Raw genomic sequence first — 56,969 nt, 5'->3', positions numbered from 1 at the left:
GGTGGCCGGGCGGCAGATCGACGTGACGTCGAGCGACGCCGTGGACGCGCTGGTGGACCAGGTGGAGCGCGAGTTCGGGCCGGTGGACGCGCTGGTGGCGATGGCGGGCGCGCTGCGGCTGGGCCCCGCGCTGTCGATCACCGACCAGGACTGGTCGCACAGCCTCGCGGTGAACGCGACCGGGGTGTTCAACACCTGCCGGTCCGTGGCCACGCGCATGGTCGGGCGGGGGCGCGGCCGGATCGTGGTGGTGCCCGCGCACGCGGTGGCGGCGCCCCGGCCCGGGGTGGCGGCCTACGCGGCGTCGCGGGCGGCGGCCGTCGCCTACGCCGAGTGCCTGGCCGTCGAGGTCGCGGCCGGCGGCGTGCACTGCGCGGTGGTGGCGCCGGCGGACGTGCGGCGGGTGGTGGACGAGGTGTGCTTCCTGCTCGGCGGGGGCGGGGTGTCGGACGCGCTCGGGGCGTGAGCCTGGTTCGGTGGCTCACGCCTTCGAGGTCTCCTGCTCGTGGGCCAGGCGGGCGAGTTCGACGCGTGAGCTGATGCCGAGCTTCCTGAAGATGCCCCGCAGGTGGTAGTTCACCGTGTGCGGGGACAGGTAGAGCTGCTTGGCGACCTGCCGGTTGGTCAGCCCCGCGCCCACCAGCCGGGCGATGTCGCGTTCCGGCTCGGACAGCCGCTGCCAGTCCGCGCCGCCCCCCAGCGCGGGCCCGGCGCCCCGGCGCAGCCTCGCCGCCTCGCCCTCCGCGCCCATCCGCTCGAAGATCCGCAGCGCCAGCGCGGTGTGCGCGGCGGCCCGGCCCTCGTGCCCGGCCTCGGCCAGCAGCGCCGCCAGGTCCTCGTTGGCGTTGGCCTTCGCCCACGGGTGGTGGTGCCGCCCGGCGACCACCAGCAGCTCCTCCACGTCGCGGTCCAGCACGGCCCGCGCGTGGGCGGCGGCCACCGAGACCGTGGCGATGCCGGGGTTGGCCGCGGCCAGCTCCCGGGCCGCGGCCACCGCGGCGCGGGCCAGCTCGACGTCGTCGGCGGCCAGCGCGAGCCGCACCAGCCACGCCGCCGCGCCCGGCTCCTCCACGAGCATCCGCCGCGTGGCGTCGGGGTCGGCCACGCGCTCGCGGGCCCGCTCGACGGCCGGTCCGGGGCCGCCCTGGGCGTGGGTGAGCAGCAGCTCCACCCAGTCGTACTGGCCGGAGTGCAGCACCGCCTCGCCCGCGACCAGGTCGGCCCGGTAGCGGCGCACGTGCTCGGCCGCCGCCACGACCTCGCCCCGGTGCAGCGCCACCGTGGCCAGCACCGTGGAGGCGAGCGGGACGAGCAGCCGCAGGCCCCGGTCGCGGGCCGTGAGCAGGCCCTTCCGGGCCGCCGCGCGGGCCTGGTCCAGCCGCCCGGCCTGGGTGAGCACGCGGGCGCGGGCGATGGCGCGGGCGGCGGGCGCGCCGCTGGTGACCGCGTCGTCCTCGTCCGGGCCGTCGCCGCGCACCAGGCGTTCGGCGTCGGCGAACTCGCCGAGCGCCGACAGCTTCAGCGCGAACGACACCGCCGACTGCGACTGCCACCACGCGGTGGGCCGGTCCAGCTCCCAGCGGGTCGACTGGCGGCCCCAGTAGAGGCTCTCGGCGAGGTTGCCCGCCCTCCACTCCAGGCAGGAGTGGACGGTCGCGGCCATCACCACGTCCGCGTCGCTGGCCTCGCGGTCGCGCGCGGTCAGCACCGACAGGGCGTGCGCGCCCGCGCGGGAGCCGGTGGAGAAGTACAGCGCCAGCAGCCTGCCCGCCGAGGCCAGCCGCCGCAGCGGCTCCGGCGCGTCCGGCATGACCACCACGTGCTCCAACTCGGCCGCCGCGTCGGACGGGCGGCCGTCGGCGAGCAGGATGCCCGCCAGCACGACGTGCAGCTCGGCGGCCGCGGCGGGGCCCGGCCGGCGGCCCAGGCTGTCCCGGGCCAGGGCGATGGCCGCGCCGAGGCGGCCGCCGGCGGCTAGCGCGCGGACCCCGTGCACGGCGTCCGCGCCGCGGTCCTCGTCCGCGACGGGTGTCCACCTGTCGGCGCGGTCGGCGCGGTCGTTCCGGTCGGCGCGGTCGGCGCGCGGGACGGGCGTGGCGTGGCGCAGGGCGTGCAGGACCGGCGGGGGGGTCGACCCGAGCACCGCGCGCCGCACCAGGTCCGAGTCGAACTCCCACCGCTCGTCGGCGCACACCACCAGGCCGGAGGAGACCGCCCGGTCGGCGGCCGGCAGCAGCGCGGCGGTGTCCTCCCCGACGACCGCGGCCACGTCGCGCAGCAGGAACGACCGGCCCACCACCGCGGCGGCCCGCACCAGCCGGGCCGCGTCGGACGGCAGGGCCTCGACCCGGCCGCCCACCAGGTCCAGCACCCGGCGCGGCAGCCGGTCTTCGCGGGGCCGGTCTTCGCGGGGCCGGTCTTCGCGGGGCCGGTCTTCGCGGAGCCGGTCTTCGCGCGGCCGGTCTTCGCGCGGCCGGTCTTCGCGGAGCCAGCCCTCGCGAGGCTGATCCTCGCCCGGCTGGTCTTCGCGGGGCCGGTCCCCGCGCAGCCTGGCCACGCCGGCGCGGACCTCCAGCAGGTCCTCCTCGCGCAGGCCCAGGACCAGGTCGGCGATCAGGCGCGGGTTGCCGCCCGCCGTCGCGACGAGGGCGGTCAGCGCGGGATCGGGCGCGGCGCCCAGCAGCGCGCGGACCAGCCGCTCGGCCACGGCGTCGTCCACCGGCCCGAGGGTGAGCACGTCGCCCCGCTCGGCCAGGGCGCACCGCACCTCCGGGCCCGCCACCGCGCCGGTCAGGGCGAGCAGCGCGGTGACCGGGCGCCCGCGCAGCCTCGGCAGCAGGGCGAGCAGGGCGGTCGGGTCCCGGTGCGCGTGGTCGACGGCGATCAGCGGACGTGTGGCGGCGTCCTGCTCCAGGGCCCGGCACAGGTCGGCGGAGGTCGCCAGCCGCTCGCCGGGGACCAGGACGACGGCGTAGCCCAGGTCGCGGGCGGCCTCGACCGCCTCGTGCAGCAGGAGCGTCTTGCCGGCGCACGGCGGGCCGTCGATGGCCAGCAGACCACCGGGTTCGGACAGGAAGCGGAGAACCGAAGTTCGTTCACGATCCCGTCCGTACGATTTCGACACAATCAAGCCTGCTACGTGTCTTGACGGGCTGTCAATTCATCGGTCAGGGCGTGTTATCACCATTTTTGCGGAAAAGGCCGAACGGTGCGACGCGTTCCAGTTCACGCACCACCGCACCGGGATCGGCGGCCAGCACCGCCCCGGCGGAGATCAACACGTCCAGGTGACCGCCGAACGCGGGATGCGCGGACTGGTCGGCCGACACCCGAGGCATGACCACCAGCGGCGCGCGCCGGCCCAGGCCCTCGCAGAGGGCGGTGATCGCCTGGTTGTCGCCCAGGCCCAGGGCCAGCTTGGCCAGCGAGTTCGACGTGGCGGGCGCGAAGGCGAACGCGTCGGGGACCGGGTGCGGTTTCGGCTCGGTGGGCAGGCGCGAGGTCCAGCGGACGGGCAGGTCGGTGGTCGCGGCCAGGTCCGGCAGTCGCGGTTCGAGCCAGCGGGCCGCGGTCGGGGTGAGGGTGATGGCCAGGCGCCAGCCCCGGTCCGCCAGGGGTCGGGCGAGTTCGTCGACGAGCCACCGCTCCACCCCGCCGGCGGCGGAGGCGACGAGGGCCAGCACGGGGCGGCTCACCGGGGTGGTCCGGGTGTGCGGGAGGGGGACGGCCCGGTTCCGGCAGGCACGACCCCGAAAGGCACGAGCCCGAAAGGCACGACCCCGGAACGCCCGGCCACAGCAGGCCCGGTTTGTCCCGTACTGCCGCGCGCGGCAGTACGGGACAAACCGGAACCGCAGGTCACGCGGGTCGCCGCAGCACGGCGCAGAACATCGCGTCCGTCCCGTGCAGGTGCGGCCACAGCTGCACCTGCGGCCCGTCGCCCAGCTCCGGCACGCCGGGGAAGAACTCGCGGGTGTCCACCCGCTCGGCCCCGGTCCGGCGGGCCACGTCGGCGACCACGCCCACCGTCTCGGACAGGTGCGGCGTGCACACCACGTAGGCCACCACCCCGCCCGGCCGCACCAGCTCCAGCGCGGCGGTCAGCAGCTCCCGCTGCAAACGGGCCAGCGGCGCGACGTCCGACGGCTGCCGCCGCCAGCGCGCCTCCGGCCGGCGGCGCAGCGCGCCCAGGCCCGTGCACGGCGCGTCCACCAGCACCCGGTCGAACGAGCCGGCGGGCAGGCCGGAGTCGCGGCCGTCGGCGACGTGCACCGTGATGGGCAGGTCACCGGCCGCCTTGCGGACCAGCTCGGCGCGGTGCGGCGCCTTCTCCACCGCCTCCATGTCGGCGCCGGACAGCGCGGCGAGCGCGCCCAGCAGCACGGCCTTGCCGCCGGGCCCCGCGCACAGGTCCAGCCAGCGCGAGTCGGGGCCCTCCAGCGGCACGCGGGTCAGCGCCAGCGCGCACAGCTGGCTGCCCTCGTCCTGCACGACCGCCAGCCGCTCCCGCACCGCCTCCAGGTCACCGGGGTCGCCGCCCTCCTCCAGGCGCACCCCGTACGGCGAGTACGGGGCCGGCTCGCCGCCGGTCATCGCGGCCAGCTCGTCCGAGGTGACCTCCCCGGGCCGGGCCGCCAGGTGCACGGACGGGCGCGTGTCGTCGGCCGCCAGGGCGTCGCGCAGCGACTCGCCGCGGCTGCCCAGGGCCTCGGCGAACGCCTGCGCGATCCACCTCGGGTGGGCGTTGGCCATGGCCAGGTAGCCGACCGGGTCGGTGTCCTCGTCGGGCGCGACCTCCTCCACCCAGCCCTGCTCGTCCTGCTCGGTGACGCGGCGCAGCACCGCGTTGGCGAACCCGGCCGCGCCGGAGCCCCGCTCGGCGCGCACCAGGTCGACGGTCGAGGCGACCGCCGCGTGCGCCGGGACGCGGGTGCGCAGCAGCTGGTAGGCGCCGAGCCGCAGGGCGTCGAGCACCGCGCCGTCCACTTCGGACAGCGGGCGGTCCGAGCAGGCGGTCAGCACGGCGTCGAGCAGGCCCTGGGCGCGCAGCGTGCCGTAGGTGAGCTCGGTGGCCAGCGCCGCGTCGCGGCTGGTGATCCGGCGTTCCCGCAGGAGGCCGGGCAGCACCAGGTTGGCGTAGGCGTCGCGCTGGCGCACCGCGCGCAGGGTGTCCAGCGCGGCCTGGCGCGCCGGGTCGTCCTGCGGCGGCCGGACGGGACCGGTCCGCCGGCGGGGCGGGTGGGGGCGGCGGGGCCGCGAGGGTCGGGAAGACCGCTGTGTCATGAGATCCGTTCCCCCGCCTCGACGCGGGCGCCGCGCGCCCAGTCGGTGGCGGGCATCCGCTTCTTGCCCTGCGCCTGGACCTCGCCCAGCGCGACGGGTTCGGTGGCCGTGCCGACGAGCACGCGCTTGCGCTCGACCTTGATCTCCCCCGGGGCGAGGTCGTGCCCCTCCTCGACCGGCAGCACCGGGCCGAGCTTGAGCCGTTCGCCGCGGAACCCCGCCCACGCGCCCGGGTCCGGGGTGACCGCGCGGGCCACCCGGTCCAGGGCGGCCGCGGGCGTGCCGAAGTCGAGCCGGGCGTCGTCCACGGCCACCTTCGGCGCGTAGCTGACACCCTCCTCGGGCTGCTCCACGGCCCGCAGCGAGCCGTCCGCGATGCCATCCACAGTGGACAGCAGCAGCTTGGCCCCGGACTCGGCGAGGCGGGCCAGCAGCTCGCCGGCCGTGTCGCGCTCGCGCACCCGCTCGGTCAGCACGCCGAACACCGGTCCCGCGTCGAGGGCCTTGACGATGCGGAACGTGGTCGCGCCGGTGATGTCGTCGCCGTGCCGCACGGCCGCCTGCACGGGTGCCGCGCCACGCCACGCGGGCAGCACCGAGAAGTGCAGGTTCACCCATCCGTGGGTGGGGATGGCCAGGGCGGACTCGGGCAGCAGCGCGCCGTAGGCGACCACCGGGCACAGGTCCGGCCGCAGCTCGCGCAGGCGGGCCAGGAACGCCGGGTCACCGGCCTTGACGGGGGTCAGCACCTCGATGCCGTGCTCGTCGGCCAGCGCCGCGACCGGCGACCGCTCCACCCGCCGACCGCGGCCGGACGGCGCTTCGGGCCTGGTGACCACGGCGGCCACCTCGTGCCGGTCGGACTCCAGGAGCGCCCGCAGCGACGGCAGGGCGACCTCGGGCGTACCCGCGAAGACCAGGCGCATCGTCACGCGCCTCCGGACGGCACGGCGGAACTCCGGTGGAACGGCGGACTGGCTGGGTCGAACACGCGCTCTCCTCGCATCGGGGCAGGGCGCAAGTCTAGGAGAGCCCGCCGGCGCTAGTTCGCGCCACCGAACAGCGGGTGCGGCGACTGCTTCAGGATCGGCGCGGAACCGTCGAACCACGACTGCTGCCGGATCTCCGCCATCGCCCGCTTGCGGGTCTCCTCGTCCAGGCGGTCCAGGAACAGCACGCCGTCGAGGTGGTCGGTCTCGTGCTGGATGCAGCGCGCGAGCAGGTCGGTGCCCTCCACCTCGACCGGCTCGCCGTACATGTTCCAGCCGCGGGCGATCACCCGGCGGTGGCGGCGGCAGTCCCAGGCCAGGCCGGGGATGGACAGGCAGCCCTCCAGGCCCTCCTGGTACTCGTCGCCCACCACGTCGAAGGTGGGGTTGACCAGGTGACCCGCGAACCCGTCGCAGTGGTAGGTGAACACGCGCAGGCCCACGCCGAGCTGCGGTGCGGCGAGCCCCGCGCCACCGGCCTCGCCCATGGTGTCCCACAGGTCCTTGACCAGCCTGCGCAGCTCCGCGTCGAAATCGCCGACCTCGGCCGCGGGGCTGCGCAGCACCGGGTCGCCGAACAGCCGGATCGGTTGGACGGTCACGCACACTCCTCGCGCCGGCGCCTGGGGCTCTCCAGTCTACGGAAAGCGGGTCAGTGCTCCAGGTCACGACCGAGGAGGGCCACGCCCAGCAGGGCGGTGGTGAAGTGGCCGAGGAAGCGGGCGGCGGTGGTGACGCCCGTGGGGAGGGCGTCGGTCAGGTGCCTGGTGAGGGCGGGTGCGGTGGTGGGGAACTCGGCGCCTGCGGTCGGGCCCTGCGGGTGGGTCATCGTGATGGCGGTCATGTCACGCTCCTCGTCTCGTACCTCCAGGGTCCGCCTGGAGGCGTGCTCGTGCATCCGCTTGGAGTAGCGGTTCGCCGTCATACCTCGGGATGAAGGGCGCGGGACGCCTCGGGCCCACCCCGCCTGGGTGGCGGGGTGGGCCCGAGGTGGGGCGTGGGTTGTTCGGGTGGGTGGGTGGCTGGTGGTGGGCCGGTTGCCGGTGGTGGGTTGCCGGTAGCTGGCGGTGGACGGCCGGTGGTCAGCCGCCGGCCTCCAGCCGCCGGTGGTCGGCGATCGGCGATCAGCGCGAGGGCCACACGGCGCGGGCCGCGCCTCCTCCGCGCCTGCTGGTCTCGGCGGCGGCGCGCCAGCGACCGTCCCCTAGGCGTTCGACCGCCGTCACCGCGCCGATCTCGCCGGTCGGGGTGAAGCGGTGCCCGAGGGCTTGCAGGGCCTGTGCCTCGGGGGTGGCCAGGAAGGCGGCCTCGGCCTGCGTGCTCGCGGCGTTGCGCTGGGAGGCGCGCGGTGCGGCGATGGCCTCGACCAGCGGGACGCCCCGGTCCAGCCGCTGGGTCAGCACGTGGATGACCGTGGTGATGATGCTCGCGCCGCCGGGTGAGCCGAGGGCCAGCACCGGCTTGCCGTGGTCGAGCACGATGGTCGGCGACATCGACGAGCGCGGGCGCTTGCCGGGGCCCGGCAGGTTCGGGTCGGGCACGCCCGGGGTGACCGGGGTGAACGAGAAGTCGGTCAGCTCGTTGTTGAGCAGGAACCCCCGGCGGGGCACCACGATGCCGCTGCCGCCCTCCTGCTCGATGGTGAGCGTGTAGGCGACGACGTTGCCCCAGCGGTCGGCGACGGTGAGGTGCGTGGTGTCCGTGCCCTCGTACGGGGTGGCGGCGGGCTCGCCGGTGGTCCCGCACGGGGCCGGGTTGCGCGGGTCGCCGGGGGCGACGGCGCCGGTCAGGGCCTTGGCCGGGTCGATGAGGCACGCCCGGCTGTCCGCGAAGCGCTGGGACAGCAGCTCGCGGGTCGGGACGTCGACCGCCGCCGGGTCGCCCACCCACCGGTTGCGGTCGGCGAAGGACAGGCGGCTGGCCTCCAGGAACCGGTGCAGGTACTGGGTGGGGGTCTCCTCCGACAGCTTCGTGGTCTCCAGGATGTTCAGGGCCTCGCCGACCGTGGTGCCGCCGGACGACGGCGGGGCCATGCCGAACACGTCGAGGCCGCGGTAGCGGATGTGGGTGGGGTCGCGGCGCGCGACGGAGTAACCGCGCAGGTCGGCGGTGGTCATCCCGCCGGAGCGGACCTCGCGGGTGACGCCGGCGGCGACCGGCGGCTGCTGGACGGTCCGCGCCACCTCACGGGCCAACTCGCCCTCGTAGAAGGTGCGGATGCCCTTGCGGCGCAGCTCGCGGTAGGTGTCGGCGAGGTCGGGGTTGCGGAACGTGCTGCCGATCGCGGGCGGGGTCCCGTTCGGCAGGTACAGCGCGCGGGTCGAGGTGAAGTCGGTGAACCGGGCGGCGTTCTCGGTGACCTGGCGGTTGAAGGTGGCGTCGACCCGGAAGCCGCGCCGGGCCAGGTCCTCGGCCGGCTTGACGGCCCGGTCCAGGGACAAGGTGCCCCACCTGCGGAGCGCCTCCTCCCAGGTCTTGGGCGTGCCCGGGACGCCGATCGACAACCCGCTGGTCACGGCCTCGGCGAACGGGATGGCCACCCCGTCCTCCACGAACAGGTCGGCGTTCGCGGCGGCGGGAGCGGTCTCACGACCGTCCAATGTGGAGATGCGGCCCGTGCGGGCGTCGTAGTGGACGAAGAAGCCGCCACCGCCGATGCCGGCGGAGAACGGGTCGGTGACACCCAGCGCGGCGGCGACCGCGACCGCGGCGTCCACCGCGTTCCCGCCGCGGCGCAGCACTTCGACCCCGATCTGCGAGGCGTCGGGGTCGACGCTGGACACCACACCCCCGCTGCCGATGGCTTCGGGCACGCGGGGCGGCGCGGCGGGGGTGGCGCCCGCGACAGCGGGCAGGAGCGGGACCAGCAGGACGGATGCGAGGACGCTGACGACAGTCGACCGGAGCATCGTTCTCTTCTACTCCACCCCGGGGGAAAGCTGAACCTCCCGAGTGGCTGGTTCATGGGAGGTGAGTACATGGGGTTGTGATGGATAAGCGTGGGTTGGGGCGGTGACTGAATCGATTCTGGACGGTTGGGGATGAGGTGGGCAGCGCGGCAGGAGGACCAACGCGGCCGGGCAGGGGCGGACAGGGCAAGGCGAGGCGACGGCACGCACGGCGCGGCAGCAGGCCCGGCCCGGCCCGGCCCGGCGAGACGAGCCGGCGGGGCGGAGTAGTACGACCCGGCCCGACAGGCGGCCCTGGAGGGGGCCGGCGCAGGCGGGGCGGCAGGCGCAGGCGGCGGCGAGCCCAGGCAGGGTGGCGCGAGTCGGGCGGGGAGGCAGAGAAGTGGGAGGCGCGACCGGCGGCGAGCCCCGGCAGGTGGCACGAGCGGGGTGGCACGAGCGCGGTGGGAGGTAGCGGGGGTGGCGCGAGCGGGGTGGAAAGGCAGGGGTGGGAGCCGTGCTGGAGAGATAGGGGTGGGTTAGAGGACTTCGAGGGGGTCCAGCTTCACCCGGACCGCCTCGGGTTCCTTCCTTGCGCTGCGGACCGACTGGAGTTCGCTGAGGACTGCGGCCAGCGATCGGCCGTCCGGGCGGGCTACTCGGACCAGGGCGCGTTCCCGGTCCTCGTCCAGGGGAACCGGGCCCAGGACTTCGCCGCTCGGGGGTAGTTGGAGGTCGTCGAGGACGGCGGCCAGTGCGTCCCGGGAGCCGTCGACCGTGGCCATGCGCACCGCCGGCGGGAAGCCCAGCTCTTCCCGGGCCGCCAGTTCCTGCCTGGCGTGCCACACCGGGTCCCAGCGGACCAGTGCCTGCACCGGCGCCAGGGACGAGTCCGCGATCACCACGACCCGGCCGGCCTCGTGCACCAGCGCCGCCGCCGTCATCCAGCGGCGCAGCGCTTCTTCGGCAGCCCGCAGGTCGGCTCGGCCCAGCAGGGCCCAGCCGTCCAGCAGCAGGGCGGCGCCGTAGCCGTCCGGGGCCACCGGTTCCGCGCCGGGGGTCGCGACCACCAGCGACCGGCCGCCGGGGACGGTGGACAGCACCTCGTCGCCGCCCGACGTGCGGACCGGGACGCCGTTGAACGCCCGGCCCAGCTCCTCGGCCGTGCGGCGGGCGCCGATGATCTGGCCGCGCAGCCGGCGTGAGCCGCAGGTCGGGCAGCGGTAGGCGGCTTCGGTCGCGCCGCACCAGCGGCAGTACGCGGGCCTGGGCTCGCCGTCCCGGGTGCCGCCCGGCAGGGCCAGGGGTCCCGCGCAGCGTCGGCACCGGGCGGGTGCCCGGCACTGGCCGCACGCCAGGGCGGGCACGTAGCCCCGGCGCGGCACCTGGATCAGGACCGGGCTGTCGGCCGACAGCGCGGCGCGGGCCGCGTCGAACGCCATGGACGGGAGCCTCGCCGATCTCGCCGCCGGGTCTTTCACCTCCTGCCAGTCGTTGTCGCCGACGGCCGCCACGCGCGGCGCCACCGAGCGCAGCGTGTCGCGGGCCGCCACCACCTCGTGCGCCCAGCCGCTGTCGACGAGCAGCTGGGCCTCGGCGGTCCGGGCGAAACCGCCGACCAGGAACGAGGCGCCGGTCAGGTGCGCGCGCTGCACCAGCACGTCACGCACGTTCGGGTAAGGCATCCGGGGTTCGGAGTGCAGGTCGTCGCCGTCGTCCCACACCACGACCAGGCCCAGGTCGTGCACCGGTGCGAACGTGGCCCCGCGCGTGCCGAGCACCACCCGCACCGAGCCCCGTCGCACGGCCAGCCACCGCTTGTACCGCTCGGAGGGCCCGAGGTCGGCCGACAGCGCCACCACGTCCGCCTCGTGCATGAGCGCGAGGCACGCCGCGTGCAGCCTGGCCAGGTCACGGTGGTCCGGCACGACCACCAGCGCGCCCCGCCCGGTGCTGGCCATCGAGGCCGCCGCCTCGGCCAGCCGGGCCGGCCAGTCCTCGGCGGGCAGCGCCTGCCACACCGCCCTGGCGGCACGACCCGAGCGCAGCGCCTCCAGGAGGCGGGAGCCGAGCGGGTACCGCGCCCAGCCCTCCTCCGGCGGCGCCACCGGCGCGGGCCCGGGTTCCGGCGACGGCTTCGCCTCGGCCCGCGCGTGCCGGGGCGGGATCGCCATGCGCAGCACGTCGATCAACGACCCCGCGTACCTGTCGGCCACCGCCCGCGCCAGCTCCGCGACCTCCGGGGACAGCACCGGCTCGGACGACACCACCCGGTCCAGGAAGGTGAGCTTCCGGCCGTACTCCGAGGACTCCGCCCGCTCCAGCAGGTAGCCGTCCACCAGCTGCCCCGCGAACCGCACCCGGACCCGGCAGCCGGGCACCGCGTCCGCGTCCTGCTCCGCGGGGACCAGGTAGTCGAACGGGCGGTCCAGGTGGGCCAGCGGCACGTCGACGGACACGCGGGCAACCGGCATCGAGGCGGCGGGGACCCGCTCCCCGCGCCTGCTGCCCGCCTCGCCCGCCACGGGGGGAGGTCTACCAGAGACCGCTGGCGACACTCGCGGCCCGGGTGGCGGCGGGCGGCCCGTCACGACCGCGTTCGGGGACCGGTGGTGAGAAGGGGCCGGAAGGAGGAGGGGCGGAGGAGGGAGAGAGGGCCTGGGGCAGGGGGTGGGATGGGGTCATGGATCTAGTATCGAACAGGTGTTCGATGGGGGCAAGGTCTCGGTCGGGTGATCGTTTGGGCGCGGCGGTGGTGAGTGGGCGCGGCCTCCCCCAAGGCTCCACCCGGCGGATTCCCGGGGAAGAAGTACGGTTCGTCCGAACGCCGCTCCGAAGTCCACCGTGAGCCCCGGTGCCCGAACCCGCCCCCCCCGACCTCCGCGTCGCCCGCTTCCTCCCGCGCGCGGCGGTCGGCCCGCGCACCCTGCCGCTGATCAGGCTGCTGACGAGGCTGCGCGGGAACCGCCCGCCGCAGGGCGCGGAACGGGTGCGGGTCGAGCCCGGGGTGTCGATGTTCGTGTTCCGGCCGGCCGACGCGCCCGCCGGGCCCCGGCCCGCGCTGCTGTGGGTCCACGGCGGCGGGCTGGTGATGGGCAGCGCCGCGCAGGACGCGCGGTTCTGCCGCCGGGTGGCCGACGAGCCGGGGGTCGTGGTGGCCGCGGTGGAGTACCGGCTCGCGCCCGACTACCCCTTCCCCACGCCGCTGCACGACTGCTGGGCGGCGCTGCGCCGGTTGGCCGACCAGACCGACGTCGACCCGGGCCGCGTCGCGGTCGGCGGCGCGAGCGCCGGTGGTGGTCTGGCGGCCGCGCTCGCGCTGCCGGCCAGGGAGCGCGGGGACGTGCGGCCGGTGTTCCAGCTGCTGGTGTACCCGATGCCGGACGACCGGACCTCGGCGCGCACCGACGTCGACGAGAGCCGGCTGCGCATGTGGAACGTGGACAGCAACCGCTTCGGCCGGCGCTCCTACCTGGGGTCCGACCACGCGGCCGACGTGTCGCCGCTCGCGGCGCCCGCGCGCTGCGCGGACCTGTCGGACCTGCCGCCCGCCTGGATCGGGGTGGGCACCAACGACCTGTTCCACCGGGAGGACGTCGCCTACGCCGACCGGTTGCGGCGGGCGGGTGTCGGCTGCGAGCTGCTGGAGGTGCCCGGCGCCCACCACGGGTTCGACGCGGTCCAGGGCAGGGCGGGGGTCTCGCGGGCCTTCACGGACGCGCAGGTCGCGGCGCTGGCCGACGGGCTCGGCACCGGTGGCCGGACCCGCGGCCGACCCCGCCGACCGGCGAACACGGCCCAGCGGCCCGGGGGCCCCGGGCCCCGGCGTGGTGGCCGGGGTCCTGGTCGGCCGCTCAGGCCGTTGGGTCGCGCCTGCCCGGCCGCACCGGCCCCGCTCAGGCCCCCGCCGCGGCACGCAGCGCGGTCGCGCGGTCCGTGTTCTCCCACGGCAGGTCGATGTCCGTGCGCCCGAAGTGGCCGTAGGCGGCGGTCGGGGCGTAGATCGGCCGCAGCAGGTCCAGGTCGCGGATGATCGCGGCCGGGCGGAGGTCGAAGACCTCCTCGATGGCCTGCTGGATCTTCTGCGGGTCGACCGTCTCGGTGCCGAAGGTCTCCACGAACAGCCCGACCGGCGCGGCCTTGCCGATCGCGTACGCCACCTGCACCTCGATGCGCGTGGCCAGCCCCGCCGCCACGGCGTTCTTCGCCACCCAGCGCATCGCGTACGCCGCCGACCGGTCCACCTTCGACGGGTCCTTGCCGGAGAACGCGCCGCCGCCGTGGCGGGCCATGCCGCCGTAGGTGTCGACGATGATCTTGCGCCCGGTCAGGCCCGCGTCGCCCATCGGGCCGCCGATGACGAACCGGCCGGTGGGGTTGACGAGCAGCCGGACGTCCGAGGTGTCCAGGCCCAGCTCGGCGATCTCCGGCGCCACCACGTGCTCGCGCACGTCGACGCCGAGCAGCTTCTCCAGGTCGATGCCGTCGGCGTGCTGGGTGGACACGACCACCGTGTCCAGGCGCACCGGCTGGTCGCCCGCGTACTCGATGGTGACCTGGGTCTTGCCGTCGGGCCGCAGGTAGGGCACGGTGCCGTCCTTGCGGACCGCGGTCAGCCGCCGGGACAGGCGGTGGGCCAGCGCGATCGGCAGCGGCATCAGCTCGGGGGTGTCGGTGCAGGCGTAGCCGAACATCAGGCCCTGGTCGCCGGCGCCCTGCTTGGCGATGTCGTCCTGCTCGCCCTCGACCCGCTGCTCGAACGCGGTGTCCACGCCCTGCGCGATGTCGGGCGACTGGGCGCCGATGGCCACGTTGACCCCGCAGGAGTGGCCGTCGAAGCCCTTGGCCGAGGAGTCGTAGCCGATCTCCAGGATCTTGTCCCGCACGATGGACGGGATGTCCGCGTACGCCTCGGTGGTCACCTCGCCCGCGACGTGCACCTGACCGGTGGTGACCAGGGTCTCCACCGCCACCCGCGAGCGGGGGTCCTTGGCCAGCAGCGCGTCCAGGATCGAGTCGCTGATCGCGTCGCAGATCTTGTCGGGGTGTCCCTCGGTCACGGACTCGCTGGTGAACAGCCTGCTGCTGTGCTGGCTCAACGACACTCCCTGGCTAGACCGATCCGCGAACGGGACCAGCTTACTTAGCCTGACCAGGGAGTACCCCGAAGTTCGGCGGAGGGCGCAATGGCGTCCCACACAACGGACGCGAGTTGCGCCTTCGAACCGTGCGGGATGGGGGTCTCCGCGCCGCCGGAGGACAGCAGCCAGCCGGCGTTGTCCTCGACCTCGAACGCCTTGCCGTCGCCGACCGCGTTGACCACGAGCCAGTCGCAGCCCTTGCGCTTGAGCTTGGCCCGGCCGTACCCCAGCACGTCGGTCTCGGCGTCGCCGGTCTCGGCGGCGAAGCCCACGACGACCTGGCCGGGGCGGCGGGCGGCGACCAGCTCGGCGAGGATGTCGGGGTTGCGGGTGAGCGCGACGGGCTCGGGGTCGCGGTCGCCCTTCTTGATCTTGTGCTCGACGGTCGAGACCGGCCGGAAGTCCGCCACGGCGGCGGCCATCACCAGCACGTCGGCGGACCCGGCGGCGGCGTGCATGGCCGTGCGCAGCTCCTCGGCCGAGCCCACGCGCACCAGGTCGACGCCCGCGGGGGTGACCAGGTCGGCGGTGTGGGCGGCGACGAGGGTGACCCGCGCGCCGCGCTGGGCGGCGACCCTGGCCAGGGCGTGGCCCTGCCTGCCGGACGAGCGGTTGCCCAGGTAGCGCACCGGGTCGAGCGGTTCGCGGGTGCCGCCCGCGGACACCACGACGTGCCGGCCCTCCAGGTCGCGCGGCAGCGCGTCGGGGCGGGCCAGCAGCAGCCGGGCCAGGTCCACGATCTCGGCGGGCTCGGGGAGCCTGCCCTTGCCGGTGTCCTTGCCGGTCAGCCTGCCGCTGGCGGGCTCGGCCACCACCACGCCGCGCGAGCGCAGCAGCGCCACGTTGGCCCGGGTGGCCGGGTGCTCCCACATCTCGGTGTGCATCGCGGGCACGAGCAGGACCGGGCAGCGGGCGGTCAGCAGCGTGTTGGTGAGCAGGTCGTCGGCCAGGCCGTGGGCGGCCTTGGCGATCAGGTTGGCGGTGGCGGGCGCCACGACGACCAGGTCGGCGGTCTGCCCCAGTCGCACGTGCGGCACCGAGGGGACGTCCTCGAACACCCCCGCCTGCACGGGCTGGCCGGACAGGGCCTCGAACGTCGCCGCGCCGACGAACCTGAGCGCCCCTTCGGTGGGCACGACGCGCACGGAGTGGCCGGACTCGGTGAGCCGGCGCAGCACCTCGCACGCCTTGTACGCGGCGATGCCCCCGCCGACCCCGAGGACGACCCCGGGGCGGCCGGGGGCGTCGACGGTCCCGGTCACTCGCCTTCGGTGTGCTCCAGGAGACCCGCGTGGATCTCCCGGAGCGCGATCGACAGCGGCTTCTCGCGCGGGCCCGGCTCGACCAGCGGGCCGACGTACTCCAGCAGGCCCTCGCCGAGCTGGGCGTAGTAGTCGTTGATCTGGCGCGCCCGCTTGGCCGCGTAGATCACCAGCGCGTACTTCGAGCTGACCTGCTCCAGCAGGTCGTCGATCGGCGGGTTGGTGATGCCCTCCGGAGAACCCGACAGCGGGCCCAGCTCGGTGTGCGTGGTCACTCGTCAACGCTCCTGCGGTTGGTGTGCGTTCGGGGTCGTCCCGCGCCTGCCGCGCACGCGTCAGGGCGTGCCGGGCGCAGGGCCGACCACCAAGTTTAGCAAGCTCGTGGCGGCGGACTCGACGTCGTGGTTGACCACGACGTCGTCGAACTCCGGCTCGGCCGCCAGCTCCTCGCGGGCGATCTCCAGCCGGCGGGCCACCACGGCGGGGTCCTCGGTGCCCCGGCCGACCAGCCGGCCGACCAGGTCGTCCCAGGACGGCGGGGCCAGCATGACCAGCCGGGCCCCCGGCATCGCGGCCCGGACCTGGCGCGCCCCCTGGAGCTCGATCTCCAGCAGGGAGGGCCGGCCCGAGGCCAGGGCCCGCTCGACCGGCTCCCTCGGGGTGCCGTAGCGGTTGCCCGCGAACTCGGCGTGCTCCAGCAGCTCGCCGTCGTGGGCCATCCGGTGGAACTCGGCCACGTCGACGAAGTGGTAGTGCACCCCGTCGACCTCGCCCGGCCTCGGCGCCCTGGTGGTCACCGAGACGCTGAAGTGGATGTCGGGCTCCCGGCGGCGCAGCTCGGCCAGCACGCTGGACTTGCCGACGCCGGAGGGCCCGGACAGGACGGTGAGGCGGGGCCGGGCGCGTGCGCCCGACCCCGCCCCGGTGCCATCACTCACTCGCCGCTGAACTCGGTGAGCAGCGCCTTGCGCTGCCGCTCACCGAGGCCGCGCAGCCGGCGGCTCGGCGCGATCTCCAGGCGCTCCATGATCTGCTGCGCGCGAACCTTGCCGACGCCCGGAAGGGCCTCGAGCAGCGCGGACACCTTCATCTTGCCAAGGACCTCGTCGCTCTCGGCGGCCTTCAGCACGTCCGTCAGGGTCGTGCCGCCACGCTTGAGGCGCTCCTTGAGCTCAGCCCGAGCGCGACGAGCGGCAGCAGCCTTCTCCAGCGCTGCGGCCCGCTGCTCCTCGGTAAGCTGGGGAAGGGCCACGATTTCCTCCGTGGTGTGGGAATTTCAATTCTGGATCGGTGCCGCGACCGTACCGAGCGCAATTGCCTGGGTACAACGTTGCTCCCAGTCAGGTGAATCTTTCCAGCGCCGGTGTGGTGCGGCGGGTGGTAGTAGTACCAACACCCTCCAACAGGTCCATCACCGCCACCGGTAACGCGTTGCGCACGACCTGTGTGGTATGCGCTCGATGGGGGATGGACCCGTTGGTGGACTGGACCGTACCAGGGACCGTTTGCGCAGGTGAGCGGACCACGTTAAGCGTGTCGCGATTTGATCGTGATCACATCTCCAGCGAGCGCCGCGCGGCGTCCACCGCGGACCGCAGGGATGCGGTCCCCGGACCGTGCCGCAGCACGTCCCGGGAGGACGCCGGCAGCACCCCGGGCAGGTCCTCGCCGAACAGCGCGCGCAGGTCCCCGACCGTCCCGCCCTGGGCCCCGAAACCGGGCGCGAGGATGGGTCCTCGCAGGTCGGACAGGTCGAGGTCGAGTCGGCCCACGGTCGCGCCGATGACCAGTCCGACGTCGCCGAGGGGCTCGGCGCCCGCGTTCGCGCGGGCCGCCTCGTCCACCACCGACTGGGCCACCGACCGGCCGTCCGGACCCGCCGCGCGCTGCACGGAAGCCCCCTCCGGATTCGAAGTCAACGCGAGTGCGAATATTCCGCGACCGCTCGCCGCGGCCGCTTCCAGGGCGGGGCGCAGGGAGCCGAACCCGAGGTACGGCGACACCGTGACCGCGTCGCCGGCCAGGGGGGAGCCCTCGGTGAGGTACGCCGCCGCGTAGGCGGCCATGGTGGAGCCGATGTCGCCGCGCTTGGCGTCCACCAGGACGAGGGTGCCGCTGTCGCGAAGGCCGGAAATGACCTTTTCCAACACCGCCACGCCCCGGGACCCGTATGCCTCGAAGAACGCGGATTGCGGTTTCACCACCGCGACGCGGCCCCCGAACGCCTCGACGCAGGTGAGCGCGAAGCGCTCCAGCCCGGAGGCGTCCCGGGGCAGCCCCCAGGACGCCAGCAGGCCGGGGTGGGGGTCGATGCCGACGCACAGGGGCCCGTACCGGGACACCGCCGCGGCCAGGCGCTCCCCGAACCTCATTCGCCACCCCGCAGGGCCGCCTGGAGGGCCTGGAGCGGCCGCACGCCGATGTCACCGCGGATGGCCGCCTCGATGCCGTGCACGGCCGCCGCCGCGCCCTGGATCGTGGTGACGCACGGGATGTCCTTGGCCACCGCCGCGGTGCGGATCTCGTAGCCGTCCACCCGCGGCCCGTTGTTGCCGTAGGGGGTGTTGATGATCAGGTCCACGGTGCCGTCGAGGATCGCGTCGACCACGTTGTTCTCGCCCTCGAAGTGCTTGCGGACCACCGTGCACGGGATGCCGTTGCGGCGCAGGACCTCGGCCGTGCCGCTGGTGGCCAGCACCTCGAAGCCCAGGTCGGCGAGCCTCTTGACCGGGAAGATCATGGCCCGCTTGTCCCGGTTGGCCACCGACACGAACACCCGGCCCGAGGTGGGCAGGGAGCCGTAGGAGGCGGTCTGGGACTTGGCGAAGGCGGTGCCGAAGGACACGTCGATGCCCATCACCTCGCCGGTGGACTTCATCTCCGGGCCGAGCAGCGAGTCGACGCCCTTGCCCTCCGGGGTGCGGAACCGGTGGAACGGCAGCACGGCCTCCTTGACCGCCACGGGGGCGTGCGCGGGCAGCCGGGCGCTGTCGCCGGTGGCGGGCAGCAGCCCCTCCTCGCGCAGCTGCGCGACGGTGGCGCCGAGCATGATCCGGGCGGCGGCCTTGGCCAGCGGCACCGCGGTGGCCTTGGACACGAACGGGACGGTCCGCGAGGCCCGCGGGTTGGCCTCCAGGACGTAGAGCACGTCGTCCTTGAGCGCGTACTGGACGTTGAGCAGGCCGAGCACGCCGATGCCCCGGGCGATGGCGAGCGTGGAGCGGCGGACGCTCTCGATGTCGCTCTCGCCCAGCGTGATGGGCGGCAGCACGCAGGCCGAGTCGCCGGAGTGCACACCGGCCTCCTCGATGTGCTCCATCACGCCGCCGATGAAGACCTCCTGCCCGTCGAACAGGGCGTCCACGTCGATCTCGATGGCGTCGTCGAGGAACCGGTCGACCAGCACCGGGTGCGCGGGGCTGACCTCGGTGGCGCGCCGGATGTAGCCGTGCAGCGACTCCTCGTCGTAGACGATCTCCATGCCGCGGCCGCCCAGCACGTAGGACGGGCGCACCAGCACCGGGTAGCCGATCTCGTCGGCGATGGCCTTGGCCTGCGCGAACGAGGTGGCGGTGCCGTACTTCGGGGCGGGCAGGCCCGCGTCGGTGAGCACCTGGCCGAACGCGCCGCGGTCCTCGGCGAGGTCGATGGCGTGCGGCGGGGTGCCCACGATCGGCACGCCCGCGTCCGCCAGGCGCTGCGCCAGGCCCAGCGGCGTCTGGCCGCCGAGCTGGACGACGACGCCCGCGACGGTGCCGGAGCGCTGCTCGGAGTGGAAGACCTCCAGCACGTCCTCGAAGGTCAGCGGCTCGAAGTAGAGCCGGTCGGAGGTGTCGTAGTCGGTCGACACGGTCTCCGGGTTGCAGTTGACCATCACCGTCTCGTACCCGGCTTCGCGCAGCGCCATGGCCGCGTGCACGCACGAGTAGTCGAACTCGATGCCCTGGCCGATGCGGTTGGGCCCGGAGCCGAGGATCAGCACCTTCGGCCGCTCCCGCTGCTCGGTGACCTCGGTCTCGGCCTCGGGGTCCAGCTCGTAGGCCGAGTAGTGGTACGGGGTGCGGGCGGCGAACTCGGCGGCGCAGGTGTCGACGGTCTTGAACACCGGCCGCACGCCCAGCCGGTGGCGCAGCGCGCGCACGCCGTCCTCGCCGGCCAGCTCGGGGCGCAGCGCGGCGACCTGGCGGTCGGACAGGCCGGCCCGCTTGGCCTTGCGCAGGAGGCGCTCGTCGAGCACGGGCGCGCTCTCCAGCTCGCGCCGCAGGTCGACCAGCCAGGCGATCTGCTCCAGGAACCACGGGTCGATGCGCGACGCCTCGTGCACCTGCTCGATGCTCGCGCCGAGCCGCAGCGCGCGCTCCACCGTGTAGAGCCGCCCGTCGTGGCCCGTGCGCATCGCCTCCAGGGCGCCCTCGACCGTCCCGTCGGGGTCCGTGGCCAGGGCGGAGTCGGGCACCGTCCAGAAGCCGCCGGCCTTGGTCTCCATCGAGCGCAGGGCCTTGCCGAACGCCTCGATGAAGCTGCGGCCGATCGACATGGCCTCGCCGACGGACTTCATGGTCGTGGTGAGGGTGCGGTCCGCGCCGGGGAACTTCTCGAAGGCGAACCGCGGCACCTTGACCACCACGTAGTCCAGCGCCGGCTCGAACGACGCCGGGGTCTCGCCGGTGATGTCGTTGCGGATCTCGTCGAGGCTGTAGCCGATGGCCAGCTTCGCGGCGATCTTGGCGATCGGGAAGCCGGTCGCCTTGGACGCCAGCGCGGAGGAGCGGGACACGCGCGGGTTCATCTCGATGACGACCATGCGGCCGTCCTCGGGGTCGAAGGCGAACTGGATGTTGCAGCCGCCGGTGTCCACCCCGACCTCGCGGATGACCGCGATGCCGACGTCGCGCATGTGCTGGAACTCGCGGTCGGTGAGCGTCATCGCCGGGGCCACGGTCACCGAGTCGCCGGTGTGCACGCCCATCGGGTCGATGTTCTCGATGGAGCAGACCACGACCACGTTGTCGTTGCGGTCGCGCATCAGCTCCAGCTCGTACTCCTTCCAGCCGAGCACGCTCTCCTCGATCAGCACCTCGGTGACCGGGGACTCCGCGAGGCCGGTGGCGGCCAGCCGCTCCAGCTCCTCGGGGGTGTGCGCCATGCCCGAGCCGAGGCCGCCCATGGTGAACGACGGCCGGATGACCACCGGCAGGCCCAGCTCGGCGACGGTCTCGCGGACCTCGGCCATGGACCGGCACACCGAGCTGCGCGGCACCTCGGCGCCGATCTTGCGCACGATGTCCTTGAACATCTGGCGGTCCTCGCCGCGCTGGATGGCGTCGATGTCCGCGCCGATCAGCTCGACGTCGTACTTCTCCAGCACGCCCCGCTCGTGCAGGGCGATGGCGGTGTTCAGCGCGGTCTGCCCGCCCAGGGTGGCCAGCACGGCGTCCGGGCGCTCGGCCGCGATGACCTTCTCCACGAACTCCGGGGTGATCGGCTCGATGTAGGTGGCGTCGGCGAACTCCGGGTCGGTCATGATCGTCGCGGGGTTGGAGTTGACCAGGGAGACCCGGATGCCCTCCTCGCGCAGGACCCGGCACGCCTGGGTGCCGGAGTAGTCGAACTCGCACGCCTGACCGATGACGATCGGGCCGGAGCCGATGACCAGCACGTGCTTGAGATCAGTCCTCTTCGGCATGTCAGCGACCCTCGTCCATCATCGTCACGAACTCGTCGAACAGCGGGGCGGCGTCGTGCGGACCGGCCGCCGCCTCCGGGTGGTACTGCACGCTGAACGCGGGCACGTCGAGCGCGCGCACGCCCTCGACCGTGCCGTCGTTCGGGCAGTAGTGGCTGAGCTGGACGCGGCCGAAGTCGGAGCTGAACTCCTCCCCCGGCTCGCCCTCCAGCGCGAAGCCGTGGTTCTGCGCGGTGATGGCGACCCGGCCGGTGGCCACGTCGATGACCGGGATGTTGATGCCCCGGTGGCCGTAGCGCAGCTTGTAGGTGTCGCGGCCCAGGGCGCGGCCCAGGATCTGGTTGCCGAAGCAGATGCCGAACAGCGGGATGCGCCGGTCCAGCACGCCGCGGGTCAGCTCGACCGCGTGCGCCTGGGTGGCCGGGTCGCCGGGGCCGTTGGACAGGAACACGCCGTCCGGGTTGACCGCGGCGATCTCCTCGACGGTCGAGGACAGCGGCAGCACGTGCACCTCGATGCCGCGGGCGGCCATCATCCGGGGCGTGTTGGACTTGATGCCCAGGTCCAGCGCGGCGACCGTGAACCGGCGCCCGCCGACCGCCTCGACCACGTAGGGGCGGGGCGTGGTCACGTCGCCCGCGAGGTCCGCGCCCGTCATCTCCGGGGCGGTGCGCACGCGCTCCACCATCTCCTCGGCGGGGGCCAGCTCGTCGCCGGAGAACACGCCCGCGCGCATCGCGCCCCGCTCGCGCAGGTGGCGGGTGAGCATCCGGGTGTCGATGCCGGCGACGCCGACGACGCCCTGCCTGGTCAGCTCCTCGTCCAGGCTCCGGCGGGAGCGCCAGTTGGACGGCACGCGCGCCGGGTCGCGCACCACGTACCCGGCGACCCAGATGCGGCCCGACTCGTCGTCCTCGTCGTTCCAGCCGGTGTTGCCGATCTGCGGTGCGGTCTGCACCACGATCTGGCGGTGGTAGGACGGGTCGGTCAGGGTCTCCTGGTAGCCGGTCATGCCGGTGGAGAACACCACCTCGCCCAGGCTCGCGCCGAGCGCGCCGTACGCCTCGCCGCGGAACACCCGGCCGTCCTCGAGAACCAGTGCCGCGTTGGTCATCGGTCGCCTCCCAGGGCTCGCACCCACTGCTCGTACACGTCTTTGTCATCGCCCCGGAACCCGGTGTCGAGCACCCGGTCCCCGAGCTGCCAGCGCACGACCAGCAGGCCGTCCGCGGTCATCACCTTCCCGGCGAGGCCGCGGGCCGTCCGCGCGCCCTCGACCCGCTCCGCCGGGATCCACAGCGGGCTCGCGCCCTCGCGCTCCACCAGCAGGCCCCGCTCGGTGAGCCTGAGCACCGCCTCGGCGCGGTGGCCGACGTCGCCCACGGCGACCCGGTCCTGCCAGTCGTCGCCGAGGGTCGTGCCGACGTAGACGCCGGTCGTCTCCAGCACGGTGGCGCCGGTGTCGGCGGGCGCCGGCGGGAACCCGGGCAGGTCCGCCTGGCGCCGCTGGCGGTTCCGCCAGCCGCGCCACATGCCGTACAGGCAGAGCAGGAAGATCGCCAGGACCGCCAGGGACAGCAGCACGCGGGTCATTCGGCGATCCTTCCGCCGAGTGCCGTCACGCGCCCGCGCAACACGGTGGCGAGCACCGCGCCGGGCAGCTCCATCCCCTCGAACGGGGTGTTGGCCGCGATGCTGGCCAGCTCGGCGCCGCGCACGGTCCAGCGGGCGGTCGGGTCGACCAGGGTCAGGTTGGCGGGCTCGCCGACCTCGATCGGGCGACCCTGGTCGGGCAGGCCCGCGATGGCGGCGGGCCGCTCGCTCATCACCCGCGCCACGCCGCGCCAGTCGAGCAGGGCGGTCTCGACCATGGTCGCCACCACGATCGACAGCGCGGTCTGGAGGCCGAGCATCCCGGGCCTGGCGGCGGCCCACTCGGTGTCCTTGTCCTGGACGGCGTGCGGCGCGTGGTCGGTGGCCACGCAGTCGATGACGCCCTCGGCCAGCGCCCGGCGCAGCGCCTCGACGTCGGCGGTCGCGCGCAGCGGCGGGTTGACCTTGTTCACCGGGTCGTAGGTGGCCAGGCGCTCGTCGGTCAGCAGCAGGTGGTGCGGGGTGACCTCGGCGGAGACCTCGGTGCCGCGCGCCTTGGCCCAGGCCAGCACGTCGGCGGTGCCCGCGGTGGAGACGTGGCAGACGTGCAGGCGGGCGCCGACCTGCCTGGCGAGCAGGCAGTCCCGGGCCACGACCGCCTCCTCGGCGGCGGCCGGCCAGCCCTGGAGGCCCAGCCGGGCGGCGTGCTCGCCCTCGTGGGCCTGCGCGCCGACGGTGAGCCGGGGCTCCTCGGCGTGCTGGGCGACCACCACGTCCAGCGCCCTGCTGTACTCCAGGGCCCGGCGCATGATCAGCGGGTCGTGCACGCAGTGGCCGTCGTCGGAGAACACCCGCACGCCGGCCTTGGCCATGGTGCCCAGCTCCGCGAGCTTCTCCCCCTTGAGCCCGACGGTGACCGCGCCCACGGGGTGCACGTCCACCAGGCCGACCTCGCGGCCGCGGCGGGCGACGTGCCCGACCACCACCGCGTTGTCCGCGACCGGGTCGGTGTTGGCCATGGCGAACACGGCCGTGTAGCCGCCCAGCGCGGCGGCGGCCGAGCCGGTGGCGATCGTCTCGGTGTCCTCGCGGCCGGGTTCGCGCAGGTGGGTGTGCAGGTCGACGAAGCCGGGCAGCAGGACCGCGCCGTTGCCCTCGACCACGTCGGCGCCGTCCTCGGCGACCTCCCCGATCCCGGCGACGACGCCGTCGCGGATCAGCACGTCGACCGGGTCGCCCTCGCCGTAGGGCCTTACTCCCCTGAGGATCAAGGGGTTCACGAAGTCTCCTCCTCGTGGGCAAGCAGGTGGTACAGCACGGCCATGCGCACGTGCACGCCGTTGCGCACCTGGTCGGTGATGGCGGCGCGCGGCGAGTCGGCGACCGACGAGGCGATCTCCATGCCGCGCAGCATCGGGCCGGGGTGCAGCACGACGGCGTGCTCGGGGAGCAGCTTGAGCCGGTTGTCGTTCAGGCCGTAGGCGATGGAGTACTCGCGGGCGGACGGGAAGAAGTGCCCGTTGCCCCCCGCGCCGGCGGGCCCGCTGTACATCCGCTCCGCCTGCACCCGCAGCAGCATGACCGCGTCGTGGCTCGGCAGCTCGGCGTCCAGCTCGTGCGAAACGCCCACCGGCCAGTTCTCCACCCCGGCGGGCAGCAGGGTCGGGGGTGCGACCAACGTCACCTCCGCGCCGAGCGCGGTGAGCAGGTGGACGTTCGAGCGGGCCACGCGGCTGTGCAGCACGTCGCCGACGATCGCGATCCGGCGGTCGCGCAGGCCGCCCAGGCGTTCCCGCAGGGTGGCGGCGTCGAGCAGGGCCTGGGTGGGGTGCTCGTGCGTGCCGTCGCCCGCGTTGACCACGGACGTGCCCGCCTCGCGCAGCCAGCCGGCCAGCCGGTGCGCCGCGCCGGAGGCCGGGTGGCGGACGATCACGCAGTCCGCGCCCGCCGCGGCCAGGGTCAGCGCGGTGTCGCGCAGCGACTCGCCCTTGCCGACGCTGGAGCCGGACGAGGAGACGTTCACCACGTCCGCGCTCATCCACTTGCCCGCGATCTCGAAGCTGACCCGGGTGCGGGTGGAGTTCTCGTAGAACACGGTGACGACCGTGCGACCGCGCAACGTGGGGAGTTTGCGCACTTCACGGCCTTCGAGGGCCTGCTTGAGCCGGGCCGCGGTGTCGAGCACCGCGGTGGCCTCGGCCGGGTCGAGCCCCTCGGTGGACAGCAGGTGCTTCACCGCAGGACCACCCCGTCGCGGTCGTCGAACTCCGACAGCAGCACGTGGACCTCCTCGGACCGCGCGGTGGGCACGTTCTTGCCCACGTAGTCGGCGCGGATCGGCAGCTCCCGGTGCCCCCGGTCGACCAGCACGGCCAGCTGCACGGCGCGCGGGCGACCGTGGTCGCGCAGGGCGTCGAGCGCGGCGCGGATGGTGCGGCCGGAGAACAGCACGTCGTCCACCAGGACCACGAGCTTGTCGTCCACGCCGCCGTCCGGGAGCCTGGTGTCCTCCAGCGGCCGGGTCGGGCCCCGCCGCAGGTCGTCGCGGTAGAGGGTCACGTCCAGGGTGCCGGTGGGCACCTCGACCCCGCTGAACTCGGCGATCCGGGTTCCCAGCCGGCGCGCCAGCGGCGCGCCCCGGCTCGGGATCCCCATCAGGACTACTTCCGGTGCGCTGGGTGCACCTAGAGCGGTCTTCTCGATGATCTGATGGGCCATTCGGGCGACGGTGCGCGCGACGTCGCCGGCCGACAGGAGCTCGCGCTCCCCGGCCGGGTCCGTCGCGCCACGTTGACGCGGCGCCACGGTGGACCTCCTTCCCCGCCTCGCAGGACGGGTCCTTAAAGGACGTCGGACACCCGGTTGCGACCGGGCTGACCAGCACGGTATCAGGCGGCGGCGGTCAATCTTCCGGGTGGTGTCCCGGGTCTCGCCCACCTGTCCCAGCGAGATCAGCTTGACCTGGTGACCACGGAGAGCAATCATTACTCTGCGTATTGATCTAAGCCTCCCCGCGGCAGTCCCCTACCGGCTGACGGGGCGAATGAACGGAGAACCGCCACATGGGCGACTACGCCAAGGCGCTGGGGGCAAAGCTCCGCGCGATCCGACAGCAGCAGGGCTTGTCCCTGCACGGCGTCGAGCAGAAGTCCGGCGGTCGCTGGAAGGCCGTGGTCGTGGGCTCTTACGAGCGCGGCGACCGAGCCGTCACCGTGCAGAAGCTGGCCGAGCTGGCCGACTTCTACGGGGTGCCGGTGGCCGAACTGCTGCCGGAGGGTCGGGTCCCGTCCGGCGCCGAGCCCGCCACCAAGATCGTCATCAACCTGGAGCGGCTGCAACAACTGCCGGCGGAGAAGGTCGGGCCGCTCGCGCGGTACGCGGCCACCATCCAGAGCCAGCGCGGTGACTACAACGGCAAGGTGCTGTCGATCCGGACCGAGGACCTGCGGTCCCTCGCCATCATCTACGACATGACACCCGGCGAGCTGACCGAGCAGCTCATCGACTGGGGTGTGCTCCCCCCCGAGGCCCGTCCGGCCAAGGAGGACTGAGCACGATCCGCCGGGGACCGGCCGGTGTCACCGGCTCCCGGCGGGGCCGAGCACGACGATAGGGGGCCGCGCCCCGCTCGCCACGAGCGGGACACGACCCCCTACCGGTGTTGCTACAGGACCGCGCGGAGCTGGTCGGCGATGACCGCGATGCGGCCCAGCACGCCGTTGACGAAGCGCGGCGAGTCGTCCGTGGACAGGCCCTTGGCCAGCTCCACCGCCTCGTCGATGGCCACCGCGTCGGGCACGTCCGCCGCCCACAGCAGCTCGTAGAGCCCGAGCCGCAGCACCGCCCGGTCCACCGCCGGCATCCGCTGGAGGGTCCAGCCCTCGGAGTGCTCGGAGATCAGGTCGTCGATGCGCGAGCGGTGCGCGGTGACGCCCTCCACGAGGGTGATCGTGTAGTCGTTGACCGGCGGCACGTCGGTGGAACCGACCCGCTCGGCGATCAGCGTGACCGGGTCGGCCCCCCGCACGTCCGCCTCGTAGAGGACGTCGACCGCGCGCTTGCGGGCCTTGCTGCGTGCGCCCATCTCAGCCGTTCACGCGGCCGAGGTAGCGGCCGTCGCGGGTGTCGACCTTGATCTTCTCGCCGGTGGTGACGAACAGCGGGACCTGGATCTCCGCGCCGGTCTCCAGCGTGGCGGGCTTGGTGCCGCCGGTGGAGCGGTCGCCCTGGAGGCCCGGGTCGGTGTGCTGGATGACCAGCTCGACCGAGGTCGGCAGCTCCACGTAGAGCGGGGTGCTCTCGTGGATGGCGACGACCGTGTCCTGGTTCTCCAGCATGTAGTTCGCCACGTCGCCGACGGTCTCCGCCGGGACGGTGATCTGGTCGTAGGTCTCGCCGTCCATGAAGACGAAGTCGGCGCCGTCCTTGTACAGGTACGTCATGCCGCGCTTGTCCACGGTCGCCGTGTCGACCTTGGTGCCCGCGTTGAAGGTCTTGTCCACGACCTTGCCGGACAGGACGTGCTTCAACGTGGTGCGCACGAAGGCGCCACCCTTGCCCGGCTTGACGTGCTGGAACGCGGTGACGGTCCAGAGCTGGCCGTCCAGGTTCAGCACCAGGCCGTTCTTCAGGTCGTTGGTCGTGGCCACGGTGGTGGGCTCTCCTGTGGGTGAGTGCTGGCGAGCGCCGGCTCCGGCCGGCTTCTCCGACGTCAGACGACCACGAGCTCTTTCGTGGTCAGGGTGAGGAGCTCCGGGGCGCCTTCGCGCACCACGAGCGTGTCCTCGATGCGAACACCACCCTTCCCGGCCAGGTACACACCGGGCTCGACGGTGACCGCCATACCGGGCAGAAGTGTACCGTCACCCGCCTTGGACAGCGCCGGAGCCTCGTGGATCTGGAGGCCGACGCCGTGGCCGAGACCGTGGAGGAAGTGCTCGCCGTGGCCCGCCGCGTCGATCACGCCGCGCGCGGCCGCGTCCACGGCCGAGACCTCGGCGCCGACCGCCAGCGCGGCGCGGCCCGCCGCCTGGGAGGCCGCGACCAGCCGGTGGAGGTCGCGCTGCCAGTCCGCGGCGCGGCCGACGACCAGGGTGCGGGTCATGTCCGAGTGGTAGCCGTCGACCAGGGCGCCGAAGTCGATCTTGACGAGGTCGCCGTGCTGGACCTGCGCGTCGGTGGGCCGGTGGTGCGGCACCGCCGAGTTCGCGCCGGCCGCCACGATCGACTCGAACGACGGGCCGGCCGCGCCGTGGTCGAGCATCCGGCTCTCCAGCTCGCGCGCGATCTCCCGCTCGGTGCGGCCGGGGCGCAGGCCGCCGTGCTCGACCAGGCCGGCCAGGGCGCGGTCGGCCGCCGCGCAGGCCATGCGCAGCGCCTCCACCTCGGCGTCGTCCTTGACCAGCCGCAGCGCCTCGACCAGGCCGGGCGCGCGGACCAGCGCCACGTCGCCGGCCGCGGCCCGCAGCGCGTCCAGGCCGTCCACGGTCACGTGGTGGCTCTCGAAGCCCACCCGGCGCAGGCCGCGGGCCCGCTTGAGCAGCACCGCGTCGCAGGGCCGGTCGACGACCCGCGCCAGGTCCGGCACCTGGGCGGCGGCCTGGGTGAGGTAGCGGCCGTCGGTGCAGAACGCGGTGGACCCGTCCGACTCGGCGTGCACCAGGAGCGCGGCGTTCGAGCCGGTGAAGCCGGTCAGGTAGCGGACGTTGAGCAGGTTGGTCACCAGCAGGGCGTCCAACTCCTGCGCCCGGAGCGAGGCCCGCAGGGCGGCACGGCGAGTGGCGTGGGGCATACCCGCAGCCTAGGGCCACCGGGGCCGAGGTACGGGGCCACACGATCGGCTGAACTTCGGGGGTCCTGGTGGGCACATAGGGTGGAGGTATGCGCACGTGGCTGGTTCGCGGGTTCACCCTGGGGTTGCTCCACGGCGCGGTGCAGACGGGCATCGCGGCGGTGAACGCGCACAGCCCGGGGGCCGCCTCGTCGACCAGGTACATCGCGCTGGCGCTGCTCGTGGTCGTCGGGGTGCTGTGGGGCGCGCTGGACGCGTGGCGCGGGATGGGGGGCGCCGGGCTGGTGTGGTTCCGCGCCGGGCTGGTGGCCGGGCCGGTGGCGGGGGTCGTCGGGGTGGCGGGGCGGTCGCTGGTCGACCAGACGGGGTTGGAGGCGCTGGGGTCGGCGCTGACCGGGGGCGCGGCGTTCACCGCGCTGCTGGTGATGGCCGCGGCGGGGGTCGGGGTCGCGGTCGGCGGTCGGCTGCCCCAGCCGGAGGGGGTTCCGGGGGAAGCGGGTCGGGAGGAAGAGGTGCGGGGGGAGGCCCGGCGGGAAGGGGCCCGGCGGTCGGGTCGGGTGCGGTAGTCCGCCACCGTCCCCCTCTTCAGCCCTCCTCTTCAGCGGCGCAGGCCGCCCGCCTTCTCGTAGGCCGCCCAGGCGCGCTGCCCCACGTCGGTGACCGGGGAGGAGTTCAGCGCGGCCACCTCGGCGTCGTCGACGAGCCACAGCCGGTCGCCCTCCAGCAGCAGGCCCACCTGCCCGTCCGGCGCGCGCACGGCCGGCACCCCCGCCGGGACGCGTTCGACGACCTCCAGCCGGTCCACCGCGGGCGGGCGGCGGTCCAGTACGCGGGTGGCCAGGCGGTCTGCCACCGAGCGGCGCTCGACGCGCACCACCTCGCCGCCCAGCACCAGGTCGACGGTGTTCTCCGGGGACGGCACCGCGAAGCCGTCCAGGACGCGGGCCGCCTCCTCCGTCGCGCAGCCGGGCACGCCCGCGAGGTCCAGGCCGAAGCGGGCCAGGGCGGTCGGCGCGCCCGACTCCCCCTCGACCGTCGCGCGGACCACGTCCACCGGGACCCGGCCGCACGGGTCCTCCGGCGAGGTGGGCGCGTGCCCGGTGGGGGTCCGGACCAGGCCGGGGCCCTCCGCCCACGGTCCGGGGATGTGCACCGGCGGGTGCGGGTTGGCGGTGAAGTCGCGGTTCCAGGACGTCAGGGTGGTGCCGTGCTCGGTGGAGTGGGCGATGACGAACGCCTCCAGCGCGTCCACGTACATCCAGTCGGCGCTGAAGGCGTCGACGATCGAGCGGGTGCGCGGGCGCGTGTCGGGCGCCGCCGTGAAACCGCCGGGGCCGAGCGCCTGCACGCCGGTGGCGAAGGTCGGGTCCTGGGAGCGCAGCACGAACTGGCCCGCGCCGTTCCACCCGGCCGCCGCGCCCGTGGTGTCGGTGAACATCAGGTAGACCCAGCCGTCCAGCCACAGCGCCGACACCTGGCCCGCGCCGTAGACGTTGTCCCTGATCACCTCGCCGGACGGGGTGATGATCGGGCCGCTGCCCCACCGGGTCCAGGTCAGGCCGTCGGAGCTGACCGCGACGCCGACGGCGCTGCCGTTGTCCACGTTGTCGCGCTCGGCGGCCGTGTAGTAGAGGTAGTAGACGCTGCCGACCTTGATCACCGACGGGTCGCAGGTGTGCATGGCGTCGAAGCCGGAGCCGCTGCCGGAGAACACGGGCCGGGCGGGGCTGCCGTCGGGCGCGGCGAACGGGCCGTCCGCCGAGGTGGCCTCCGCGTAGAGCACGTCGTCGCCGTCGGGCTGGGCCACGCCGAGCTGGCTGCACCACCACATGCGGTGCCGGCCGCCCTCGACCACCAGCGAGGGCGCGTAGTTGTAGGCCGAGTCACCGCCGCCGACCGCGACCACGCCGCCGCTCCGCCTGCCCCGGTCGGCGGCCAGCGCCACGGGTTCCGGGACGGGCGCCGGTGAGCTGCCGCCCGTGGCCGACGGGCTCGGCGCGGCGCTGACCTGGAGGGTTCCCGGTGCGGGGTCGGCGGCGCTCGGGGCGCAGGCCGCCAGGGAAGCGGCGGCCAGCGCGAACCCGAGGAGCCTCGCCGCTCCCCGTACGGACCTGGGCATGCGGGACTGGTCTCCACTTCTGCGGACGAGTCGGTACGCCGGTGGACGCACGGCGACCGGCTCGGCCCAGTGTAGAGATCGGCTCACTTGTTCGGGTGTCACCCGATCGGTGCCGGCAGTGATCGCTCCCGGCAGTGATCGAGCTCGGCAGTGATCGAGCTCGGCAGTGATCGGGGCCGGCAGTGATCGAGCCCGGGAAGAGGCTCCTCTTCCGACCCCGCGGGTGCGGCGGCCCCGCCGCACCCGCCCGGGATGTCAGAGCAGGACGCTGCCGCCGGCCTTCGACTCGCCCGCGACCGCCGAGTAGGCCGCCGCGACCAGGGCCGGGTCCGGGCCCTCCAGGCGGCCCGGCTTGGCCAGCCCGTCGAGCACCACGAACCGCAGCACGCCCGACCGGTTCTTCTTGTCCGAGCGCATGCCCTCCATCAGCTCGGGCAGCGCGTCGGGGTCGTAGCTGGTCGGCAGGCCCAGGGAGGTCAGGACCGCGCGGTGGCGGTCGGCCGTGGCGTCGTCCAGGCGGCCGGCGAGCCGGGCCAGTTCGGCGGCGAACACCAGGCCCACGCTGACCGCCGCGCCGTGGCGCCACCGGTAGCGCTCGCGGCGCTCGATCGCGTGCCCCAGGGTGTGGCCGTAGTTCAGGATCTCGCGCAGGTCGGACTCGCGCAGGTCGGTGGACACCACGTCGGCCTTGACCTGGATCTTGCGGCGGACCAGCTCCTCGATCACGTCGCCGGCCGGGTCGAGCGCGGCGGCCGGGTCGGCCTCGATCAGGTCGAGGATCGCCGGATCGGCGATGAACCCGCCCTTGACCACCTCGGCCATGCCCGCGACCAGCTCGTGGGGCGGCAGCGTCTCCAGCGTCGCCAGGTCGACCAGCACGGTGCTCGGCTCGTAGAACGTGCCGACCAGGTTCTTGCCCGCGTCGGTGTTGATGCCGGTCTTGCCGCCGACGGCGGCGTCGACCATGCCCAGCAGCGTGGTCGGCACGTGGACCAGCCGCACCCCGCGCATCCAGGTGGAGGCGACGAACCCGGCCAGGTCGGTCACCGCGCCGCCGCCGAGACCGATCACCACGTCCCGCCGGCCCAGACCGATGTGGCCGAACACGTCCCAGCAGTAGCCGGCGACGCGCAGCTCCTTGCCGTCCTCGGCGTCCGGGACCTCGACGCGGTGCGCGTCGACCCCGGCGGCGATCAGCTCGTCGCGGACCGCCTCGGCGGTCGCGGCCAGCGTGGGCGTGTGGACGATCGCCGCCTTGGCCGTGCCGCGCACGAGTTCGACCAGGTCACCGAGCAGGCCACGGCCCACCACCACGTCGTACGGTCGCTCCGCGGCCACGCGGATACGCACCGGCTCGCCCATTACCGCTCCCCTCCGTCGTTCACCATTCGACCACGACCGCCCCCGGCCCGTGACCGCACCGCACCCGGTCGGGAGCGGTCAACCGCACCGGTCGAGCACGGCGTCCACCACCTGCTCCGGGGACAGGTCGTCGGTGACCACCTCGACGGTGGCGACCTCCCGGTACAGCGGCAGGCGGGCGTCGAGCAGGGCCTTGAAGGTGGCGCGCGGGCTCACCCCGGCCAGCAGCGGGCGGGCGCTGGACAGGCCGGTGCGCCGCACCCCCTCGGCCATGCCGACGTTGAGGAACACCACGGTGTGGCCGGCCAGGCGCTGCCGGGTGACCGGGGACAGCACCGCGCCACCGCCCAGCGCGAGCACGCCGTCGTGGGTCGCCAGGGCGTCGGCGACGGCCTGCTCCTCCAGCGCGCGGAACACGGGCTCGCCGTCGGTGGTGAAGATGTCCGAGATCGGCTTGCCCGCGCTGGCCACCACGTCCTCGTCGGTGTCGCGGAAGGGCAGCCCGGTGCGCTCGGCGAGCAGGCCGCCGATCGTCGTCTTGCCCGCGCCGGGCGGCCCGAGGACGACGAACCTCGGGCTCACAGCCCCGCCCAGCGGGCTTCCAGGGCCTCCAGGTAGGAGGCGACGTTGCGCTTGGTCTCGGTGATCGAGTCGCCGCCGAACTTCTCCAGCGCCGCCTCCGCCAGCACCAGCGCCACCACCGACTCCAGCACCACGCCCGCGCGCGGCACCGCGCACACGTCCGAGCGCTGGTGGATCGCCACGGCCGGCTCGCCGGTGCGGACGTCGACGGTGGACAGGGCGCGCGGGACGGTCGAGATCGGCTTCATGGCCACGCGCACGCGCAGCGGCTCGCCGTTGGTGATGCCGCCCTCCAGGCCGCCGGCCCGGTTGCTGCGCCGGGTGACGCCCTTCGCGCCGGTGCCCCGGTCGATCTCGTCGTGGGCCTCGCTGCCCCACCGCTCGGCGGTGGTGAAGCCGTCGCCGACCTCCACGCCCTTCATCGCCTGCACGCCCATCAGCGCGCCGGCCAGCCGGGCGTCGAGCCTGCGGTCCCAGTGCACGTGCGAGCCGAGACCGGGCGGCAGGCCGTAGGCGATGACCTCGATGACGCCGCCGACCGTGTCACCGGCCTCCTTGACGGCCTCCACCTCGGCGACCATGGCGTCCGTGCCGCGCTGGTCGAAGGCGCGGACCGGGCTGGCGTCGACCGCGGCCAGGTCGCCGGGACCGGGCACCGCGGCGTCGGCCGGGGTCTTGGCCCTGCCGATCGACACCACGTGGCTGATCACGTCGACGTCGAAGACCTGCTTGAGGAAGTGGCGGGCGACCGTGCCCAGCGCGGTGCGGGCGGCGGTCTCCCGGGCGCTGGCGCGCTCCAGGACGGGCCGGGCCTCGTCGAAGCCGAACTTCTGCATACCGGGCAGGTCGGCGTGCCCGGGGCGCGGCCGGGTCAGGGCCTCGTTGCGGCCGGTGGGCTTGAGCTCGGCCGGGTCGACCGGGTCGGCGGACATCACCGTCTGCCACTTCGGCCACTCGGTGTTGCCGATCCGGACGGCGACCGGGCCGCCCTGGGTCAGGCCGTGGCGCACACCGCCCAGGATCTCGACCTCGTCGGCCTCGAAGCCCATGCGGGGGCTCCGCCCGAACCCGAGGCGACGCCGCTCCAGTTGGGCGGTCAGGTCGGCGGTCGTGACCTCGACCCCGGCGACCATGCCTTCCAGCACGGCGACGAGGGCGGGCCCGTGGGATTCCCCAGCAGTCATCCAGCGCAGCACGCCGAGGATCTTTTCACAGCGTGAACGGGACGGGGGCGGTCGGGCGGGGCCCACCGGGTGCGCTCAGCCGGCGGACAGCACCGCCAGCCACGCGGCGGTCAGCAGCCCGGGGCCGTGGGGCACGCCGCCCGCCCGGCGCCGGGACGCCGCGACCGGGGTCACCACGACCAGGGTCACCGCGCTCGCCACCACCGCGCCCGCCGGTAACGCCCACCAGGACACCGACGCCAGCACGGCGCCCACCGGACCCGCCAGCTTCACGTCGCCACCGCCCATCGCGGACGGCGCGAGCAGCCGCACGGCCAGGTGGAAGCCGAAGAACAGCGCGGCTCCCGCCACCGCCCGCCACGGGTCGGCCCCCGCCCACCACAGCGCCAGGCCCACCAGCGGGTAGGCGGGCAGCGTCATGGCGTCGGGCAGCCGCCGGTGCCGGAAGTCCACGACCGACAGCAGCACGCCCAGCCACGCCACCAGCAACGCCAACGGCAGCCACCGGGGCGGGGCGAGCAGGGTGCTCGGCCACCAGAGCGCGGCCGTGGGCACGGCGCACCACAGCGGGTGGACCACCGCCCCCCTCGGCGCGGAACGGAGAAAACGGGCGCCCAGCGCACCGGCGCAGAAACCGGACGAGGAAACCAGACCAGATGAGACGGAGCCCGAGAAGCCGGGACCCGAGAAGCCGGAGCCGAAGAGGACGGAGCTGAAGAGGACGGAGCCCGGCGGAGTGACGGATCCGAACGGGACGGACGCGAGGAGCGCCGACGAGAGCGGCGCGGACGAGGTGATGACCATGCGTCCAGCGTCGTGGCGAGGTCCGGGGCGGGGCAACGGGGAACGCGGGTGAACGGTCCGTTCACCCGCGTTCCCCGTCGAACCGACCTCAGCGCCGCCAGGAGAACAGCGCGTCCCCCGCGACCACCGGACCGTCGGCCTGGTCGAGCAGCACCTCCGGCGCCGCGTCCAGCGCGATCACCGGGCAGATCGGCGCGAAGCCCGCCGCCTCGACCTCGGCCGGGTCCCAGGTCACCACGGGTTGACCGGCCCGCACCGACTCGCCCTTGACCACGTGCAGCGTGAAGCCCTCGCCCTTGCGCTTGACCGTGTCGATCCCGAGGTGCACGAGCACCGCCGCACCGTCCTCGGTGGCCACGACGAACGCGTGCGGGTGCAGCGTCACCACCGTCCCGTCCACCGGGGACACCACCTCGGCGCCGCCGCGCTCGGGCTCGACCGCCACCCCCGGCCCCACCATGGCCTGCGCGAAGACCGGGTCCGGCACCTCGGTCAGCGGCACCACGCGGCCGCTGACCGGGCTCGTCACGCGCAGCGTCACAGCAGGTCCTCGATGTCGCTCGCGATGGTGTCGGCCTCGGGGCCGACGACGACCTGCACCACGTTGCCCGCCCGCATCACGCCGTGCGCGCCCAGGCCCTTGAGCGCCTTCTCGTCCACCAGCGAGCCGTCCTCCAGCTCGCAGCGCAGGCGCGTGATGCAGGGTTCGATCTCCACGATGTTGTCCGCGCCGCCGAGCGCGGCGAGGATCCGCTCCGCCTTGTCGTCCGCCACTTGAAGTCCTCTCTCGACACCTGGCCCGAGGGTGCCACCGCTCGGGCACGGTCCCGTAACGGCGGTTGACACCCGGTCGGCGCGCGGAGCATCCTCCCCGCACCAACTGGTCTAGACCGGAAAGTACCAATCCGGGTGTCCTGGGGCGAGCACGGGGGAGGTGTCGTGGGCGACGAGCGGAACGCCGGCCGGGAGGCCGCCGGGCGGGAGATCACCGACGGGCCGCGCCCCAAGCACGCCCAGCTCCGCGACATCCTGCGCCGGACGGCCGAGCAGGAGCTGCCGCCCGGCTCCCCCATCCCCTCCGAGCGCGACCTCGCCCAGCGCTACGGCGTCTCCCGCATCACGGTCCGCGCCGCGGTCGGCCAGCTCGTCAGCGAGGGGCTGCTGACCAGGGCCAAGGGCCGGGGCACGTTCACCGCCCGGCGCCGCATGGACGTCCAGCTCTACCTGGAGTCCTTCACCGACGACATGCGCCGCCGCGGCCTGGTCCCGGCGACCGGGGTCGTGTCCTGCGCGCAGGAGGTCCCGCCGCCCGCGGTGGCCGGCGCGCTCGACCTCGGGCCCCGCGAACCGGCGTTCCGGCTCGTCCGGCTGCGCCGCGCCGACGGCGTGCCGCTGGCCGTCGAACGCGGCTGGTACAACCCCCGGGTCGTCCCGGACCTCGACCGGCACGACCTGACGACCTCGCTCTACACGCTCATCGCCGACGCCTACGGGGTGCAGCTCGACCACGCCGGTCAGACGGTGTGGGCCGAGGCCGCCGACCCCGCCACCGCGAAGCTGCTGGACGTCCGCGCGGGCGCGCCGCTCCTGGTCTTCCGCCGGGTGAGCTCCGCGCAGGGCAGGCCAGTCGAGGACATGACGTCCTGGTACCGGGGCGATCTCTACCAGGTGACCATGCAGTTGGACCGGACCGACCCGGGATCCGGCCCGCACCACTCCGCCACAAGGAGGTAACCCATGAGCGCCAGCGCCCCACAGGCGACCGGCGGTCGGGAGTTCAAGGGCCTGGCCGGGCTCCAGCGGTTCGGCCGCAGCCTCATGCTGCCGATCGCCGCGCTGCCCGTCGCGGCCCTGCTGCTGAGGCTCGGCCAGGACGACCTGCTCGGCAAGGACGGCCTGGGCTGGAACGCGGTCGCGAGCGTCATCGGCAGTGCGGGCAACGCGCTGTTCGCCAACCTGCCGCTGCTGTTCGCGGTCGGCGTGGCGATCGGTTTCGCCCGGCGCGGCGACGGTTCGACGGCGCTGGCCGCCGTGGTCGGCTTCGTGGTGACCACGGCCGTGTTCGGCGCCATGTCGCCCCTGGTGCTGGACGGGCAGACGAAGCCGAACGGCGACCCGGAGGTGATCAACTACTCCGTGCTGGCCGGCCTCGTGGTCGGGTTGATCACCGCCGTGCTGTGGCAGCGCTACCACCGCATCAAGCTGCCCACCTACCTGGCGTTCTTCGGCGGTCGGCGGTTCGTGCCGATCCTGGTCGCCGCCGTGATGATCCCGGTCGCGGTGCTGATGGGCCTGGTCTACCCGTGGTTCGACGCCGGCCTGACCAACGTCAGCGAGGCGGTCACGGGCAGCACGGTCATCGGCGCGGGCATCTACGGCACGGTCAACCGCCTGCTGATCCCGCTGGGCCTGCACCACATCCCCAACACCTTCCTGTGGCAGGTGTTCGGCGACTACGAGGGCAAGACCGGTGACATCCCGCGGTTCTTCGCGGGCGACCCGACCGCGGGCACGTTCCAGACCGGCTTCTTCCCGATCTTCATGTTCGCCCTCCCGGCGGCGGCGCTGGCCATCGTGCACACCGCCCGCCCGGCGCAGCGCAAGCTCATCGCCGGCATCATGGGCTCGGCGGCGCTGACCGCGTTCATCACCGGCGTCACCGAGCCGCTGGAGTTCGCGTTCATGTTCGTGGCGTGGCCGCTGTACGTGATCCACGCGGTGCTCACCGGCACCTCGCTGGCCATCAGCAACGCGCTGGGCATCCGCGACGGGTTCGGCTTCTCCGCGGGCGCGATCGACTACCTGCTGAACTTCGGCATCGCCGAGAAGCCGCTGCTGATCATCGTGCTGGGCCTGGTCTACGCGGTGATCTACTACTTCCTGTTCCGCTTCGTGATCACCAAGTGGAACCTGAAGACCCCCGGCCGCAACGAGGACGAGGACCCGGAGGCCGACGCGAGCGTGGTCGAGCCCACCGGCGAGAGCGGGACCCGACGGCGCACCGAGCGCCGGGCGGCGGAGGAAGAGAGGACCGAGAGTGCCTGAGCGACGGGTCACCGTGGCGAGCAAGGTCGGACTGCACGCGCGCCCGGCCGCGCTGCTGGCCAAGGCGGCTGCCGGGCAGCCCGTCAAGGTCACCATCCGCAAGGACGACGGCCAGCCGGTCGAGGCGGCGAGCGTGCTGGGGCTGATGACGCTCGGCGCGATGCACGGCGACGAGGTCGTGCTGGCCGCGGACGGCGACGGCGCGGACGCCGCGCTGGAGGCGATCGCGGACATCATCGCCACCGACCTCGACTAGGGGGCGACCGGCCGGTGGGCCCCGCTCGTGACGAGCGGGGCCCACCGGTGTTAGGCATGTCCCCGTGATCAGCGAACTGGACTCGGCCGTCGTGGTCGTCACCGGCATCATGGCGGCCGGGAAGTCGACGGTGGCCCAGCGCCTCGCCGAACGGCTGCCGCGCGCCGCGCACGTCCGCGGCGACGCGTTCCGCCGGATGATCGTCTCCGGGCGGGCGGACCTGGTGCCCGACGCCGCCGCCGAGGCCGAGGCCCAGCTGCGGCTGCGGTACCGGCTGGCCACCACCGTCGCCGACGGGTACGCCCGCGCCGGCTGGACCGCCGTGGTGCAGGACGTGGTCCTCGGGGAGCACCTGCGCGCGTTCGTCGACGCCGTGCGCACCCGACCCCGGTACGTCGTGGTCCTGGCGCCCTCGCCGGAGGTGGTGGCGCGGCGCGAGGCCGGGCGGCCCAAGACCGGGTACGGGGCGTGGACCGTCGAGGACCTCGACCGCGGCCTGCGCGCCGGCACACCGCGCCTCGGCCTGTGGTTGGACACCTCGGACCAGACCCCGGACGAGACCGTGGACGCGATCCTGGCGAACCTGGACCGAGCGCGCGTCGAGCAGCCCAGACCAGACCAGATCGGCCCGGACCAGATCGGCCCGGACTAGATCGGCAGGGGCAGCAGGTCGCCGGTCGCCTCGCGCAGCGCCCGCCGCATCGCCTCGCGCGGCGCGGGCAGCCCGGTGAACTGCTCCGCCTGGCCGAACGCCTGGTGCAGCAGCATGTCCAGCCCGGTCGCCAGGGAACGGCCCCGCGCCATCACGGCGAGCGCCAGCGGCGTCGGCCACGGGTGGTAGATCACGTCCAGCACGCACGGCGCGCCCGCCAGCGCGTCCGCGACCGGTTCGGTCGCGGCCGGCGGCACGGTGCTGACCAGCACGTCGCAGGAGGCGGCCAGCTCGGCGAAGTCGGCCGTGTCCCACACGACCGGCTCCAGCGCCAGGCCCAGGCGGGCCGCGCACCCCTCCGCCTCGGCGGCCCGCGACACCGAGCGCACCACCAGCGACACCGCGCGCACCCCGACCGACGCCAGCGCCACCAGCGCCGCCGTGGCGGTGCCGCCCGCGCCCAGCAGCAGCGCCCGCGTGCCGGAGGTGAAGCCGCACGCCGCGCTCAGCGCGCCCAGCACGCCGTCCACGTCCGTGCAGTCGGCCCGCCAGCCCCCGTCCACCGGCACCAGCGTGTTGGCCGCGCCCACCAGCGCCGCCCGGGACGTGGTCGAGGACGCGACGGCCAGTGCGGCGCGCTTGTTCGGCATGGTCACCGACAGGCCCGCCCACGAGGCGTCCAGCCCGGCGACCAGGTCCGGCACCGCCGACGCCTCGCACTCGACCCGCGTGTAGGTCCAGTCGGCCAGGCCCAGCGCCTCGAACGCGGCGTTGTGCAGCACCGGCGACAGGGAGTGGGCCACCGGCGAGCCGATGACCGCGGCGCGGCGCGTCACGTCAGAAGACACCCCTCGACTGGGCGTCGTACACGTCCGCGTCGTGCTCCTCGAAGGTCTCGTTGAAGCACGAGGTGCCGTCCGTCTGGCACTTCACGAAGTACCGCCAGGGGCCCTCTTCGGGGTTGATCGCCGCCTGCACGGCCTTCTCGCCGGGCGAGCCGATCGGCGTCGGCGGCAGGCCCTTCGTCCCCGCGCTGTAGGTGTTGTACGGCCCGGAGCGGGCGCGGTCCGCGGGGCTGGTGGTGATGTGCGGCCGGTCCAGCTTGTAGTTGACCGTGGAGTCGAGTTCGAGGAGCTGACCGGCGTCGAGCCGGTTGTAGATGACCCGGGAGACCTTGCCGAAGTCGGAGGTCACGCCCTCCTTCTCCACCAGCGAGGCCAGCACGAGCACCTCGTAGGGCCGGAACCCGGTCTTGTCGGAGCCGCCGGGGATGCCGTAGCCCTGGAGGCGGTTCAGCGAGGTGGTGATCACGCTCTTGAGCAGGCCGACGGCGTCCGCGCCGGGGTCGAGGTGGTACAGGCCCGGCAGGATCAGCCCTTCGAGCCGGTTCTCCTTCGGCGCCTTGCGCACCGCCGCGAGCGCCCACTCCGGGACGCCCAGCGCGACCGGGTCCGCGTTCTCCGCCGCGTCGCGCAGCTGGTCGACCGGCACGCACTTCTTCGCGCCGTCCAGCTCCACGCACGAGGCGTCGGCCAGCATCGACAGGATGCCCTTGGTGGTCGAGCCGTCCAGCGCGGTGAGGTCGTGCAGCACGTAGCCGCCCTTGACCTCCAGCGGCGTGATCTTCGACGACTCGTCCACCATCCGCGCGACCGCGGCCTCGCCGGACATCCTGGTCTTCATCAGGTAGAAGCCCGGCTGGATCGCGGTGACCCGCGCGTCGTCGGCGCCCGCCTCGGTGAACGCCCGCTGGCTGGCCACCACGTCCTGCGCCTTGAGCGTGGCGGCGATGGCCGACACGATGTCGCCGTCCTTGACCTCGACCACCACGTCGGTCTCGCCGGCGCCGGCGTAGTCCTCGTAGGAGCCGATGCCGCTCAGCGACCGGTACCCGTAGTACGCGCCGGCGCCACCGCCCACGAGCACCAGCGCCACCACGACCCACAGGATCGTGCGCTTGCGCCTGCGCTGGGCACGCCGAGCCGCCGCGGCGGCCGCGTTGCTCCGGCGGCGCGAGCGCTCGTCCTGCCGCGCTTCGGGATCGGTGAACAACCCGAGGTCGTCGTTCACGAGCCGTCCTTCGGTCCGGGGGCCCGCTCCTCGGCGGAACGGGCCACGTGTCGAGCCCGCGCGTCCAGCCAGGACTGCAGGATCTCGACCGCGGCAGCCTGGTCCACGACAGCACGTTGCTTCTTGCCTCGCACCCCGCGCTCGGAGAGCACCCGGCTCGCCGTGACGGTGGTCAACCGCTCGTCGGTGAGCCGCACCGGCACCGGGGTCACGCGCTCGGCCAACGCCGCAGCGTACGCCGTCGCCTTCTCCGCCGCCGGCCCGTGCCTGCCCGCCAGGGTGCGGGGCAGGCCGACCACGACCTCGACCACCTCGTGCTCGACGACGAGTCCGGCCAGGTCAGCGAGGTCCCGGCCGGTCCTCTCGTCGCGCGACAGGGTGATCAGGGGCGTGGCCAGGAACGCACCCGGATCGCTCACCGCCACCCCCACGCGCACCGCGCCGACGTCGACGCCCAGCCGCCGGCCGAGGCCGGGGTCGTCGACGCCGGGGCGGTCAGGCCCGGTCAAGGGCGCGGTCCACCTCGGCGCGCAGGGCCACGAGGGCCTCCGGCACGCCGGCGGGGTTCGTGCCGCCGCCCTGGGCCAGGTCGGGCTTGCCGCCGCCGCGACCGCCCACGGCCGGGGCGAACGCGGGCACCAGCTTGCCGGCGGCCAGGCCGAGATCGCGGGCACCCGGCGTGGTGGCCACCACGAAGCTGACCTTCTCGCCGTCGGGGGCGAACAGGCCCACCACGCCGGGCTTGCCGCCCAGCCGGTTGCGGACCTCGCCGGCCAGCGCCCGCACGTCGCCGGCGGCCGTGCCCTCGGGCAGGGCCAGCGCCACCAGGGACACCCCGCGCACGTCCAGGGCCTGCTCGGCGAGCGAGCCGGCGGAGGACAGCAGCTGGGCGGCGCGGACCCGCTCCAGCTCCTTCTCGGCCACGCGCAGCCGCTCCACCAGGGCCTCGACCCGGGCGGGCACCTCGGCGTCGGGCACCTTCAGCATGGCGGCGACGTTCTGCACCAGGGACCGCTCCTTGGCCAGGTACTTGAACGCCTCGATGCCGACGTACGCCTCCAGGCGGCGCACGCCGGAGCCGATGGACGACTCGCCGATGACCGTGATCGGGCCGATCTGGGACGAGTGCTCGACGTGCGTGCCACCGCACAGCTCGCGCGACCACGGGCCGCCGATCTCGACCACCCGCACGGTCTCGTCGTAGGTCTCGCCGAACAGCGCGACCGCGCCCATGTCCTGGGCGCCGCCCATGTCGGTGTAGACCACGCGCACCGGCAGGTCCTTGCGGACGGCCAGGTTGGAGACCTCTTCGATCTCGCTCCGGGTCCCCTCGGACAGGCCGCCGGTCCAGGCGAAGTCCAGGCGCAGGTAGCCGGGCTTGTTGTAGGAGCCGCTCTGGAGCGCCGACGGGCCGAGCACCTGGCGCAGGGCGGCGTGCACGACGTGCGTGCCGGAGTGGCCCTGGCGGGCGCCGACGCGCCACTCCCCGTCCACCCTGGCCTCGACCTGCTCGCCCTCGGCGACCTCGCCGCTGAGCACGCGCACCTGGTGCACCCACAGCTTGCGGGCGACCTTCTGGACGTCGACGACCTCCAGCTCGGCGTTGGCGGTCACGATGGTGCCCGCGTCGCTCTCCTGGCCGCCGGACTCGGCGTAGAGCGGCGTGCGGTCGAGCACGACCTCGACGAGGTCGCCCTCGCGGGCCGAGCGCACCCGCTTGCCGCCGCTGATGATGCCGCGCAGCGTGGCCTCGCTGGCCAGCTCGGTGTAGCCGGTGAACTCGGTGGGGCCCTGCTCCAGCAGCTCCCGGTACACGGTCTGGTCGCCGTGGCCGGTCTTCTTGCCGGCGGCGTCGGCCTTGGCGCGGGCGCGCTGCTCGGCCATCAGCCTGCGGAAGCCGTCCTCGTCCACGCTCAGGCCCGCCTCGGCGGCCATCTCCAGGGTGAGGTCGATCGGGTAGCCGTAGGTGTCGTGCAGCTGGAACGCCTTGTCGCCGGGCAGGGTGGCGCGGCCCTCGGCCTTCACCGCGGCCGCGGCGCCCTCGAAGATCCGGGTGCCGGCGTCGAGGGTGCGCAGGAACGCCTCCTCCTCGGCCTTGAGCACCTGCTCGATCCGGGCGAAGCCGCTGACCAGCTCGGGGTAGGCGGGGCCCATGGTGTCGCGCACCAGCTCGGCGAAGCGCACCAGCACGGGCTCCCGCACGCCGAGCAGGCGCGAGGAGCGCACGATGCGGCGCAGCAGGCGGCGCAGCACGTAGCCGCGGGCCTCGTTGCCGGGGGTGACGCCGTCGCCGACCAGCAGCACGCCGGAGCGGGCGTGGTCGGCGATGACGCGGAACCGCACGTCGTCGGTCTCGTTCGCGCCGTACCGGCGGCCGGACAGCTCCTCGGCCTGCGCGATCACGGCGCGCACGAGGTCGGTCTCGTAGACGTTGTCCACGCCCTGGAGCAGCATGGCGACCCGCTCGACGCCCATGCCGGTGTCGATGTTCTTGGCGGGCAGCTCGCCGAGGATCGGGTAGTCCTTCTTGGCCCCGCCCTCGCCGCGCTCGTTCTGCATGAAGACCAGGTTCCAGATCTCCAGGTACCGGTCCTCGTCGACGACCGGGCCGCCCTCGGCGCCGTGCTCGGGGCCCCGGTCGTAGTAGATCTCCGAGCACGGGCCGCACGGGCCGGGCACGCCCATCGACCAGTAGTTGTCCTCGACGTCGCGGCGCTGGATGCGCTCGGGCGGCAGCCCGGCGACCTTCTGCCACAGGTCGGCGGCCTCGTCGTCGTCCAGGTAGACGGTCACCCAGATGCGCTCCGGGTCGAACCCGTAGCCGCCCTGGTCCTGGGGCTTGGTGACCAGCTCCCAGGCCAGCCGGATCGCGTCTTCCTTGAAGTAGTCGCCGAAGCTGAAGTTGCCGGCCATCTGGAAGAACGTCAGGTGGCGGGTGGTCTTGCCGACCTCGTCGATGTCGGGGGTGCGCACGCACTTCTGCACGCTGGTGGCGCGCCGGTACGGCGGCGGGGCCTCACCGAGGAAGTAGGGCTTGAACGGCACCATGCCGGCGTTGACGAACAGCAGGTTGGGGTCGTCCAGCAGCAGCGAGGCGCTGGGCACGACGGTGTGGCCGGCGCTCTCGAAGTGCTCGCGGAAGCGCTTGATGATCTCGTGGGTCTGCACGGTCTTCCCTTAACGACTCAGGTGGGCTCGGGGCGTGGCGGGGCGGACGACCGACCTCAGTCGTCCGCCCGGCGCGCTCGCCGGCCCGGCGCGGAGCCCGTCTGCCGCTCCACGGTGTCGTGCAACTCCTGCTCGCGCTCGGACATGCCGGCGCGCACGTCCGCGCCGAAGGCGCCGAGAGCCCCGGCCAGCTCGCGCAGGCCCTGGCCGACGTTCTCGCCGATGCCCGCGGGCGTGGCGGCGTGCGCGGCCTGGCCGGCCTTGCGCGTGGCGAACACGCCCGCGGCGATGCCCAGCCCGAACCAGAAGAACCGCCTCATCGCCTGCCCCTGCGTGCGTGCTTCTTGGGCGCGTCGTCGGCCGCGCGCCGTGCCCGGATGGCCTTGCTCAACCCGTAGGACAGCGCGGCGGCCTTGACCAGCGGACCGCCGAGCGTGGCGGTGAACAGCGAGGTCAGCGCGGAGACGTTGCCGGTGACCGCGCGGGCGTTCGCGGTGATCCCGTCCACCCGCTCCAGCTGCGTGTTCACGTGCGAGAGCGTCGTGTTCGCGCCGGTGAAGAGCGGGTCGCTGTTCTGGTGCGCCTTGCGGATGGCGATGGTCGCCTCGTCCAGCGTGCGGCCCAGCTTGATCAACGGGATCGCCAGCAGGACCACCAGCAGCACGAACGCGCCGGCGGCGACCAGCGCGGCGATCTGCCCTGGCGACACGGATCCTCCTGGGGGCTTGCTGGGCGGAAGTGGCGGCCAAGGTTACCGCGCCCGGTTCGGCGGGTCCGAACGAGATCGCGCGCGAGCCGTGCCACGTGGTGGGACGGGGCGGCCAAGACCCCCCATTTGGCGTCGCCTCCGAGCCGGGGGGCGACGGCTAGCGTGGAATTCGGAGTGATCGTCACAAAGAGGTTGACAACAACCACGCGGAGTAGATGAGGTAAGGCTTACCTTGCCAAGCGTCGGAGGTGTCGTGTTCGCCCCCAGCCCCTCCGGACGACCGATCCCCGCGGGCGCGCCCCGCGACGTGCTGGCCGCGGCCGGCCGCGCGCTGGGCGACGTGCCGGAGCACGGGCTCGGCGCGGACGCCGCGCTGGCCCGGGTGGCCGGGGTGCTGGCCGCCTACGGGGTGGACCTGACCAGCCCGCTGGCGGCGGCCCACCTGCAACCGCCGCCGCTGGCCGTGGCCGTCGCGGCGGACGCGCTGGCCGGCGCCGGCAACGCCTCCCTGGACACCTACGACTCCGGGCCGGCCGCCCTCGCGGTGGAGCGCTGGGTGGTGGCCGCGCTGACCCGGCTGGCCGGGTTCGGGCCGGGCGCCGACGGCGTGTTCACCCCCGGCGGCACGCTGTCCAACCTCACCGCGCTGCTGCTCGCCCGGGACGCGGCGGCGGCGCGGCTCGGCGTGGACGCGCGGTCCGACGGGGTGGCCGCGCTGCCCGACCCGGTGGTCTTCTGCTCGGAGGTCGCGCACTTCTCGGTGCAGCGGGCCTGCGCGGCGCTGGGCCTGGGCGAGCACGCGGTGCGGCCGGTGTCGGTCGACGCCCACCGGCGGATGCGGCCGGACGCGCTGGCCTCGATGCTGCGCGCGATCACCGCCGCGGGCGGGACGCCGGTGGCCGTGGTGGCGACCGCGGGCACCACGGACTTCGGTTCCGTGGACCCCCTGCCGGAGCTGGCCGACCTCGCCCGCGCGCACGGGACCTGGCTGCACGTGGACGCCGCCTACGGGTTCGGCGCGGTCTTCTCCGCGAAGCTGCGCGGGCTGGTCGACGGCCTCGCCCTGGCCGACTCGGTGACCGCGGACCTGCACAAGATCGGCTGGCAGCCCGCCGCCGCGAGCGTGCTGCTGGTGCGCTCCGCGGCGCTGTTCGGGCCGCTGGAGCGGTCGGTGGCCTACCTCAACCCCGAGGACGACCGGGCCGAGGGCTACGACGGCACGCTGGGCCGCACGCTCCAGACCACGCGCCGGCCGGACGCGGTGAAGGTGGCCGCGACGCTGCTCGCGCTGGGCCGGGCCGGCCTGGGCGCGCTGGTGGACCGCTGCCACGAGCTGGCCCGCCACGCCGCCGCGCTGATCACCGCCGACCCGGCGTTCGAGCTGGTCGGCGCGGTGGTGCTGACGACCGTGGTGTTCCGCTACCGGACCGCGGACGAGGCGCGGTCGGACGAGGTCAACGCGCGGCTGCGCCGCCGGCTGCTGCGCGCGGGCGAGGCGCTCGTCGGCCGCACCGAGGTCGACAAGGCGACCTGCCTGAAGCTCACCCTGCTCAACCCCGAGGCCCGGGAGGCGGACCTGGTGGCGCTGCTCGCCCTGGTCCGCGAGGCCGGGTCGGCGGCCGAACGACTGGTGGAGGGCGTGGCATGAGGGCTGACCCGCTGGACGAACCGCTGAAGGACCACCCCCGGCGGGCCGCCGAGCACGCCCACCTGGAGGCGCTGCTGCGCTGCTGGGTGCGGGAGCTCGGCGTGCCGGTCGGGGACCGGGTGCGGGTCGACGTGCTCGGGCTGCCGCTGGAGGCGCAGGTCCGCCACCGCTCGCCGACCGGGTGGCACCGGTTCGGCCCGGTGACCCTGGCCGGGAAGCCCGCGGACCCGGTGGTGGCGATCGCGCTGGTCGGCGCGCAGCTGGGCGGCGACACCGCCGACCTGGTGGAGCGCACCGCCGAGTCGGTGCGGCGGGTGACCGGGTTCGTCGAGCACCGCCGGCGGCTGCCGGTGGGGCCCGCGGACCGGTTCCTGGACGCCGAGCAGCGGCTGCTGCTGGGGCACCTGCACCACCCGGCGCCCAAGAGCCGGGACGGGCTGTCCGACGCCGACAACGCCCGCTACTCCCCCGAGCTGCGCGGCTCGTTCCCGCTGTTCTGGTTCGCCGCGGCCGAGGAGGTCGTCTCGCACGGCTCGGTGGCGGGCCCGGACGCGGTGACGCTGATGGCCGAGCTCGCCGGGCGCGTCCCCGAGCCGGGGCGGGTGCTGGTGCCCGCGCACCCGTGGCAGGCGCACGACCTGCTGAGCCGGCCCCGGATCGCCTCGCTGGTCTCGCGCGGGCTGCTGGAGCCGCTGGGCGAGTTCGGGCCCGAGTGGTCGCCGACCTCCAGCCTGCGGACGGTGTACCGGACGGGCGCGCCGGTGATGCTGAAGCTGTCGCTGGGCCTGCGGATCACCAACTCGCGGCGCGAGTCGACGGCCACCGAGCTGCGGCGCGGGTCGGAGGTCCACCTGCTGCTGGAGTCCGGGTACGCGGCCGGCACGGAGAAGGCCCACCCGGAGTTCTCGGTGGTGCGCGACCCGGCGTGGCTAGCGGTGGACGAGGGCGGCGACGTGACCGGCCTGGACGTGGCCGTGCGCGAGTCGCCCGCCGACCTCGGCGACTCCCGGTGCCTGGCCGGGCTGGTCGCACCGCGCCCCGGCATCGGGCGGTCGCTGCTGGGCGAGCTGGTGGCGCGGCTCAACGCCGCCGAGTGGGTCGCCGCGTACACCGACCACGTGCTGGTGCCGATGCTGCGGCTCTACGCCGAGACCGGCATCGGGCTGGAGGCGCACCAGCAGAACACGCTGGTGCGCCTCGACCCGGCCGGGCGCGTGGTCGGCGGCCGGTACCGCGACAACCAGGGCTACTACCTGGCCGCGTCCCACCTGCCGCGCGTGCTGGAGCGGCTCGGCGCGGAGGCGTCGACGCTGGCCGTGGTGGACGATGCGGTGGTGGACGACCGGCTGACGTACTACCTGCTGCGCAACCAGGCGCTGGCGGTGATCGGGTGCCTCGGGGTGGAGGGCCTGGCCGACGAGCGGGACCTGCTCGGCGTCGTGGCCTCCCGGCTCAGGTCCGCGCTGCCCGCGCTGGCCGAGGCCGGTCCGGACGGCGACCGGTTGGCGCGGCGCTGGCTGGAGGCCGACTCGCTGCCGTGCAAGGGGAACCTGCTGACCAGGCTGGAGGGCATCGACGAGGTGCTGGCGCCGCTGGACGCGCAGTCGGTGTACTTCGACGCGCCCAACCCGCTGCGGGAGGTCGGGTGCGCCCGGTGACCCACCTCGACGCCTACCGGCCGACCGACGACCTGTCCGGCGTGCCCGGCCCGCCGCTGCCGGTGCTGACCGGCCGGTGGCGCGCGCGGGCCGCCGACCCCGGGCGCGACCTGTCCCTGGTGCACCGCTGGATGCAGTCGCCGCACGTGGCCGCGTTCTGGCACCAGGCGTGGCCGCGCGAGCGCTGGGCCGAGGAGCTGCGGACCCAGCTGGCCGGCGTGCACTCGCTGCCCGTGCTGGTGGACCTGGACGGCGACCCGGTGATGTACCTGGAGGTGTACCGGGCGGCGCGCGACGTGGTGGCCGGCGTGTACCCGGCCCGGCCGCACGACATCGGCCTGCACGTCGCCGTGGGCGAGCTGGGCATGACCGACCGGGGCCTGGTGCGGTCGCTGCTGCCGGAGCTGGCCGACGCGCTGTTCGCGGCCGACCCGCGGTGCACGCGGGTGCTGCTGGAGCCGGACGTGCGCAACCGGCGGGCGATCAGCTCGTTCACCGCGGGCGGGTTCGCGCCGGTCGGCGAGGTGCTGCTGCCGGACAAGGTGGCGCTGCTGATGGTGCGGTCGCGGTGACCACCCACGACGTGGTGGCCATCGGCTGCGGGCCGTTCAACCTCGGGTTGGCCGCGCTGGCGTCGACCGTGCCCGACGTGGACGTGGTGGTGCTGGAGGCGCGACCGGAGCTGCGCTGGCACAGCGGGGTGATGTTCCCGGACGCGCTGCTCCAGGTGTCCTTCCTGGCGGACCTGGTGACGCTGGTGGACCCCGCGCACCCGCTGTCGTTCCTGGCCTACCTGCGCGACGCCGACCGGCTCTACCCGTTCTACGTGCGGGAGCGGTTCCACCCGACGCGGCGCGAGTACGAGGACTACCTGCGGTGGGCGGCGGCGCGGCTGCCGGTGCGGTTCTCGCACGGGGTGTCCTCGGTCGAGTGGGCCGGGGACCGGTTCGTGGTGTCGGGGCCCGGGTTCTCGGTGGAGGCGCGGCACCTGGTGCTCGGGGTCGGGACGGCTCCGCACGTGCCCCCGGCGCTGGCCGGCCTCGGCGACCGGCTGGTGCACAGCTCGGACTACCTGCACCGGGACGTGTCGCGGGAGCGGGTGACCGTGGTGGGCTCGGGGCAGTCCGGGGCCGAGGTGGTGCTGGACCTGCTGCGGCGCAACCTGTCCGACGGCCGGCCGGCCGTGTCCTGGCTGACGCGCACGCCGGTGTTCGCGCCGCTGGACTACACCAGGCTGGTGCTGGAGATGACCACGCCGGCGTACGTGCGGCACTTCCACTCGCTGCCCCAGGACCGGCGGGACGCGCTGCGGGCCGAGCAGTGGCGGCACTACCGGGCGATCTCCTCGGAGACCCTGGACGAGCTGCACGACCTGCTGTACCGGCGGGAGTGGGAGCACGGCCTGGCGCCGGTCGAGCTGCGGCCGGGGGTGTCGGTGGTGTCGTCGGTGTCGTCGTCCTCGGGGTCGTCGGTGTCGTCGTCCTCGGGGTCGTCGGCGGTGTCGTCCTCGGGGTCGGGTGCCGAGGTGGTGCTGGAGTGCCTGCACCGCGACACCGGGCGGACGTTCCGGCACGTCACCGACCTGGTCGTGGCGGCCACCGGGTACCGGCAGGCGCCCACGCCGTTCCTGGCGCCGCTGGAGCCGTTCGTGCGGCGCGACGACCAGGGCCGCTACGTCGTCGCCCTGGACCACTCGATCGAGATCGACCCCGCGATCGGCGGGCGGGTGTTCGTGGCCAACGCGGACCTGCACAGCCACGGCGTGGCGGCGCCCGACCTGGGCATCGGGGCGGTGCGCAACGCGACGATCCTGAACGCGGTGGCCGGTCGCGAGGTGTACCCGCTGCCGGCGCACACGGCCTACACCAGCTTCACCGCACCGGGAGAGACCGTTGACTGACCTGTGGCGCGAGTGCTCGGCGGCGTTGCTGGCGAAGGCGATCGGCGAGCTGTGCTTCGAGGCGCTGCTGACGCCCTCGGGCACGGCGGGCGGGTACGAGCTGCGGTTCGACGACGCGGTGTACGCGTTCGCGGCGCGGCGCACGGCGTTCGGCGGGTGGGAGGTCGTCCCCGGGTCGGTGCGGCGCGGCGCGGCCGGCATCCTCGGCGACGACGTGGTCGAGCCGTGCGACGACGTGCAGCGGTTCGTGGTGGACGCCTTCCGGCACCTGGGGGTCGACCCCGCCACCACCGCCGGGTTCCTGGCCGAGGTGACCTCGACGCTGGCGGCGGACGTGCAGCTGGCCGCGACGGCGCGGCCGGTCGCGGAGCTGGCGGCGTTGCCGCAGGCCGAGCTGGACGGGCACCTGACCGGGCACCCGTGGCTGATCGCGAACAAGGGGCGGGTCGGCTTCTCCGCCGACGACGTGGCCCGGCACGCGCCGGAGTCGCGCACCCCGGTGCGGCTGCCGTGGCTGGCCGTGCACCGGGGGCTGGCGGAGTTCCGGGGCACGCCGGAGCTGTCGGAGCTGGCGGTCCGGGGGCACGAGCTGGACCCGGCGGCGGTCGAGCGGTTCACCGAGGTGCTGCGGGAGGCGGGGGTCGAGCCGTCGGCGTACGTGTGGCTGCCCGTGCACCCGTGGCAGCTCGACCACGTGGTGCGGGTGCTGTGGGCGCCGGAGCTGGCGCTGGGGCGGATCGTGGAGCTGGGCGAGGGGCCGGACTGGTACCTGCCGACGCAGTCGGTGCGCAGCATGTCCAACGTGGACTCGCCGGGGCGCTACCAGGTCAAGCTGCCGCTGAAGGTGCTGAACACGTCGGTGTACCGGGGCATCCCGCCGCACTGCACGCTGCACGCGCCGGTGGTGACGCAGTGGCTGCGCGGTCTGTGGGACGCCGACAAGCTCGTCGGGTCGTGGGGGACGCAGCTGCTGGGCGAGGTCGCCTCGGTGACCGTTCGGCACCCGCAGCTGTCGCGGGCCGGGGAGGTGCCCTACCAGTGGTTGGAGACGCTGGGGTGCATCTGGCGCGAGCCGGTGGCGCTGGGGCCCGGCGAGCGGGCGTGGTCGCTGGCGGCCCTGCTGCACGTGGACCGCGCCGGGCGACCGCTGGTGCTGGAGCACGTGGGCGGGACGGACCCGGCGGTGTGGTTCGCGGCGCTGCTGCGGGCGCTGCTGCGGCCGTTGATCCACTTCCTGTACGCGTACGGGATCACCTTCAACCCGCACGGGGAGAACGTGGTGGTGGTCGTCGACGAGGGCGGCCTGCCGGTCCGGGTGGCGCTGCTGGACCTGGTGGACGACGTGAACGTGTCGGTGGAGCGGGTGCCGGCGCGGGGGCTGGACCCGGACTCGGACGCCCCCGTGCTGCCGCGCAAGCCGTGGGCGGTGCTGCGGCAGTACATCGTGGACGCGCTGCTGGTGGGCGTCTTCCGGCCGCTGGCCTCGCTGTACCCGTTGGCGCCGGAGAGGTTCTGGGGGATGGTGCGCGGGGAGGTCGAGGCGTACCGGGTGCGGTTCCCGGCGGTGGCCGATCGGATGGAGGAGGGATCGCTGACCTGCGCCGAGTTCCTGCGGTACCCGCTCAACAGCTACCGGGTCACGCTGGGGTACCGGGACCTGGCGGCCCGGCCGCCGGTGCCGAAGACCGGGACCGTGCCGAACCCGCTGCACGGGGTGGAGCCGGTGTTGCCGCCGGACGGGTGGTGAGTTCTCCGAGGGCAGCGGTTCGGCCACCTCGCCCGGTATCCCCGGCCGGGCGAGGCGGCCGGGGTCCTAGGTGCGCGCCAGGGTCAGGTAGGCGAAGCCCAGCGCGCCGCGGTAGCCCTTGAGCCACCCCTCGCGGTGGTCGTCGACGACGCGGCGGACCTCCGCCGCCTCCGGGTGGTCCGGGTTGGCCAGCAGCCAGCGCTCGCGCGACGCGCACCAGCGCGACTCGAAGGCGTCCCACTCGTCCGCGGTCGCGGTGGCCAGGTTGAGCAGGCGGTAGCCGCAGGTCGTGGCCAGGTCCACCAGGTCTGCCAGGGTGCCGAAGCCCTCCTCGCCGAAGATCGCGGTCGCGACGGGGTTCGGCGGCTGCTCCCAGAAGCCGTCGCCGAGCAGGAGGGTGCCGCCGGGGCGCACGCGGGAGCGCATGGCCTCCAGGGCGCCCCTCGTGCCGCCCCACGCGTGGGAGGCACCGATGCTGATCACCACGTCGGCCGGGTCGGTGGTCCAGGTGGTGGCGTCGGCCGACTCCAGGGTGACGCGGTCGGTCAGGCCCCTGGCCCCGGCGTTCGCCCGGCCCCTCCCGATCGCGTGCTCGTCGCTGTCGACGCCGAGGCCGTGCGTGCCCGGGGCGTGCTCGACCGCCCGCAGCAGCAGCTCCGCCCAACCGCAGCCGTAGTCCGCGATCCGCTGTCCCGGCGCCAGGTGCAGGCTGTTGACCAGGTCGAACGCCTTGGCGTCGGACAACGGGGAGTTGAAGTCGAGGAGGGCATGGCCGTTGGCCGGGACGTCCGTCACCGCCACACCGTGTCAGACGCGGGAACGATCGGGAACGGATTTTCCCTACTCCTGGCCGCGCACCACGCGGCGCAGCCTGGGCAGGCGTTCGGCGAGCACGCGCTCCGCGCCGCGGCCCGTCGGCTCGTAGTAGTCGCGGCCGACCAGGTCGTCCGGCGGGTACTGCTGGGTCAGCACGCCCTCCGGCACGTCGTGCGGGTACCGGTAGCCCTGCGCGTTGCCGAGCTTGGCCGCGCCCGCGTAGTGCCCGTCGCGCAGGTGGGCGGGCACCGTGCCGATCGCGCCCTTGCGCACGTCCGCCATGGCCTCGCCGATCGCCGTGGTCACCGCGTTCGACTTGGGCGCGGTGGCCAGGTGCACGGTCGCCTGGGCCAGGTTCAGCGCGCACTCGGGCAGGCCGATCAGCTGCACGGCCTGCGCGGCGGCCACGCACACCGGCAGCGCGCTCGGGTCGGCCATGCCCACGTCCTCGCTGGCGTGGATCACCAGCCGCCGGGCGATGAACCTCGGGTCCTCCCCCGCCTCGATCATCCGCGCCAGGTAGTGCAGCGCGGCGTCCACGTCCGAACCGCGGATGGACTTGATGAACGCGCTGGTCACGTCGTAGTGCTGGTCGCCCTGCCGGTCGTAGCGGACGGCCGCCCGGTCGACCGTGGCCTCCAGGGTCGCCAGGTCCAGCTCCCCGCCGGGGCCCACGGCGTCCGCGGCGGCCTCCAGGGCGGTCAGCGCGCGTCGGGCGTCGCCCCCGGCCAGGCGCACCAGGTGGTCCTCGGCGGCCGGCTCGACGGTGATGGCGCCGCCCAGGCCGCGCTCGTCGGCGACCGCGCGCCGGACCAGGGCGCGGACCGCGTCGTCGGTCAGCGGGCGCAGCTGGAGCACCAGGGACCGGGACAGCAGCGGCGAGACGACCGAGAAGAACGGGTTCTCGGTGGTCGCGGCGACCAGCAGCACGATCCGGTCCTCCACCGCGCCGAGCAGCGCGTCCTGCTGCGTCTTGGAGAACCGGTGCACCTCGTCGATGAACAGCACGGTCGACTCGCCGGAGCGGACCAGGCGGCGGCGCGCCTCGTCGATGACCGCGCGCACCTCCTTCACCCCGGCCGACAGCGCGGACAGGGCGGCGAACCGGCGACCGGTGGCCCGGGACACGAGCGTGGCCAGGGTGGTCTTGCCGGTGCCCGGCGGGCCGTAGAGCATGACCGAGGCCGGTGACGAGCCCTCGACCAGCCTGCGCAGCGGCGCTCCCGGTCCGAGCAGGTGGTCCTGCCCGACGACCTCGTCGAGGGTGCGCGGGCGCATCCGCACGGCCAGCGGCGCGTTGGCGGCGATGCGTGACGCCTTCTCCTCCTCGCTCGCGCCGAACAAGCCCTGGTCGAACAGCCCTTCGTCCACGTGTTCGACTGTAGTCGTCCCGTGCACGGGTGCTGTCCGAGCGTGCAGCGGTGGTTCCGGTGGCGGGCGCCGGGCGGGCAGGGTGACCGGCATGAGCGAGCTGAGCCCGGAGGAGATCGCCCGGCACGCGCACGCGGCCGGCTTCCGCGGGGAGGACCTGACGATCGCGGTGGCGGTCGCGCTGGCCGAGTCCGGCGGCGACCCGCGCGCCCACAACGACACCCCGCCCGACAACTCCTACGGGCTGTGGCAGATCAACATGCTGGGGTCCATGGGGCCGGCGCGGCGGCGCGAGTTCGGGTTGGAGTCCAACCGGGAGCTGTTCGACCCGCGCGAGAACGCCAAGGCGGCCAACAGGATCTCCGGCGACGGTCGGTCGTGGACGCCGTGGACGACCTACACGAGCGGGAAGTACCGGCGGCACCTGGACGAGGCGCGGCGCGGGGTCGCGGCGATGAAGCGCGGCGGCTCCGGCGGCTCCGGCGGTGGCGGTGGGCGCGGTGGGTCCGGGGGCGGGTTCTCCGTGGACGTGGGCGTGCTGCGCGACTACGCGCGGCGCACGCGCGGCACCGCCGACGACCTGACCGCGCTCGGCCGGGGCCACGTGCGCGAGGTCCGGGAGATCGCCGACGACAGCTTCGGGCGCGTCGGCAGGCAGTCCGGCTTCGCCGAGGCGCTGGACAGCTTCGGCGCGGCGCTGCGCAAGCAGGTCAAGGGCGTCGCCCACAACACCGACGCGCTGGCCACGTCGGCGTCCAGGTCCGCCAGGTCGTACCGCGACCAGGACGACGACAACGCCCGCGCCCTGAACGGCGGCCGGGGCGTCACCGGAGGGGGTGAGGGCTAGTGGACACCCGTGCGATCGCCCGGCACTTCGCGGAGAGCATGATCGGGCACCGCAACGCGCTGGCGGGCAAGGCCGAGGACGCGGTGAAGGCGCAGTACGCGCTGAACCGGACCGCGGCGGGCCTCACCGACCACCAGGAGGAGCAGGTCAAGGCCGCCAAGACGGTGCTGGAGCACTGGCGGGGCGACAACTCCCAGGGCTTCGAGAAGCGCGCGAACCGGCTGGGCAGGCAGCTGCGCACGACCGCCGACGCGGCGCGGGACGCCGAGCGGGTCGTCGCCGGGGTGTCGGCCGCCCTGACCACCGGGCACGGGCGGGCGCGGCGGGCCGTCGAGGAGTACCTGGACGAGGCGACGCGGCTGCTCGACGCGGGCCGGGCGGTCGGCACCCGGGCGGCGATGCTCCAGGCCGTGGCGCGGGCCGCCGACCTGGAGCCGAAGTACACCAGGGAGACCGCCGCGGCGGTGCGCGAGGTGCGGGGCGAGATGGAGGACGCCGCCCGCAGGCTGCGCGCGCTGGAGAAGGACGTCGAGCACGACGGCGTGGCCGACGCCCGGCCCGAGCGGTCCCGCACCAGCCCGTCCGACGCCCGTGCCCGCGGCCGGGCCCGGACGATCATCTCGGCGGCGCGGCGCCAGCTCGGCGTCCGGGAGAACCCGCCGGGCAGCAACCGCAACCCGTACGGGCCGACGGCGGCGTGGTGCTCGTCGTTCGCCACGGCGATGTGGCGCAAGGCCGGGGTGGACATCCCGGTGCTGCCGTTCACCGGCGACGTGTTCCGGTGGGGGCAGCGCAACGGCAAGGCTTATACCTCGCTGAGCGCGGTGAAGCCGGGTGACGTGCTGCTGTTCGGGACGGGGCCGGGCAGCCCGGCGACCAGCAAGCACATCGGGATCGTCGAGAAGGTCTCCGGCGGCACCGTGACGTTGATCGAGGGCAACTCGGGCGACGCGGTGCGGCGCAACACCCACCGGCTCAGCTCGGCCACGTTCTACGGCGGGGTGCACCCGTGACCGGGGACGCGCCGATCACCGCGCGGGCGCACGACCCCGACACCGGGATCTCGGTGGAGGTGGGACCCGGCGGCGGGCTGCGCGACCTGGTGCTGGACCAGCGCTCGCTGCGGCTGGGTCAGGCGGGGTTGGCGAGGGCGGTCCTGGCGCTGGTCGACACGGCCACGGCGCGGGCCAACGCGCGGGTGCGGCGGGCCGTGGGCGAGGTGGACGCGCTCGGGCTGGGGGTGGCGGCGCGGATGGCCGAGTCGGTCGAGGACACGACTCCCGAGACGTGGCGGGTGTGATGGGGCTGGGCGAGAGGTTGGACGCCGTTCGGCGGGAGGCGTCGGGGCGGGGCGTGACCGTGGTGGTCGACCTGCACGGGAAGCTGGTGGACCTGTCGTTCGCGCGGGAGGCGCTGGCGCTGCGGCCGGCGGAGCTGGCGGGCGTGGTGCGGGGGTTGGTGGACGAGGCCGCCGAGGGGGCCGTGGCGGAGGGGCTGGCGGTGGTCGGCGAGGTGGTGCCGGCGGAGCTGCTGGAGCCCCTGTCACCCGGGGCTCACCCGACTCGGGGGTCCTGAACGCTGAACTCGGGGGTCCTGGACGTACGACTCGCGGGGTCTGGACGTACGACTCGCGGGGTTCTAGCGGGTGAGGAGGGTGGTCAGGTGGCGGGCCAGCCAGGCGGTGTCGGCGGGGGTGACGCGGACCCAGCCGGTGTCGTCGGTGGACATCGCGTAGCGGCCGGCGGCGGTGTCGGTCCAGCTCAGGACCGGGGAGCGGCCGGCCGGGCCGGTGACGGCCAGCTGGCCGCTCGCGGTGCGGGGCGAGTCGACCAGGGTGGTGATGGCGCGGGTGGCGCGGCCGGTGACGCGGGCCTGCGCGAGGGCGCGTTCCATGCCCGCGTGGCCGGACCTGGCGTAGGCGTCCATCGCGGCCGAGAAGGCCGGGCGCGGCAGGGAGACCGGCTCACCCGGGCCCGCCGGGGCGTCGCCGATGACCCGGGTGACGGCCGTGGTCAGGTCGGTGACGGGTTCCAGGGCCACCTCGTGGTCGTTCAGCACGGCCAGGACGCCGCGCGGGCCGCGCGCCGTCGCCAGCACCCGCCACGGGGTGGGGCGGAAGACCAGCGCGTCCACCGACGTGGAGCCGTGGGCCAGCCGGCCGAACAGGTCCTCCAGCTCGGGCGAGACCTCCTCGCCGTCGGCCAGGCCCGCCTCGGTGAGGGTGCGCAGGACCTCGCCGCCCAGCGCGTCCCGCTCGTCCTGGGTCTCCCCGTGCGAGGGCACCTCCAGCGGGTACGGCAGCTCGCCGGTCCCGAGGTCTTCCCACAGCAGGTCGAACTCCAGGTGGGTCAGCACCACACCGGTCGCCGAACGTCGCGCCATGGGGCACGAAGGTAGT

The 56,969-nt window shown here is 74.4% G+C and carries 55 protein-coding genes and 1 pseudogene (1 of these 56 only partly in view); 17 read left to right on the top strand and 39 right to left on the bottom strand.

What is annotated here, in order from left to right; genetic code table 11:
* On the top strand, positions 1–466 hold the 3' portion of the coding sequence (locus Q5530_RS22925; protein ID WP_415364817.1) for an SDR family NAD(P)-dependent oxidoreductase. It extends 170 nt beyond the left edge of the window; the window shows 466 of its 636 coding nt (coding positions 171–636); its start codon lies beyond the left edge, outside the window; it ends in the stop codon at positions 464–466.
* Positions 467–481: 15 nt separating this feature from the next.
* On the opposite strand, the gene Q5530_RS22920 is transcribed toward Q5530_RS22925, so the two are convergent.
* The 8 genes from Q5530_RS22920 to Q5530_RS22885 form a co-directional block, all read right to left on the bottom strand.
* Positions 482–3,124: a LuxR C-terminal-related transcriptional regulator gene (locus Q5530_RS22920; RefSeq protein ID WP_415364816.1), complete on the bottom strand. Its 2,643-nt coding sequence runs from the start codon at positions 3,122–3,124 to the stop codon at positions 482–484.
* Positions 3,125–3,167: 43 nt separating this feature from the next.
* Positions 3,168–3,695 carry a flavoprotein gene (locus Q5530_RS22915; protein ID WP_415364815.1) on the bottom strand — a complete coding sequence of 176 codons (528 nt, stop codon included), beginning with the start codon at positions 3,693–3,695 and terminating at the stop codon, positions 3,168–3,170.
* Positions 3,696–3,858: 163 nt separating this feature from the next.
* Positions 3,859–5,283 carry an RsmB/NOP family class I SAM-dependent RNA methyltransferase gene (locus Q5530_RS22910; RefSeq protein WP_415364814.1) on the bottom strand — a complete coding sequence of 475 codons (1,425 nt, stop codon included), beginning with the start codon at positions 5,281–5,283 and terminating at the stop codon, positions 3,859–3,861.
* On the bottom strand, positions 5,280–6,209 hold the full coding sequence (gene fmt, locus Q5530_RS22905) for a methionyl-tRNA formyltransferase (RefSeq protein WP_415364871.1): 930 nt from the start codon (positions 6,207–6,209) through the stop codon (positions 5,280–5,282). The genes Q5530_RS22910 and fmt overlap by 4 nt, the downstream gene beginning before the upstream one ends.
* A 116-nt stretch (positions 6,210–6,325) precedes the next feature.
* Complete coding sequence (def, locus tag Q5530_RS22900; protein ID WP_415364813.1) at positions 6,326–6,874, bottom strand: peptide deformylase; 549 nt, start codon at positions 6,872–6,874, stop codon at positions 6,326–6,328.
* 50 nt (positions 6,875–6,924) lie between these two features.
* Positions 6,925–7,116 carry a hypothetical protein gene (locus tag Q5530_RS22895; protein ID WP_415364812.1) on the bottom strand — a complete coding sequence of 64 codons (192 nt, stop codon included), beginning with the start codon at positions 7,114–7,116 and terminating at the stop codon, positions 6,925–6,927.
* Between the two features lie 280 nt (positions 7,117–7,396).
* Positions 7,397–9,181 (bottom strand): gamma-glutamyltransferase, encoded by a 1,785-nt coding sequence (gene ggt / locus Q5530_RS22890; RefSeq protein WP_415364811.1) that lies wholly within the window; start codon positions 9,179–9,181, stop codon positions 7,397–7,399.
* 518 nt (positions 9,182–9,699) lie between these two features.
* A complete protein-coding gene (locus Q5530_RS22885) occupies positions 9,700–11,685 on the bottom strand; it encodes a primosomal protein N' (protein ID WP_415364810.1) in 1,986 nt (661 codons plus the stop codon).
* 488 nt (positions 11,686–12,173) lie between these two features.
* On the opposite strand from Q5530_RS22885, the pseudogene Q5530_RS22880 reads away from it, so the two are divergent.
* Positions 12,174–12,824 (top strand): annotated as a pseudogene (locus tag Q5530_RS22880) (alpha/beta hydrolase); the annotation flags it as partial.
* 232 nt (positions 12,825–13,056) lie between these two features.
* Here Q5530_RS22880 and metK read toward each other — a convergent pair.
* The 12 genes from metK to pyrR form a co-directional block, all read right to left on the bottom strand.
* Positions 13,057–14,259, bottom strand: a complete 1,203-nt coding sequence (gene metK / locus Q5530_RS22875; RefSeq protein WP_415364809.1) for a methionine adenosyltransferase — start codon at positions 14,257–14,259, stop codon at positions 13,057–13,059.
* 44 nt (positions 14,260–14,303) lie between these two features.
* Entirely contained in the window at positions 14,304–15,563 is a 1,260-nt protein-coding gene (gene coaBC / locus Q5530_RS22870) for a bifunctional phosphopantothenoylcysteine decarboxylase/phosphopantothenate--cysteine ligase CoaBC (RefSeq protein ID WP_415364808.1), read from the bottom strand.
* Positions 15,560–15,838 carry a DNA-directed RNA polymerase subunit omega gene (gene rpoZ / locus Q5530_RS22865; protein ID WP_015103666.1) on the bottom strand — a complete coding sequence of 93 codons (279 nt, stop codon included), beginning with the start codon at positions 15,836–15,838 and terminating at the stop codon, positions 15,560–15,562. Before rpoZ ends, coaBC begins: the two co-directional genes overlap by 4 nt.
* 60 nt (positions 15,839–15,898) lie before the next feature.
* Complete coding sequence (gene gmk / locus Q5530_RS22860; protein WP_380633184.1) at positions 15,899–16,501, bottom strand: guanylate kinase; 603 nt, start codon at positions 16,499–16,501, stop codon at positions 15,899–15,901.
* Complete coding sequence (mihF, locus tag Q5530_RS22855) at positions 16,498–16,815, bottom strand: integration host factor, actinobacterial type (RefSeq protein WP_033427832.1); 318 nt, start codon at positions 16,813–16,815, stop codon at positions 16,498–16,500. The genes gmk and mihF overlap by 4 nt, the downstream gene beginning before the upstream one ends.
* Before the next feature lie 301 nt (positions 16,816–17,116).
* Positions 17,117–17,935, bottom strand: coding sequence for an orotidine-5'-phosphate decarboxylase (gene pyrF, locus Q5530_RS22850; RefSeq protein WP_380633182.1), 819 nt, complete (start codon positions 17,933–17,935; stop codon positions 17,117–17,119).
* Positions 17,932–21,249 (bottom strand): carbamoyl-phosphate synthase large subunit, encoded by a 3,318-nt coding sequence (gene carB, locus Q5530_RS22845; protein WP_415364807.1) that lies wholly within the window; start codon positions 21,247–21,249, stop codon positions 17,932–17,934. Before carB ends, pyrF begins: the two co-directional genes overlap by 4 nt.
* Position 21,250: 1 nt before the next feature.
* On the bottom strand, positions 21,251–22,363 hold the full coding sequence (gene carA, locus Q5530_RS22840) for a glutamine-hydrolyzing carbamoyl-phosphate synthase small subunit (RefSeq protein ID WP_415364806.1): 1,113 nt from the start codon (positions 22,361–22,363) through the stop codon (positions 21,251–21,253).
* The gene (locus Q5530_RS22835) at positions 22,360–22,842 is read right to left on the bottom strand and encodes a transporter (RefSeq protein WP_380633176.1); all 483 of its coding nucleotides are present in this window, start codon (positions 22,840–22,842) and stop codon (positions 22,360–22,362) included. The genes carA and Q5530_RS22835 overlap by 4 nt, the downstream gene beginning before the upstream one ends.
* Entirely contained in the window at positions 22,839–24,122 is a 1,284-nt protein-coding gene (locus Q5530_RS22830) for a dihydroorotase (protein ID WP_415364805.1), read from the bottom strand. The genes Q5530_RS22835 and Q5530_RS22830 overlap by 4 nt, the downstream gene beginning before the upstream one ends.
* Entirely contained in the window at positions 24,119–25,078 is a 960-nt protein-coding gene (locus tag Q5530_RS22825) for an aspartate carbamoyltransferase catalytic subunit (RefSeq protein WP_415364804.1), read from the bottom strand. The genes Q5530_RS22830 and Q5530_RS22825 overlap by 4 nt, the downstream gene beginning before the upstream one ends.
* On the bottom strand, positions 25,075–25,647 hold the full coding sequence (gene pyrR, locus Q5530_RS22820) for a bifunctional pyr operon transcriptional regulator/uracil phosphoribosyltransferase PyrR (RefSeq protein WP_380633170.1): 573 nt from the start codon (positions 25,645–25,647) through the stop codon (positions 25,075–25,077). Before pyrR ends, Q5530_RS22825 begins: the two co-directional genes overlap by 4 nt.
* Positions 25,648–25,904: 257 nt before the next feature.
* Here pyrR and Q5530_RS22815 point away from each other — a divergent pair, with 257 nt between their 5' ends.
* The gene (locus Q5530_RS22815) at positions 25,905–26,393 is read left to right on the top strand and encodes a transcriptional regulator (RefSeq protein ID WP_015103676.1); all 489 of its coding nucleotides are present in this window, start codon (positions 25,905–25,907) and stop codon (positions 26,391–26,393) included.
* Positions 26,394–26,506: 113 nt separating this feature from the next.
* On the opposite strand, the gene nusB is transcribed toward Q5530_RS22815, so the two are convergent.
* The 3 genes from nusB to Q5530_RS22800 all read right to left on the bottom strand — a co-directional run bounded on the left by nusB (position 26,507) and on the right by Q5530_RS22800 (position 28,633).
* A complete protein-coding gene (gene nusB / locus Q5530_RS22810) occupies positions 26,507–26,926 on the bottom strand; it encodes a transcription antitermination factor NusB (protein ID WP_415364803.1) in 420 nt (139 codons plus the stop codon).
* Position 26,927: 1 nt separating this feature from the next.
* Complete coding sequence (efp, locus tag Q5530_RS22805; protein WP_380633166.1) at positions 26,928–27,491, bottom strand: elongation factor P; 564 nt, start codon at positions 27,489–27,491, stop codon at positions 26,928–26,930.
* 62 nt (positions 27,492–27,553) lie between these two features.
* On the bottom strand, positions 27,554–28,633 hold the full coding sequence (locus Q5530_RS22800) for a M24 family metallopeptidase (RefSeq protein ID WP_415364802.1): 1,080 nt from the start codon (positions 28,631–28,633) through the stop codon (positions 27,554–27,556).
* Between the two features lie 89 nt (positions 28,634–28,722).
* Between Q5530_RS22800 and Q5530_RS22795 the strand changes: the two genes are divergently transcribed.
* Positions 28,723–29,199, top strand: coding sequence for a hypothetical protein (locus Q5530_RS22795; protein ID WP_415364801.1), 477 nt, complete (start codon positions 28,723–28,725; stop codon positions 29,197–29,199).
* Positions 29,200–29,231: 32 nt separating this feature from the next.
* Here the strand turns inward: Q5530_RS22795 and Q5530_RS22790 are convergent, their stop codons facing one another.
* The 7 genes from Q5530_RS22790 to Q5530_RS22760 form a co-directional block, all read right to left on the bottom strand.
* Positions 29,232–30,752 carry a beta-xylosidase gene (locus Q5530_RS22790; protein ID WP_415364800.1) on the bottom strand — a complete coding sequence of 507 codons (1,521 nt, stop codon included), beginning with the start codon at positions 30,750–30,752 and terminating at the stop codon, positions 29,232–29,234.
* Between the two features lie 255 nt (positions 30,753–31,007).
* Complete coding sequence (gene aroB / locus Q5530_RS22785; RefSeq protein ID WP_415364799.1) at positions 31,008–32,114, bottom strand: 3-dehydroquinate synthase; 1,107 nt, start codon at positions 32,112–32,114, stop codon at positions 31,008–31,010.
* Positions 32,115–32,192: 78 nt separating this feature from the next.
* Entirely contained in the window at positions 32,193–32,696 is a 504-nt protein-coding gene (locus Q5530_RS22780; protein WP_415364798.1) for a shikimate kinase, read from the bottom strand.
* A complete protein-coding gene (aroC, locus tag Q5530_RS22775; RefSeq protein WP_415364797.1) occupies positions 32,693–33,892 on the bottom strand; it encodes a chorismate synthase in 1,200 nt (399 codons plus the stop codon). The genes Q5530_RS22780 and aroC overlap by 4 nt, the downstream gene beginning before the upstream one ends.
* Positions 33,893–33,955: 63 nt before the next feature.
* Positions 33,956–34,459: a prepilin peptidase gene (locus Q5530_RS22770; RefSeq protein WP_415364796.1), complete on the bottom strand. Its 504-nt coding sequence runs from the start codon at positions 34,457–34,459 to the stop codon at positions 33,956–33,958.
* 313 nt (positions 34,460–34,772) lie between these two features.
* Entirely contained in the window at positions 34,773–35,225 is a 453-nt protein-coding gene (locus Q5530_RS22765; protein ID WP_380633152.1) for a PTS glucose transporter subunit IIA, read from the bottom strand.
* Positions 35,222–35,458 (bottom strand): glucose PTS transporter subunit EIIB, encoded by a 237-nt coding sequence (locus Q5530_RS22760; RefSeq protein WP_033427848.1) that lies wholly within the window; start codon positions 35,456–35,458, stop codon positions 35,222–35,224. Before Q5530_RS22760 ends, Q5530_RS22765 begins: the two co-directional genes overlap by 4 nt.
* A gap of 165 nt (positions 35,459–35,623) precedes the next feature.
* On the opposite strand from Q5530_RS22760, the gene Q5530_RS22755 reads away from it, so the two are divergent.
* From Q5530_RS22755 to Q5530_RS22740, 4 genes are all read left to right on the top strand, one after another.
* Positions 35,624–36,418 carry a GntR family transcriptional regulator gene (locus Q5530_RS22755; protein ID WP_415364795.1) on the top strand — a complete coding sequence of 265 codons (795 nt, stop codon included), beginning with the start codon at positions 35,624–35,626 and terminating at the stop codon, positions 36,416–36,418.
* 3 nt (positions 36,419–36,421) lie between these two features.
* Positions 36,422–37,729, top strand: coding sequence for a PTS transporter subunit EIIC (locus Q5530_RS22750; RefSeq protein ID WP_415364794.1), 1,308 nt, complete (start codon positions 36,422–36,424; stop codon positions 37,727–37,729).
* On the top strand, positions 37,722–37,985 hold the full coding sequence (locus Q5530_RS22745; protein ID WP_380633149.1) for an HPr family phosphocarrier protein: 264 nt from the start codon (positions 37,722–37,724) through the stop codon (positions 37,983–37,985). The genes Q5530_RS22750 and Q5530_RS22745 overlap by 8 nt, the downstream gene beginning before the upstream one ends.
* A 64-nt stretch (positions 37,986–38,049) precedes the next feature.
* Positions 38,050–38,637: an AAA family ATPase gene (locus Q5530_RS22740; RefSeq protein ID WP_415364793.1), complete on the top strand. Its 588-nt coding sequence runs from the start codon at positions 38,050–38,052 to the stop codon at positions 38,635–38,637.
* Here the strand turns inward: Q5530_RS22740 and Q5530_RS22735 are convergent.
* The 6 genes from Q5530_RS22735 to Q5530_RS22710 are packed head-to-tail and all read right to left on the bottom strand — an operon-like array spanning position 38,634 to position 44,584.
* Positions 38,634–39,473: a shikimate dehydrogenase gene (locus Q5530_RS22735; RefSeq protein ID WP_415364792.1), complete on the bottom strand. Its 840-nt coding sequence runs from the start codon at positions 39,471–39,473 to the stop codon at positions 38,634–38,636. The two genes, Q5530_RS22740 and Q5530_RS22735, sit on opposite strands and share 4 nt — an antisense overlap.
* A gap of 1 nt (position 39,474) precedes the next feature.
* Entirely contained in the window at positions 39,475–40,707 is a 1,233-nt protein-coding gene (mltG, locus tag Q5530_RS22730; RefSeq protein ID WP_415364791.1) for an endolytic transglycosylase MltG, read from the bottom strand.
* A complete protein-coding gene (gene ruvX / locus Q5530_RS22725; RefSeq protein WP_415364790.1) occupies positions 40,704–41,216 on the bottom strand; it encodes a Holliday junction resolvase RuvX in 513 nt (170 codons plus the stop codon). Before ruvX ends, mltG begins: the two co-directional genes overlap by 4 nt.
* Positions 41,203–43,875, bottom strand: coding sequence for an alanine--tRNA ligase (alaS, locus tag Q5530_RS22720; protein ID WP_415364789.1), 2,673 nt, complete (start codon positions 43,873–43,875; stop codon positions 41,203–41,205). The genes ruvX and alaS overlap by 14 nt, the downstream gene beginning before the upstream one ends.
* Positions 43,876–43,931: 56 nt before the next feature.
* Complete coding sequence (locus Q5530_RS22715; RefSeq protein ID WP_380633139.1) at positions 43,932–44,195, bottom strand: hypothetical protein; 264 nt, start codon at positions 44,193–44,195, stop codon at positions 43,932–43,934.
* The gene (locus tag Q5530_RS22710) at positions 44,192–44,584 is read right to left on the bottom strand and encodes a DUF948 domain-containing protein (protein WP_415364788.1); all 393 of its coding nucleotides are present in this window, start codon (positions 44,582–44,584) and stop codon (positions 44,192–44,194) included. Before Q5530_RS22710 ends, Q5530_RS22715 begins: the two co-directional genes overlap by 4 nt.
* Before the next feature lie 253 nt (positions 44,585–44,837).
* Here Q5530_RS22710 and Q5530_RS22705 point away from each other — a divergent pair, with 253 nt between their 5' ends.
* The 5 genes from Q5530_RS22705 to Q5530_RS22685 are packed head-to-tail and all read left to right on the top strand — an operon-like array spanning position 44,838 to position 51,537.
* On the top strand, positions 44,838–46,232 hold the full coding sequence (locus tag Q5530_RS22705; protein WP_415364787.1) for a pyridoxal phosphate-dependent decarboxylase family protein: 1,395 nt from the start codon (positions 44,838–44,840) through the stop codon (positions 46,230–46,232).
* A complete protein-coding gene (locus tag Q5530_RS22700) occupies positions 46,229–47,890 on the top strand; it encodes an IucA/IucC family protein (protein WP_415364786.1) in 1,662 nt (553 codons plus the stop codon). The genes Q5530_RS22705 and Q5530_RS22700 overlap by 4 nt, the downstream gene beginning before the upstream one ends.
* Positions 47,887–48,462, top strand: a complete 576-nt coding sequence (locus Q5530_RS22695; protein WP_380633132.1) for a GNAT family N-acetyltransferase — start codon at positions 47,887–47,889, stop codon at positions 48,460–48,462. Before Q5530_RS22700 ends, Q5530_RS22695 begins: the two co-directional genes overlap by 4 nt.
* Complete coding sequence (locus Q5530_RS22690) at positions 48,459–49,790, top strand: lysine N(6)-hydroxylase/L-ornithine N(5)-oxygenase family protein (protein WP_415364785.1); 1,332 nt, start codon at positions 48,459–48,461, stop codon at positions 49,788–49,790. The genes Q5530_RS22695 and Q5530_RS22690 overlap by 4 nt, the downstream gene beginning before the upstream one ends.
* A complete protein-coding gene (locus tag Q5530_RS22685) occupies positions 49,783–51,537 on the top strand; it encodes an IucA/IucC family protein (protein WP_415364784.1) in 1,755 nt (584 codons plus the stop codon). The genes Q5530_RS22690 and Q5530_RS22685 overlap by 8 nt, the downstream gene beginning before the upstream one ends.
* A gap of 66 nt (positions 51,538–51,603) precedes the next feature.
* Here the strand turns inward: Q5530_RS22685 and Q5530_RS22680 are convergent, their stop codons facing one another.
* Together Q5530_RS22680 and Q5530_RS22675 are read right to left on the bottom strand one after the other, a co-directional pair.
* Positions 51,604–52,332 carry an SAM-dependent methyltransferase gene (locus Q5530_RS22680; protein WP_415364783.1) on the bottom strand — a complete coding sequence of 243 codons (729 nt, stop codon included), beginning with the start codon at positions 52,330–52,332 and terminating at the stop codon, positions 51,604–51,606.
* A gap of 45 nt (positions 52,333–52,377) precedes the next feature.
* The gene (locus tag Q5530_RS22675) at positions 52,378–53,697 is read right to left on the bottom strand and encodes a replication-associated recombination protein A (RefSeq protein ID WP_415364870.1); all 1,320 of its coding nucleotides are present in this window, start codon (positions 53,695–53,697) and stop codon (positions 52,378–52,380) included.
* A 118-nt stretch (positions 53,698–53,815) separates the two neighbouring features.
* Here Q5530_RS22675 and Q5530_RS22670 point away from each other — a divergent pair, with 118 nt between their 5' ends.
* Genes Q5530_RS22670 through Q5530_RS22655 form a run of 4 tightly spaced genes read left to right on the top strand, consistent with a single transcriptional unit; the run spans position 53,816 to position 56,146 of the window.
* Complete coding sequence (locus Q5530_RS22670; protein WP_415364782.1) at positions 53,816–54,571, top strand: type VII secretion target; 756 nt, start codon at positions 53,816–53,818, stop codon at positions 54,569–54,571.
* Complete coding sequence (locus Q5530_RS22665) at positions 54,571–55,584, top strand: CHAP domain-containing protein (protein WP_415364781.1); 1,014 nt, start codon at positions 54,571–54,573, stop codon at positions 55,582–55,584. The genes Q5530_RS22670 and Q5530_RS22665 overlap by 1 nt, the downstream gene beginning before the upstream one ends.
* Positions 55,581–55,871 (top strand): YbaB/EbfC family DNA-binding protein, encoded by a 291-nt coding sequence (locus Q5530_RS22660; protein WP_415364780.1) that lies wholly within the window; start codon positions 55,581–55,583, stop codon positions 55,869–55,871. Before Q5530_RS22665 ends, Q5530_RS22660 begins: the two co-directional genes overlap by 4 nt.
* Positions 55,859–56,146: a hypothetical protein gene (locus Q5530_RS22655; protein WP_415364779.1), complete on the top strand. Its 288-nt coding sequence runs from the start codon at positions 55,859–55,861 to the stop codon at positions 56,144–56,146. Before Q5530_RS22660 ends, Q5530_RS22655 begins: the two co-directional genes overlap by 13 nt.
* A gap of 63 nt (positions 56,147–56,209) precedes the next feature.
* Here the strand turns inward: Q5530_RS22655 and Q5530_RS22650 are convergent, their stop codons facing one another.
* A complete protein-coding gene (locus Q5530_RS22650) occupies positions 56,210–56,953 on the bottom strand; it encodes an ESX secretion-associated protein EspG (RefSeq protein ID WP_415364778.1) in 744 nt (247 codons plus the stop codon).
* Positions 56,954–56,969: the final 16 nt, after the last annotated feature.

Origin of the sequence: Saccharothrix sp. BKS2, from assembly GCF_047689505.1 — a bacterium.
Classification (GTDB): Bacteria; Actinomycetota; Actinomycetes; order Mycobacteriales; family Pseudonocardiaceae; genus Actinosynnema; species Actinosynnema lopnurensis.
This window is presented reverse-complemented; position numbering and strand designations above follow the sequence as displayed.

What these genes read in the sequence shown, in the direction of transcription:
- Q5530_RS22910 (WP_415364814.1), bottom strand. Translation starts at nt 5,283, where the DNA reads ATGACACAGCGGTCTTCCCGACCCTCGCGGCCCCGCCGCCCCCACCCG.
- fmt (WP_415364871.1), bottom strand. Translation starts at nt 6,209, where the DNA reads ATGCGCCTGGTCTTCGCGGGTACGCCCGAGGTCGCCCTGCCGTCGCTG.
- Q5530_RS22895 (WP_415364812.1), bottom strand. Translation starts at nt 7,116, where the DNA reads ATGACCGCCATCACGATGACCCACCCGCAGGGCCCGACCGCAGGCGCC.
- ggt (WP_415364811.1), bottom strand. Translation starts at nt 9,181, where the DNA reads ATGCTCCGGTCGACTGTCGTCAGCGTCCTCGCATCCGTCCTGCTGGTC.
- pyrF (WP_380633182.1), bottom strand. Translation starts at nt 17,935, where the DNA reads ATGAGGTTCGGGGAGCGCCTGGCCGCGGCGGTGTCCCGGTACGGGCCC.
- carB (WP_415364807.1), bottom strand. Translation starts at nt 21,249, where the DNA reads ATGCCGAAGAGGACTGATCTCAAGCACGTGCTGGTCATCGGCTCCGGC.
- carA (WP_415364806.1), bottom strand. Translation starts at nt 22,363, where the DNA reads ATGACCAACGCGGCACTGGTTCTCGAGGACGGCCGGGTGTTCCGCGGC.
- Q5530_RS22835 (WP_380633176.1), bottom strand. Translation starts at nt 22,842, where the DNA reads ATGACCCGCGTGCTGCTGTCCCTGGCGGTCCTGGCGATCTTCCTGCTC.
- Q5530_RS22815 (WP_015103676.1), top strand. Translation starts at nt 25,905, where the DNA reads ATGGGCGACTACGCCAAGGCGCTGGGGGCAAAGCTCCGCGCGATCCGA.
- nusB (WP_415364803.1), bottom strand. Translation starts at nt 26,926, where the DNA reads ATGGGCGCACGCAGCAAGGCCCGCAAGCGCGCGGTCGACGTCCTCTAC.
- Q5530_RS22800 (WP_415364802.1), bottom strand. Translation starts at nt 28,633, where the DNA reads ATGCCCCACGCCACTCGCCGTGCCGCCCTGCGGGCCTCGCTCCGGGCG.
- Q5530_RS22795 (WP_415364801.1), top strand. Translation starts at nt 28,723, where the DNA reads ATGCGCACGTGGCTGGTTCGCGGGTTCACCCTGGGGTTGCTCCACGGC.
- Q5530_RS22790 (WP_415364800.1), bottom strand. Translation starts at nt 30,752, where the DNA reads ATGCCCAGGTCCGTACGGGGAGCGGCGAGGCTCCTCGGGTTCGCGCTG.
- aroB (WP_415364799.1), bottom strand. Translation starts at nt 32,114, where the DNA reads ATGGGCGAGCCGGTGCGTATCCGCGTGGCCGCGGAGCGACCGTACGAC.
- Q5530_RS22750 (WP_415364794.1), top strand. Translation starts at nt 36,422, where the DNA reads ATGAGCGCCAGCGCCCCACAGGCGACCGGCGGTCGGGAGTTCAAGGGC.
- Q5530_RS22715 (WP_380633139.1), bottom strand. Translation starts at nt 44,195, where the DNA reads ATGAGGCGGTTCTTCTGGTTCGGGCTGGGCATCGCCGCGGGCGTGTTC.
- Q5530_RS22700 (WP_415364786.1), top strand. Translation starts at nt 46,229, where the DNA reads ATGAGGGCTGACCCGCTGGACGAACCGCTGAAGGACCACCCCCGGCGG.
- Q5530_RS22670 (WP_415364782.1), top strand. Translation starts at nt 53,816, where the DNA reads ATGAGCGAGCTGAGCCCGGAGGAGATCGCCCGGCACGCGCACGCGGCC.
- Q5530_RS22650 (WP_415364778.1), bottom strand. Translation starts at nt 56,953, where the DNA reads ATGGCGCGACGTTCGGCGACCGGTGTGGTGCTGACCCACCTGGAGTTC.